General features: G+C 67.3%; 52 protein-coding genes and 3 pseudogenes (2 of these 55 running past the window's edge). 38 read left to right on the plus strand and 17 right to left on the minus strand.

What is annotated here, in order from left to right:
• The 7 genes in view from KY389_RS05080 to KY389_RS05110 are tightly spaced (at most 6 nt apart) and all read left to right on the plus strand, a layout consistent with a single transcriptional unit that may run on beyond the window.
• Nucleotides 1-744 carry the 3' portion of a thiazole synthase gene (locus KY389_RS05080; protein ID WP_219829762.1) on the plus strand. The gene continues 18 nt to the left of window position 1, outside the view, so only the last 744 of its 762 coding nucleotides appear in the window; its start codon lies beyond the left edge, outside the window; the stop codon is at nt 742-744.
• Nucleotides 741-1337, plus strand: coding sequence for a thiamine phosphate synthase (locus tag KY389_RS05085; protein ID WP_219829763.1), 597 nt, complete (start codon nt 741-743; stop codon nt 1335-1337). The genes KY389_RS05080 and KY389_RS05085 overlap by 4 nt, the downstream gene beginning before the upstream one ends.
• Nucleotides 1334-2287 (plus strand): HesA/MoeB/ThiF family protein, encoded by a 954-nt coding sequence (locus KY389_RS05090; protein ID WP_219829764.1) that lies wholly within the window; start codon nt 1334-1336, stop codon nt 2285-2287. Before KY389_RS05085 ends, KY389_RS05090 begins: the two co-directional genes overlap by 4 nt.
• A 6-nt stretch (nt 2288-2293) precedes the next feature.
• Nucleotides 2294-3229, plus strand: coding sequence for an ABC transporter substrate-binding protein (locus KY389_RS05095; protein ID WP_219829765.1), 936 nt, complete (start codon nt 2294-2296; stop codon nt 3227-3229).
• Nucleotides 3226-3900 (plus strand): TenA family protein, encoded by a 675-nt coding sequence (locus KY389_RS05100; RefSeq protein WP_219829766.1) that lies wholly within the window; start codon nt 3226-3228, stop codon nt 3898-3900. Before KY389_RS05095 ends, KY389_RS05100 begins: the two co-directional genes overlap by 4 nt.
• Nucleotides 3897-4694 (plus strand): ABC transporter ATP-binding protein, encoded by a 798-nt coding sequence (locus KY389_RS05105; RefSeq protein ID WP_219829767.1) that lies wholly within the window; start codon nt 3897-3899, stop codon nt 4692-4694. The genes KY389_RS05100 and KY389_RS05105 overlap by 4 nt, the downstream gene beginning before the upstream one ends.
• Complete coding sequence (locus KY389_RS05110; RefSeq protein ID WP_219829768.1) at nt 4682-5446, plus strand: ABC transporter permease; 765 nt, start codon at nt 4682-4684, stop codon at nt 5444-5446. Before KY389_RS05105 ends, KY389_RS05110 begins: the two co-directional genes overlap by 13 nt.
• Here the strand turns inward: KY389_RS05110 and KY389_RS05115 are convergent.
• The 7 genes from KY389_RS05115 to pheT form a co-directional block, all read right to left on the minus strand.
• Nucleotides 5433-6206: a MetQ/NlpA family ABC transporter substrate-binding protein gene (locus KY389_RS05115; RefSeq protein ID WP_219829769.1), complete on the minus strand. Its 774-nt coding sequence runs from the start codon at nt 6204-6206 to the stop codon at nt 5433-5435. The genes KY389_RS05110 and KY389_RS05115 overlap by 14 nt on opposite strands.
• 36 nt (nt 6207-6242) lie before the next feature.
• Entirely contained in the window at nt 6243-6917 is a 675-nt protein-coding gene (locus KY389_RS05120) for a methionine ABC transporter permease (protein ID WP_219829770.1), read from the minus strand.
• A complete protein-coding gene (locus KY389_RS05125) occupies nt 6907-7956 on the minus strand; it encodes a methionine ABC transporter ATP-binding protein (protein ID WP_219829771.1) in 1050 nt (349 codons plus the stop codon). Before KY389_RS05125 ends, KY389_RS05120 begins: the two co-directional genes overlap by 11 nt.
• Nucleotides 7957-8202: 246 nt before the next feature.
• On the minus strand, nt 8203-10035 hold the full coding sequence (locus tag KY389_RS05130; RefSeq protein ID WP_219829772.1) for a response regulator: 1833 nt from the start codon (nt 10033-10035) through the stop codon (nt 8203-8205).
• On the minus strand, nt 10028-10885 hold the full coding sequence (locus tag KY389_RS05135; protein WP_219829773.1) for a CheR family methyltransferase: 858 nt from the start codon (nt 10883-10885) through the stop codon (nt 10028-10030). The genes KY389_RS05130 and KY389_RS05135 overlap by 8 nt, the downstream gene beginning before the upstream one ends.
• Entirely contained in the window at nt 10882-13959 is a 3078-nt protein-coding gene (locus KY389_RS05140) for a hybrid sensor histidine kinase/response regulator (RefSeq protein WP_219829774.1), read from the minus strand. The genes KY389_RS05135 and KY389_RS05140 overlap by 4 nt, the downstream gene beginning before the upstream one ends.
• Before the next feature lie 169 nt (nt 13960-14128).
• Nucleotides 14129-16516 carry a phenylalanine--tRNA ligase subunit beta gene (gene pheT / locus KY389_RS05145; protein WP_219829775.1) on the minus strand — a complete coding sequence of 796 codons (2388 nt, stop codon included), beginning with the start codon at nt 16514-16516 and terminating at the stop codon, nt 14129-14131.
• Between the two features lie 172 nt (nt 16517-16688).
• On the opposite strand from pheT, the gene KY389_RS05150 reads away from it, so the two are divergent.
• The 3 genes and pseudogenes from KY389_RS05150 to KY389_RS15270 all read left to right on the plus strand — a co-directional run.
• Complete coding sequence (locus KY389_RS05150; RefSeq protein ID WP_219829776.1) at nt 16689-17924, plus strand: DVUA0089 family protein; 1236 nt, start codon at nt 16689-16691, stop codon at nt 17922-17924.
• 211 nt (nt 17925-18135) lie between these two features.
• The gene (locus tag KY389_RS05155) at nt 18136-19509 is read left to right on the plus strand and encodes a cytochrome P450 (protein WP_219829777.1); all 1374 of its coding nucleotides are present in this window, start codon (nt 18136-18138) and stop codon (nt 19507-19509) included.
• Between the two features lie 244 nt (nt 19510-19753).
• Nucleotides 19754-20335, plus strand: a pseudogene (locus KY389_RS15270) (IS1634 family transposase); the annotation flags it as partial.
• 57 nt (nt 20336-20392) lie between these two features.
• On the opposite strand, the pseudogene KY389_RS15275 reads toward KY389_RS15270, so the two are convergent.
• Nucleotides 20393-20761 (minus strand): annotated as a pseudogene (locus KY389_RS15275) (IS110 family transposase); the annotation flags it as partial.
• 334 nt (nt 20762-21095) lie between these two features.
• Here KY389_RS15275 and KY389_RS15280 point away from each other — a divergent pair.
• Nucleotides 21096-21465 (plus strand): annotated as a pseudogene (locus KY389_RS15280) (integrase core domain-containing protein); the annotation flags it as partial.
• A gap of 170 nt (nt 21466-21635) precedes the next feature.
• Here KY389_RS15280 and KY389_RS05170 read toward each other — a convergent pair.
• Nucleotides 21636-22682: a LacI family DNA-binding transcriptional regulator gene (locus KY389_RS05170; RefSeq protein ID WP_219829780.1), complete on the minus strand. Its 1047-nt coding sequence runs from the start codon at nt 22680-22682 to the stop codon at nt 21636-21638.
• A gap of 127 nt (nt 22683-22809) precedes the next feature.
• On the opposite strand from KY389_RS05170, the gene KY389_RS05175 reads away from it, so the two are divergent.
• From KY389_RS05175 to KY389_RS05200, 6 genes are read left to right on the plus strand one after another with little or no spacing between them, the layout of a single operon-like run.
• Complete coding sequence (locus KY389_RS05175; protein ID WP_219829781.1) at nt 22810-23805, plus strand: substrate-binding domain-containing protein; 996 nt, start codon at nt 22810-22812, stop codon at nt 23803-23805.
• 57 nt (nt 23806-23862) lie between these two features.
• Nucleotides 23863-25368, plus strand: a complete 1506-nt coding sequence (locus KY389_RS05180) for a sugar ABC transporter ATP-binding protein (RefSeq protein ID WP_219829782.1) — start codon at nt 23863-23865, stop codon at nt 25366-25368.
• Complete coding sequence (locus KY389_RS05185; RefSeq protein WP_219829783.1) at nt 25361-26371, plus strand: ABC transporter permease; 1011 nt, start codon at nt 25361-25363, stop codon at nt 26369-26371. The genes KY389_RS05180 and KY389_RS05185 overlap by 8 nt, the downstream gene beginning before the upstream one ends.
• Before the next feature lie 11 nt (nt 26372-26382).
• The gene (locus KY389_RS05190; RefSeq protein ID WP_246587963.1) at nt 26383-27372 is read left to right on the plus strand and encodes an ABC transporter permease; all 990 of its coding nucleotides are present in this window, start codon (nt 26383-26385) and stop codon (nt 27370-27372) included.
• Between the two features lie 42 nt (nt 27373-27414).
• Entirely contained in the window at nt 27415-28269 is an 855-nt protein-coding gene (locus tag KY389_RS05195; protein ID WP_246587964.1) for a sugar phosphate isomerase/epimerase family protein, read from the plus strand.
• Between the two features lie 15 nt (nt 28270-28284).
• Entirely contained in the window at nt 28285-28947 is a 663-nt protein-coding gene (locus tag KY389_RS05200) for a nucleoside/nucleotide kinase family protein (RefSeq protein ID WP_246587965.1), read from the plus strand.
• A 208-nt stretch (nt 28948-29155) separates the two neighbouring features.
• On the opposite strand, the gene KY389_RS05205 is transcribed toward KY389_RS05200, so the two are convergent.
• Nucleotides 29156-30058, minus strand: a complete 903-nt coding sequence (locus KY389_RS05205; RefSeq protein WP_219829784.1) for a LysR family transcriptional regulator — start codon at nt 30056-30058, stop codon at nt 29156-29158.
• A gap of 94 nt (nt 30059-30152) precedes the next feature.
• On the opposite strand from KY389_RS05205, the gene KY389_RS05210 reads away from it, so the two are divergent.
• From KY389_RS05210 to KY389_RS05260, 12 genes are all read left to right on the plus strand, one after another.
• Complete coding sequence (locus KY389_RS05210) at nt 30153-31130, plus strand: ABC transporter permease (protein WP_219829785.1); 978 nt, start codon at nt 30153-30155, stop codon at nt 31128-31130.
• Nucleotides 31127-31987: an ABC transporter permease gene (locus KY389_RS05215; RefSeq protein WP_219829786.1), complete on the plus strand. Its 861-nt coding sequence runs from the start codon at nt 31127-31129 to the stop codon at nt 31985-31987. Before KY389_RS05210 ends, KY389_RS05215 begins: the two co-directional genes overlap by 4 nt.
• A gap of 1 nt (nt 31988) precedes the next feature.
• Nucleotides 31989-32927 carry an ABC transporter ATP-binding protein gene (locus KY389_RS05220; protein ID WP_219829787.1) on the plus strand — a complete coding sequence of 313 codons (939 nt, stop codon included), beginning with the start codon at nt 31989-31991 and terminating at the stop codon, nt 32925-32927.
• Entirely contained in the window at nt 32924-33940 is a 1017-nt protein-coding gene (locus KY389_RS05225; RefSeq protein ID WP_219829788.1) for an ABC transporter ATP-binding protein, read from the plus strand. Before KY389_RS05220 ends, KY389_RS05225 begins: the two co-directional genes overlap by 4 nt.
• A gap of 1 nt (nt 33941) precedes the next feature.
• Nucleotides 33942-35498: an ABC transporter substrate-binding protein gene (locus KY389_RS05230; protein ID WP_219829789.1), complete on the plus strand. Its 1557-nt coding sequence runs from the start codon at nt 33942-33944 to the stop codon at nt 35496-35498.
• Nucleotides 35499-35521: 23 nt separating this feature from the next.
• Nucleotides 35522-37123: a CocE/NonD family hydrolase gene (locus tag KY389_RS05235; protein WP_219829790.1), complete on the plus strand. Its 1602-nt coding sequence runs from the start codon at nt 35522-35524 to the stop codon at nt 37121-37123.
• 70 nt (nt 37124-37193) lie between these two features.
• A complete protein-coding gene (locus KY389_RS15630; protein ID WP_281426510.1) occupies nt 37194-37325 on the plus strand; it encodes a hypothetical protein in 132 nt (43 codons plus the stop codon).
• A 618-nt stretch (nt 37326-37943) separates the two neighbouring features.
• Nucleotides 37944-38201 (plus strand): hypothetical protein, encoded by a 258-nt coding sequence (locus KY389_RS05240; RefSeq protein WP_219829791.1) that lies wholly within the window; start codon nt 37944-37946, stop codon nt 38199-38201.
• Between the two features lie 36 nt (nt 38202-38237).
• The gene (locus KY389_RS05245; protein ID WP_219829792.1) at nt 38238-38651 is read left to right on the plus strand and encodes a DUF2493 domain-containing protein; all 414 of its coding nucleotides are present in this window, start codon (nt 38238-38240) and stop codon (nt 38649-38651) included.
• An 82-nt stretch (nt 38652-38733) separates the two neighbouring features.
• Complete coding sequence (locus KY389_RS05250; protein WP_219829793.1) at nt 38734-38976, plus strand: hypothetical protein; 243 nt, start codon at nt 38734-38736, stop codon at nt 38974-38976.
• 45 nt (nt 38977-39021) lie between these two features.
• Entirely contained in the window at nt 39022-40395 is a 1374-nt protein-coding gene (mgtE, locus tag KY389_RS05255) for a magnesium transporter (RefSeq protein ID WP_219829794.1), read from the plus strand.
• A 432-nt stretch (nt 40396-40827) separates the two neighbouring features.
• Nucleotides 40828-41529, plus strand: coding sequence for an MgtC/SapB family protein (locus KY389_RS05260; RefSeq protein ID WP_219829795.1), 702 nt, complete (start codon nt 40828-40830; stop codon nt 41527-41529).
• 198 nt (nt 41530-41727) lie between these two features.
• Here KY389_RS05260 and KY389_RS05265 read toward each other — a convergent pair whose 3' ends face one another.
• The 7 genes from KY389_RS05265 to KY389_RS05295 form a co-directional block, all read right to left on the minus strand.
• Complete coding sequence (locus tag KY389_RS05265) at nt 41728-43455, minus strand: cation:proton antiporter (protein WP_219829796.1); 1728 nt, start codon at nt 43453-43455, stop codon at nt 41728-41730.
• A gap of 54 nt (nt 43456-43509) precedes the next feature.
• Complete coding sequence (locus KY389_RS05270) at nt 43510-43899, minus strand: PLDc N-terminal domain-containing protein (RefSeq protein ID WP_343222905.1); 390 nt, start codon at nt 43897-43899, stop codon at nt 43510-43512.
• 4 nt (nt 43900-43903) lie between these two features.
• Nucleotides 43904-44974 (minus strand): hypothetical protein, encoded by a 1071-nt coding sequence (locus tag KY389_RS05275; protein ID WP_219829797.1) that lies wholly within the window; start codon nt 44972-44974, stop codon nt 43904-43906.
• Nucleotides 44975-45042: 68 nt separating this feature from the next.
• Entirely contained in the window at nt 45043-45468 is a 426-nt protein-coding gene (trxC, locus tag KY389_RS05280) for a thioredoxin TrxC (protein ID WP_219829798.1), read from the minus strand.
• Between the two features lie 54 nt (nt 45469-45522).
• Entirely contained in the window at nt 45523-46350 is an 828-nt protein-coding gene (locus tag KY389_RS05285; protein ID WP_219829799.1) for an SDH family Clp fold serine proteinase, read from the minus strand.
• Nucleotides 46341-47093: a rhomboid family intramembrane serine protease gene (locus KY389_RS05290; RefSeq protein WP_219829800.1), complete on the minus strand. Its 753-nt coding sequence runs from the start codon at nt 47091-47093 to the stop codon at nt 46341-46343. Before KY389_RS05290 ends, KY389_RS05285 begins: the two co-directional genes overlap by 10 nt.
• Nucleotides 47090-47746: an NADH dehydrogenase ubiquinone Fe-S protein 4 gene (locus tag KY389_RS05295; protein WP_219829801.1), complete on the minus strand. Its 657-nt coding sequence runs from the start codon at nt 47744-47746 to the stop codon at nt 47090-47092. Before KY389_RS05295 ends, KY389_RS05290 begins: the two co-directional genes overlap by 4 nt.
• Nucleotides 47747-47957: 211 nt before the next feature.
• Here KY389_RS05295 and ftsH point away from each other — a divergent pair, with 211 nt between their 5' ends.
• The 9 genes from ftsH to KY389_RS05340 form a co-directional block, all read left to right on the plus strand.
• The gene (ftsH, locus tag KY389_RS05300; RefSeq protein ID WP_219829802.1) at nt 47958-49775 is read left to right on the plus strand and encodes an ATP-dependent zinc metalloprotease FtsH; all 1818 of its coding nucleotides are present in this window, start codon (nt 47958-47960) and stop codon (nt 49773-49775) included.
• 4 nt (nt 49776-49779) lie between these two features.
• Nucleotides 49780-50280 (plus strand): phosphate-starvation-inducible PsiE family protein, encoded by a 501-nt coding sequence (locus KY389_RS05305; RefSeq protein WP_219829803.1) that lies wholly within the window; start codon nt 49780-49782, stop codon nt 50278-50280.
• A 52-nt stretch (nt 50281-50332) separates the two neighbouring features.
• Nucleotides 50333-53158 carry an ATP-dependent Clp protease ATP-binding subunit gene (locus KY389_RS05310; RefSeq protein ID WP_219829804.1) on the plus strand — a complete coding sequence of 942 codons (2826 nt, stop codon included), beginning with the start codon at nt 50333-50335 and terminating at the stop codon, nt 53156-53158.
• 284 nt (nt 53159-53442) lie between these two features.
• Nucleotides 53443-53862, plus strand: a complete 420-nt coding sequence (locus KY389_RS05315; RefSeq protein WP_219829805.1) for an Hsp20/alpha crystallin family protein — start codon at nt 53443-53445, stop codon at nt 53860-53862.
• A gap of 17 nt (nt 53863-53879) precedes the next feature.
• Complete coding sequence (locus tag KY389_RS05320) at nt 53880-54281, plus strand: Hsp20/alpha crystallin family protein (RefSeq protein ID WP_219829806.1); 402 nt, start codon at nt 53880-53882, stop codon at nt 54279-54281.
• A gap of 21 nt (nt 54282-54302) precedes the next feature.
• A complete protein-coding gene (locus KY389_RS05325) occupies nt 54303-54803 on the plus strand; it encodes an Hsp20/alpha crystallin family protein (protein ID WP_219829807.1) in 501 nt (166 codons plus the stop codon).
• 114 nt (nt 54804-54917) lie between these two features.
• Entirely contained in the window at nt 54918-55997 is a 1080-nt protein-coding gene (locus KY389_RS05330) for a patatin-like phospholipase family protein (RefSeq protein WP_246587966.1), read from the plus strand.
• Between the two features lie 2 nt (nt 55998-55999).
• The gene (locus tag KY389_RS05335) at nt 56000-57379 is read left to right on the plus strand and encodes a GntP family permease (protein ID WP_219829808.1); all 1380 of its coding nucleotides are present in this window, start codon (nt 56000-56002) and stop codon (nt 57377-57379) included.
• Nucleotides 57380-57389: 10 nt separating this feature from the next.
• On the plus strand, nt 57390-57671 hold the 5' end (the start) of the coding sequence (locus KY389_RS05340) for a zinc metalloprotease HtpX (protein WP_246587967.1). Its footprint extends 663 nt past the window's final position; 282 of the gene's 945 nt are visible here — the first part of the coding sequence; the start codon lies at nt 57390-57392; its stop codon lies off the right edge, out of view.

Below are 57671 nucleotides of genomic sequence, written 5' to 3' on the forward strand. Positions count from 1 at the left end.
GTCACCCTCGATTCGCCCCTGATGCTGGGGACGGCGCAATACCCCTCGCCCGCCATCCTGCAGGCGGCCTTCCGCGCCAGCGGGGCGAGCGTGGCCACCGTGTCCCTGCGGCGCGAGGGCGGGCAGGGCCAGGCCTTCTGGTCGCTGATCCGCGATCTGGGCGTGCGCGTTCTGCCCAACACCGCAGGCTGTCACAGCGCGCGCGAGGCCGTCACCACCGCCCGCATGGCGCGCGAGGTCTTCGAGACGAACTGGATCAAGCTGGAGGTGATCGGCCATGCCGACACGCTGCAGCCCGACCCCTTCGGCCTTCTGGACGCCGCCGAGACCCTGTCGGCCGAGGGCTTCGAGGTCTTTCCCTACACGACCGAGGATCAGGTTCTTGCCGGACGCCTTCTGGATGCGGGCTGCAAGGTGCTGATGCCCTGGGGCGCGCCCATCGGCTCGGGGCTGGGGCTGAACAACCGCTATGGGCTCAGGATGCTGCGCGCGGCCTTCCCCGATGTGCCCATGGTGATCGATGCAGGGATCGGCCTGCCCAGCCACGCGGCGGATGCGCTGGAGATGGGCTTTGACGCGGTGCTGCTGAACACCGCCGTGGCGCAGGCGGGCGACCCCGAGGCCATGGCCCGCGCCTTCGGCCTTGCGGTGCAGGCGGGCGCCTTGGCCCGCGCCGCCGACCCGATGGAGCCGCGCGAGATGGCCGCCCCCTCGACCCCCCTCATCGGAAAGGCCTGGCTGTGATCCTGCCCCGTTTCTACCCGATCTTCGACGATGTGGCCTGGCTGGACCGCGCCCTGCCCTTGGGCGTCCGCCTGGTGCAGCTGCGCCTGAAGGACCGCGCGCCGGACGATCTGCGCGACCAGATCCGGCGCGGGCTGGCGCGGGCGCGGGCGCATGGCGCGGCGCTGGTCGTCAATGACCACTGGCGGATCGCCATCGAGGAAGGCGCCGACTGGCTGCATCTGGGCCAGGAGGATCTGGACCACGCCGACATCCCCGCGATCCGCCGTGCGGGGTTGCGGCTTGGGCTGTCCACCCATGACCATGCGGAACTGGACCGCGCGCTGGCGCTGGCGCCCGATTACGTGGCGCTCGGGCCGGTCTGGCCGACGATCCTGAAGAAGATGCGCTGGCACGAACAGGGCCTGGACCGCGTGACCGAATGGAAGCGGCTCGTCGGCGCGACGCCCTTGGTGGCGATCGGCGGGCTGACGCCCGATCGCGGGCGGCAGGCCCTGGCGGCGGGGGCGGATGTGGTCTCGGCGGTGACCGACATCACGCTGAACCCCGATCCCGAGGGCCGGATGCGCGACTGGCTGGCGGTGGCGCCATGATGCGCTATGCCCGCCAGATGGTCCTGCCGGAACTGGGCGAGGCCGGCCAGCAGCGCCTGACGGATGCCCATGTGCTGGTCGTCGGCGCGGGGGGGCTGGGCTGTCCGGCGCTGCAATATCTGACCGGCGCAGGGGTGGGCCGGATCACCCTGATCGACGGCGATCATGTCGAGGAGACGAACCTCCACCGCCAGCCGATCTTTGCCATGCGCCAGATCGGCCAGCCCAAGGCCTGCGCGGCGGCGGCCCAGATGGCCGCGCTGAACCCCGATGTGACGGTGACGCCCCTGACCGAATGGCTGACGCCTGCCAATGCGCCCGCGCTGGTGGCAGGGGCCGATCTGGTGCTGGATTGCGCCGACACTTTCGCGGTCAGCCTGACGCTGTCGGATGCCTGCATGGCCGCAGGGCGCCCGCTGATCGCGGGATCGGCGCTGGCGCGGTCGGGCTATGCGCTTGGCTGCTGCGGCGGCGCGCCCAGCCTGCGGGCGGTCTTTCCCGACCTGCCTTTGCGCGGCGCGACCTGCGCCACGGCGGGGGTGATGGGGCCGGTCGTGGGCATGATCGGCGCGCTGCAGGCGCAGATGGCGCTGGCGGTGCTGCTGGGGCACGATCCCTCGCCTCTGGGGCGGCTGGTCAGCTTGGATGCGGCCAGCTGGCGGATGGGCGGCTTCCGCTTCGACCGCGCGCCCGAGCCCGAGGCCCCCCTGCCCTTCATCGCCGAAAGCCAGATCGCGCCGGGCGATCTGCTGGTCGATCTGCGCGCCGAATCCGCGCCCTTTCGCGCGGATGCCCGCCACCTGCCGCCCGAGCGCATCGCCCATCTCGACCCGCCCGAGGGCGCGCGCGTCGTGCTGGCCTGCCGCACCGGGCTGCGCGCGCATAATGCGGGGCGCGATCTGCAATCCATCTGGCCGGGGCGCATCGCCCTTCTGGCCCTGAACGACTGAGGACACATGCGACATATCCTTGTCCTGGCCCTGATGGCCGCCCCCGCACACGCGGATACGAACCTGACGGTGATGCTGGACTGGTTCGTGAACCCCGACCACGCCCCCATCATCCTGGCCGAGGAACTGGGCTATTTCACCGATGCAGGGCTTTCGGTCGAGGTCGTCACCCCCTCGGACCCCAATGATCCGCCGCGCATGGTGGCGGCCGGTCGCGCCGATCTGGCGATCAGCTATCAGCCGCAACTGCACCTGTCGCGCCACCAAGGCCTGCCGGTGATCCGCGTGGGCACCCTGATCGAGACACCGCTGACCTGCCTCGTGGTGCTGGCGGACAGCGACATCCGGACCCCCGCCGATCTGTCGGGCCGCCGCGTGGGTTTCGCCGTGGCCGGCGTGCAGGAGGTGATGCTGGACGCCATGCTGGCCGATGACGGGCTGGTGCCGGGCGATGTGGAACAGATCAATATCGGCTGGTCGATCTCGCCTGCGCTGATGTCGGGGCAGGTCGATGGGGTGATCGGCGCCTTCCGCAATTTCGAACTGAACCAGTTGCGGCTGGAGGGATTCGACGGCCGCTGCCTCTATCCCGAGGCGCATGGCATCCCCGCATATGACGAACTGGTCTATATCGCCAATCCCGACCGCATGGACCCCGAGGCGGTTGGCGCCTTCCTCGAGGCCACGGCGCGGGCCACCGACTTCCTCAAGAACGACCCCGACGAGGCTTGGCGCATCTTCTCGGCCACGGCGTCCGAATTGCAGACGCCGCTGAACGAGGCCGCCTGGCCCGACACCTGGCCGCGTTTCTCCAGCCGCCCGGCGGCGGTGGATGCGGGGCGCTATCAGCGCTTCGAGGCGTTTCTGGCCGAACGCGGCGCGACGCCGGGCGGGCTGGTCCTGTCCGACCTGGCCATCGACGTGAACAAGGTGCCGCAATGACCCCCGATTACGGACGCGCCTTTGCGCTGTGGCGGCAGGCGGCGGCACCCCATTGGGACGCCTATATCCACCACGCCTTCGTGCGCCAACTGGCGGCGGGCAGCCTGCCCCGCGACAGCTTCCTGCATTACCTGCAGCAGGATTACGTGTTCCTGCTGCATTTCGCACGGTCCTGGGCGCTGGTCTTTGCCAAATCGGACCGGATGTCGGAGATGGCGCTGGCCTCTTCAATCGCGCATGGCTTGCTGAACGGCGAGATGCCGCTGCATGTCGAGATCTGCGGCCGCGAGGGCATCTCCGAGGCGATGCTGCAGCAGACCCCGGAATCGCCTGCCAACATGGCCTATACGCGCTATGTCCAGGCCTCGGGCTATGCGGGCGACATGCTGGACCTGCTGGCGGCGCTCGCTCCTTGCGTCTTCGGCTATGGCGAGATCGGGCTGATCCATAAGGATAGCGGCGGTCCTTATGGCGAATGGACCGCGACCTATGGCGGGGCGGATTACCAGAAGGTCTGCCACGATGTCGGCGCGCTGATCGACAGCGCGCTCGAGGCGCGGCTTGGCCCCGACTGGCCGTCCCTGCCCCGCGCCGAGGATCTGGCGCGGCATTTCCGGCGGGCGACGCAGCTTGAGGTCGGCTTCTGGCAGATGGGGCTGGACCGGACATGAGCGCGAGCCCGCACGACAGCGGCAGGGGGGCGCTGCCCCCTGTCCTGCGGACTCCCCCCGGGATATTTGCCGACCAGGGCAAAGAGGCGGGGGCGGTCACGATCCGCGGCGATCTGTGGCTTGGCGATGCGGTTCTGGCGCGGGGGCTGGACATTCACTGTCGCGCGGGCTGCTGGACCTGTCTGATGGGGCCGTCGGGCGCGGGGAAATCGACGCTGGGGCGGCTGGTGGCGGGACTGCCCGTCAAGGCGCGGCTGGAGGGTCGTGTGAATGTGCCCTTTGGACGGGTCGCGCTGATGGGTCAGGCGGACCAGTTGTTGCCATGGGCGAGCGCGCTGGACAATGTCTGCATCGGGGCGCGGTTGCGGGGCGAGCGGGCGGACCGGGACCGGGCGCGGGCCTTGCTGGCGCTGGTCGGCCTGGAGGGGCTTGAGGACAGGCGGCCCGACGAATTGTCCGGCGGGCAGCGGCAGCGGGTGGCGCTGGCGCGGACCTTGATCGAGGAGGCGGCAGTCGTGGTGCTGGACGAGCCATTCTCGGCACTGGATGCGGGGACGCGGGCGGCGATGCAGGATCTGGCCGCGCGGCTGCTGGCGGGGCGGGTCGTGATCCTGATCAGCCATGATCCGCTGGAGGCCGCGCGTCTGGCCGACCATGCCTGGCTGATCGGACGCGAGGGCAGCCGCGCCCTGCCTTTGCCCGGCGGGACTGCGCCGCGCCCAATAGATGCGCCCCAGGTTCTGGCCGCGCAGGCCGCATTGTTCCAGGCGCTGTCCCGCCCATGCGCGGTCTGAGGCTGATCGCCGTTCCCCTGTCGCTGCTTGCGCTGTGGCAGGCGTTGGTCTGGGTGACGGCTGTGCCGCCTTTCATCCTGCCCGGTCCGGCGCGGGTGGGGGCAGCGCTGTTCGGCAATGCCGCGATGCTGGCAGAACATGCGCGTTTTACCATCGGCAATCTTTTGACGGGGATGCTGGCGGGGGTCGCGCTTGGATTGGCGACGGCGCTGAACCTGGCGCTGTTGCCCCTGGCGCGGGCCATGATGCGGCCGATGCTGGTCGTGGCGCAGGCGATCCCGGTCTTTGCGCTGGCGCCGGTCGTCACGCTGTGGCTGGGCTACGGACCGGCCTCGAAGGTGGTGATGGTGGCGCTGGTCGTCTATTTCCCGGTCGCCTCGGTGCTGTTCGACGCGCTGATGCGGCCGCCTGCCGCGCTGGACGATCTGGCCCGCGCGATGGGCGCGACGCCGATGCGGCGGCTGTGGCTGATCCAGTTGCCCCATGCGCTGCCTGCGCTTGGCTCGGGGCTGCGGCTGGCGGCGGTCTATGCGCCCTTTGCCGTCATCGTGGGCGAATGGGTCGGGTCCAGCCGGGGGCTGGGCTATCTGATGCTGATGGCCAACGGGCGCGGTCAGACCGATCTGATGTTCGCAGCCCTTGCGCTGCTGGCGGCGATGGGGCTGGTCCTGTTCGGGCTGGCGGGCGCCGTTCAGCGCCTGACGGAAAGGGGCCGCCCGGTGGGGGCGGCCCGCGATTTTACCAAGAGGTGATTACGGCGCCGTCATAGCTGTCCTCGATGAAGGCTTTCACCTCGGGCGATTGATAGGCCCGGATCAGCGTCTGGACCCAGGGCTCGGCCTCGCGGCCCTCTTGCACGACGATGATGTTCACATAGGGGCTGTCGGCCTTTTCCATCGCGATCGAATCCTCACGCGGGGAGAGGCCCGCGGCCAGCGCGAAATTCGTGTTGATCACCGCCGCATCGGCATCTTCCAGCGCGCGGGGCAGTTGCGCGGCGTCCAGTTCGACAAAGCGCAGGCCTCGCGGATTGTCGGCGATGTCCAGAGGGCTGGGCACAAGGCCGGTGCCCTCGGTCAGGGTGATCAGGCCAAGATCCTGAAGGATCAACAGCGCGCGGCCTCCATTCGTGGGATCGTTGGGGATCGCCACCTGCGCGCCTTCGGGCAGGTCGGCCAGATCCTCGACACGCGCGGAATAGACGCCCATCGGGGTCGTGATCGTGGTGGCAACCTCGACCAGACGGAAGCCGCGATCGCGCATCTGATTTTCCAGATAGGGGCGGTGCTGGAAGCTGTTGGCATCCAGATCGCCATCGGCCAGTGCCTGGTTCGGCACCACGTAATCCGAGAACTCGATGACCCGGATGTCCAGACCCAGGGGGGCGGCGATCTCGGCCACCTTCTCCATGATCTCGGCATGTTCGCCAGGAGTGACGCCGACGGCGATGCTGTCGGCCAGAGCCGCGCCGGAAAGGGCCAGCGTCGAAACGAACGCGGTCAGTCGCAGCATGGGATTTGTCCTTTCTTGTCTGCGGAAAAAGCGGGGTCAGGCGCCGCGGTTGCGGGGGGCGCGGCGATCCAGACGGGCGGCGATCCATTCGCCGATGGACTGGACCAACTGCACCATCACGATCAGGATGACCACGACGGCAGCCATCACCTCGGGCATGAAGCGCTGATAGCCATAGCGGATGCCCAGATCGCCCAGGCCCTGTCCGCCCACCGCGCCGACCATTGCGGAATAGCCGATCAGGCTGACCACGGCCAAGGTCAGGCCAAGCGTGATGCCGGGCAGCGCCTCGGGGATCAGCACCTTGCGGATGATCTGCAAGGGCGTGGCGCCCATGGCGCGGGCGGCCTCGATCAGGCCGGCATCGACCTCGCGGATGGCGTTTTCCACCAGCCGCGCGATGAAGGGGATCGCCGCCAGGGTCAGCGGCACGATGGCCGCGTTCGTGCCGATCGAGGTGCCGACGATGGCGCGGGTCAACGGGATGATCGCCACCACCAGGATGATGAAGGGGACCGAGCGCGTGGCATTGACCGCCAGCCCGAGAATCCTGTTCATCCAAGGCGCGCTGAGCAACTCGCCACGCTGCGAGCAGGCCAGGAACACGCCCAGAGGCAGGCCGCCAAGCGCGCCCAGCAGCGACGAGATCGCCACCATATACAGGGTCTGCAGCGTGGCTTCCCAGAGAATCGGGATCAGGTTAGCGGACATGGCCCAGCACCTCCGTCGTCAGACCGTGACGTTCCAGAAAGGCGCGCGTCTCGGCGCCCCGGTCCAGAGGCACCGAGATCAGCAGATTGCCGAAGGGCTTGGCACCGATTTCCTCGATCGTGCCGCCCAGGATATTGGCGCTGATGCCCAGATCGGTGGCCAGACGGGCCAGCATCGGATCGGTCGCGTGAGCGCCCGCAAAGGTCACGCGGATCACCGGATCGCCCGGCGGCTCGGGCGCCAGCCGTTCCGCGACGAAGGCAGGCAATGTCGCGCCGGTGACGCCCGCCAGAAAGCGCCGCGTGGTGGGATGGGCAGGACGGGCAAAGATGTCGTAGGTCGGACCGGATTCCACGATGCGGCCGGCCTCGATCACCGCCATATGGCTGGCGATGTCACGCAGGACGGCCATTTCATGCGTGATCAACAACACCGTCAGACCCAGTTCACGGTTGATCTGCGCCAGAAGGTTCAGCACTGTCTGCGTCGTCTCGGGGTCCAGCGCGCTGGTCGCCTCGTCCGACAGAAGCACCTTGGGGCCGGTGGCAAGCGCCCGCGCAATGCCCACGCGCTGCTTCTGGCCGCCCGACAATTCGGCAGGGTAGCGTTCGGCCAGCGCGCCCAGGCCGACCTGCTCGATCAGCTCGGCCACGCGGGCACGGATCTGGCTGCGTGCCATGCCCGCGATTTCAAGCGGCAGGGCGACGTTGTCGCGCACATTGCGCGAGGCCAGCAGGTTGAAGTGCTGAAAGATCATCCCGACATCGCGCCTGATGCGCCGCAAGGCCGGGCCGCGCGCCTGCCCGACATCCTGCCCCTCGACCAGCACCCGCCCCCGCGAGGGGCGTTCTAGCCCGTTGACCATCCGCAGCAGCGTGGATTTGCCTGCGCCCGACCGGCCGATGATGCCGGTGATGCTACCCTTCGGCACCGCAAGCGACACATCCTGTAGCGCGACAACTGCGCCCCCGGCCTTGGGATAGGACTTGCCCAGATTGTCAAACAGGATGGCGGGGGCCGGATCGGCGCAGCCAGACATGGATCTATCCTTGCGATTGCGAGGCGGGGAAGCTTTGCGAGGCGGGGGCATCGCCCATATCGCAGGCGGGTTCAAGCCCGGATTGGCCCTGATCAGGCGGCAAAAGCCCGCGCCGCGCGAAGGCTGTCCGCTGCCTGCAGCGCCTTGGGGGAACGCATGTTCCGGCCGGACGACCGAACGAGGACAGGCATCCGGCGGGCGTCACAATGACAGGATCGGTGTTCTTTTCACGCCCTGCTTTCAGGCTCAGACCTCGACCTTGGGTCGGGCGCTGCGGGCCAGCATCTGCGCCAGCACGTCGCGCAAGATGTCGGGCCGGAAGGGCTTTTCGATCAGGGGCGCGTCGTCATGGCCAGACGGCAGATGTTCGCGCCCATAGCCCGAAACAAAGCAGAACGGCACCGACTGACGGGCCAGCGCATCGGCCACTTCGCCCACCGGCTGGCCCCCCAGATTTCCGTCCAGCAGCGCCAGATCGAAGCTGTGGCCGGCCATCAACGCGCGCGCCTCGGGGATGCTGCGGGCGATCGTCACCTGCCGGGCGCCGGCATCCTCCAGCTCGAACCGCAGGTCCATGGCGACCAGAGGTTCATCCTCGACCAGAAGGACATGGCAGCCCTCGATCCCCTGCGCGGGGGCGGGCAGGGGCTGGGCGGGCGTGACCTCGGGCGGGGTTTCGCGGTTGAGGGGCGTCACACCATCGGCCATGCGAATCGTCCAGACGACGCCTTCGGGGCGCCAATCTGCCTGAGCAGCGTTGGCATCACCTGAGCCCGCAGCGCCGATCAGCGTGGTGCCGAATCCCGCGCGATCCGGAGCGGTGACGGGCGGGCCGCCGGTTTCGCGCCAGGTCAGCGTCAGACAGCCGGAGTGATAGGTCCAGTTCAGATCCACACGCCCCTGGGGTGTCGAAAGCGCGCCGTATTTTGCGGCATTGGTGCCCAGTTCGTGCAGCGTCAGCGCAAGGCGCAGCATCATGTCGGGCGCCAGTTCCACGGGCGGGCCGCTGCGGTGAAGGCGATCGGGATCCAACGTGCCCGCGCGGATCTGGTCGTCGATCAGCTGATCCAGCGGTGCGCTGGACCAGGTTGCATCCGACAGGATCGAATGCGCCCGCGCCAGCGCCTGGAGGCGGCCGGTGAAACTGGTCTCGAAAGCGGCCAGGCTATCTGATTGCCGCAGGCTTTGCCGGGCGATGGATTGCACGTTGGCCAGCGTGTTCTTGATGCGGTGATTCAGTTCGCCGATCAGCAGCGAGCGCACTTCCTCGGCCTGGCGCCGCTCTGTGATGTCGAGGATCTGCAACGACAGGGAATACGCTTCGCCCTCGTCGCAGAGCACCGAGCCGTAAAGCTCGCAAGAGACACGACGGCCGTCGGCGTGACGAGCCTCGATTGCGGTCGAAAAGCGGGGCGGCGTCTGGTCATCGCAGTCGAACCAGCCAGAAAGCCGGGCGCAGGCCTCGGCGTCAAGCCAACCCATGGCCGAGGCATGGCGCCCCAGAACCTGATCCGGGGTAAAACCAAAGGCGCGCTCGGCGCCTGCCGACCAGGCCCGGATCACCAGCTCGCTGTCACATTCGACCAGCGCCAGCGGCGAATTGTCGGCATGGGCCCGCAACCGCGCCATGGCCCGGTCGCGCAGCCGCGCGATGGCCTGCATCTCGTCGCGCTGGCGTTCCAGGTCACGCGCCTGACGACCGATGCGAAAGAACACCTCGGCCTTGGATTTCAGGATCATCGGGTCGATGGGCTTGAAGATGTAATCGACCGCCCCCGCCTCGTAGCCACGAAAGCGGCGAGCCTCGTCCATCTCGGCAGCGGTGACGAAGATGATCGGCACGCTGCGGGTGCGTTCGGTGCCGCGCATCAGTTCGGCCAGTTCGTAGCCGTCGGTGCCAGGCATCTGCACATCAAGAAAAGCCAGCGCGTATTCGTTGACCAGCATCAGCTCCAGCGCCTCTGCCGCTGATCGGGCGCTGTCGATGATCAGCCCGTCGCGGCGCAGCAGCGCCTCGAGCGCCATGATGTTCTGGACCGTGTCGTCCACGATCAGAAAGCGGATCGGAGTGTCAGGCATGGGTCATGTCCAGGGCCGTGCGGCGCCAGATGCGCCGGTTTTCGTCGAAGGGCGCAAAGGCCTCTGCATGGGTCGAGAAGCGCAGCGTCTCGTGCAGCCCAAGGCCCAGAAAGCCGCCCCGCGCCAAGGCCTCGGCAAAGAGGCCGATGGCCCGCTGCTGAAGGTTGTTGTCGAAATAGATCAGAACATTGCGGCAAGAGATCAACTGCACCTCGGAAAAGACCTGGTCGGTGGCAAGGTTGTGTTCGGTAAAGACCGTGCGCGCCCTGAGACGCCGGTGGAAGACCGCGCGTCCATAGGCGGCAGTATAGTGATCCGACAGCGATCCGCGCCCGCCAGCCTGCTGATAGTTCCGAGAGAACAGCGCCATGCGGTCGATGGGATAGATCCCGGCTTCGGCGCGGGCCAGCGCGCGACGGTTGATCTCGGTCGCGTAGAACAGGGTGCGATCCAGAAGCCCCTCTTCCTCCAGCATGATCGCCAGCGAGTAAAGCTCTTCGCCATCCGCGCAGCCGGCCACCCAGACCTTGATTGACGGGAAGGTCCGCAGATGCGGCAGCACATCGCGCCGCAGCGTCAGGAAGTAATCGGGATCGCGGAAGAATTCGCTGACCTGCACGGTCATCGCGTCGATGATGTCGGGCAGGATCGAGGCGTCGCGCAGCAGCCGACCCTGCAATTCCGACAGCGTGGCGTAACCCAGCCTCTGACGTGCCAGATCGGCACGCCGCATCAGCGAATTGCGGGAATAGGAGCGGAAATCGTAGTGATGACAGCGGTGCAGCGCATCAAGGAACAGGTCAAGCTCGATCGCCTCTGGGGCCGCGGGCACAACGGGGCGCAGGCTCATCGCGGCATCCACACGCGGGTCAGCGACAACAGCTTGTCCACGTCCAGCGGCTTGGGCAGGTAATCGTTGGCCCCTGCGGCAAGGCACTGGTTCTGGTCGTCGGCCATGGCCTTGGCGGTCAGCATGATGATGGGCAGCGTTCTCCAGCGGTCGATCTTGCGGATCTCGCGGGTGGCGGTCAGGCCGTCCATCTCGGGCATCATCACATCCATGAGCACAAGGTCGATCGGTGGCGCGGCGCCGTCATTGACGCGGCCAAGCGCCTCCAGCGCCTCGCGGCCATTGCGGGCAATCTGGACATGGGCACCATGCGGCTCGAACACGGCGGTCAGAGCATAGACATTGCGGATATCGTCCTCGACCACAAGGATGCGCCGCCCTTCAAGCTGGGCATCGCGGTTCAGCGAGGCGGCCAGCATCTCGCGCTGCTTGGCGGGCAGATCGCTGACAACTTGATGCAGGAACAGCGTCACCTCGTTGATCAGTCGCTCGGGCGATTTCGCGCCCTTGATGATGATCGACTTGGAATAGCGGCGCAGGCGCTGTTCCTCGGGCTGGGTCAGGGCGCGGGCGGTATAGACGATGACCGGCGGGAAGGCCCCCAGCCCGTCGCCGTCCAGACGTTCCAGCAGATCCAGCCCCGAGGCATCTGGCAGCGTCAGGTCCAGCACGATGCAATCGACGGTCTCGGCGCGGCAGATCCTCAGGGCCTCGGTGGCGGTGCCCGCGCCGATCGCCTCGACCTCGTCGCTGGCCAGCAGCGCCTTGAGCCCCTCCATCTGGGCCGGGTCGTCCTCGACGATCAGCACGCGGCGCATCCGCTGTTCCAGCCGGTTTTCCAGATTGCGGATGGCGCGGGCCAATTCGTCGCGCTGGACGGGTTTCAGCATGTAGCTGATCGCGCCCTGCGACAGGGCCTGCTTGGTGTAATCCTCGGCCGAGACGACATGGACCGGGATGTGCCGGGTCGAGACGTCGCGTTTCAGCCGGTCCAGCACCGACAGACCGGAATGGTCGGGCAGCCCCATATCCAGCACGATCGCATCGGGCACATAGTGCCGCGCAGCGGCTACGGCCTCGTCGGCGCGCGAGACGCAGATGCAGCGAAAGCCCAGTTCGCGCGACAGATCGCACAGGATGCGCGCAAAGGCCGGGTCGTCCTCGACCACCAGCATCACGCGCTCACCCTCGCGGATCAGGTCGCGGTCGTCCTCGACCCCCTCGACCACCCCCAAGGCAGGCGGTTGCGCCACCGGCAGCGTCGCGGCCGAAGCCGGTTGCGGCAGGGCGGGCGCGGCCGCGCGGGCCTCGCCTCGGGGCGCGCGTTCGGGCAGGATCAGCGTGAAGGTGCTGCCTCGTCCGGGCTGGCTGTCCAGCGTCAGGCGGCCGCCCAGCAGATCGGCCAGCTCGCGCGAGATGGACAGGCCCAGCCCCGTGCCGCCATATTTGCGCGAAATGGTGCCATCGGCCTGCCGGAACGCCTCGAAAACAGCCTCTTGCTGGTCGGGGGCGATGCCGATGCCGGTATCCTCGACGGCAAAGGCCACGCCCTGCGGCGCGCGGGTGATCCGCAGCGTGACGCGGCCGTGATCGGTGAATTTCAGCGCATTCGACACGAAGTTCCGCAGGATCTGTTCCAGCCGCTGCGTGTCCGTGTGCAGCGGCCCCAGATCGGGGGCGACCTCGGCGGTCAGGTCCAGGCCCTTTTGCCGGGCCTGGGCCTCGAAGGCGCGGATGATGCGGTGGGCGACATGGCCGGGATCGACCTCGTCCAGAGCGATCTCGACCTTGCCGGCCTCGATCTTGGACAGGTCCAGGATGTCGTTGATCAGCGCCAGAAGATCCTGCCCCGAGGACTGGATTGTCTCGGCCCAGCGGACCTGTTCCTCGGTCAGGGTGCCGCCGCGATTTTCCGCCAGAAGCCGCGACATGATCAGCAGCGCGTTCAGCGGCGTGCGCAGTTCGTGGCTCATGTTGGCGACGAATTCGGACTTGTAGCGGCTTTCGCGGGCCAGCGCCTCGGCCTGATCCTCGAGCATCCGGCGCGAGCGCGCCAGCGCATCGCGTTGTTCCTCAAGCTCTTGCGTCTGCGTTTCCAGGCGCGTGTTCTGGATCTCAAGCTCGGCCTGCTGCTCTTCGAGCCGGCGCTGGCTGTCCTGCAAGGCGCGGGTCTGTTCCTCAAGCTCTTCGTTCGTGGCCGCCAGTTCCTCGCCATGGCTTCGCAATTCCTCGGCCTGGCGGCGGGTCTCTTCCAGCAATTCGTGCAATTGTTCGCGGTATTGCGCGCCGCGCAGCGCGATGCCCAACTTGTCCGAAACCCGCTCGAACAGGTCGATCACATGGTCGGGCGCAGGGCGGTCCAGACCGAATTCCAGCACGCCGTTGATCAGTTGCCCGTCCCGCAGAGGCACCAGCACCGTGCTGGCTGTCCGCCCCCGCGCCAGGCCCGAGGACCAGCCAAGCGCCTCGTCAGAAGCCAGTTCGATCCGCAGCGGCTTGCCGCTGGCGACAGCGCGGGACAGATGACCCTGCCCTTCCTCGATCCGCTCGGGAATCAGCGCATCCTCGGTCCCCCAGCTTGCCAGCCGCAGAAAGCCGCGACCGTCGCGGGCATAGGCGACGGCTGCGCGCGCGCCGATACGCTCGGCCATCGTGTCCAGCACCTGCCGGGCCAGCCGGGCCGGAGACATCTCGCCCTGTATCGCGCGCGAGACGGCAAGCTGACCCAGATTGACCCAATCGCCCCGCGCAAGGCGCGCGCGATTCTTGATCAACCCGTAGCCCAGCATCCCCAGCGCGATGAAAATCAGCCCGGCCATCACCCGGTTTGCAACCGCAAGGCCGAGGCTGACGCCCGGATCGCTGAGAAAGAACCCCGCGACCAGCAGCAGGCAGGCCAGTCCCGCCAGGACGGGCGGCAATAACGGCCAGCGCGCCACCAGCGCCAGGCCAAGCGGCACAGCATAAAGCAGCCAGACCGCCGTCCCCAGGGGATAGTGCAGGTCCAGCACGAATACGCCAGCAACAAGGGCGGCGATCAACGCCGCGATCGCAAGATTCAGTCTCTTGTCCACGTCCACTCCTGCCCCGTCCCGCCGCGCCTTGGCGCCAGCGTCCCGCCGGAACGCAAGCCAGGCCGATAAGGTTCAATCCTGCCCGCGGAAAACATGCCGAACAGCTTCGTACAAGACCTGACGCAGCGCCCGAAGCACGGGGGCGACGGGTGCGCGTGGCCCGCCGCGATCAGCCGCGCAGGGTCGCGCCAGTGGCCTTGTGGACCTTTTCCACGACCTTGGCGGCGACGGCCTCGATCTCGGCCTCCGTCAGGGTCTTGTCGGCCGCCTGCATCCGCACGGTCAGACCGATGGACTTGGCGCCGCCCTCCAGCCCGGTAAACTGGTCAAAGACGCTGACCTGCCGGATCAGGGTCTTGTCGGCGCCAAGCGCGGCGTTCACCAGCGTCAGCGCCTCGACCTCGGGGGCGGTGACAAAGGCGAAGTCGCGCTCGACCGCCTGGAAGCCCGACAGTTCCAGCGCGGGCCGGGTCGGGGTGCGGGTCTTGGGGAAGGGGATCGCGGCCAGATGGATCGTGAAGGCCACGGCCGGACCCTTCACATCCATCTCGCGCAGGATGCGGGGATGGACCTCGCCAAAGGTGGCCAACACGTTGGGGCCAAGCGCGATGTTGCCCGCCCGGCCCGGATGCCACCAGGCGTCCAGCTTGCGGTTGATCTGCGCCTTGGCGGGGGCGCCAATGGTCGCCAGCACCGCCTCGACATCGGCTTTGGCGTCATAGATATCCACCTTGCGGCGGCTGCCGAAGGGGTCACGCGGCGCGATCTGACCCACCAGAAGTCCGCTGAGCCGCAGCGATTGCTCGCCCGGTTCACCGCCCGAAAAGACCGGGCCCAGTTCGAACAGGGCCAGATCGGCAAAGCCGCGCGCCTGATTGCGCGCCGCCGCCGCCAGGAGGCCAGGCAGCAGGTCGGGGCGCAGATGCGTCATCTCGCTGCTGATCGGGTTCTCGATTCTCACCGCATCCGAGCCACCGCCGAACAGCGACGCCGCCTTGTGGTCGATGAAGCTGTAGGTCACGCATTCGTTGTAGCCCAGCGACGCCGCCATCCGGCGCGCCGCCTTTTCGCGCTGTTGCAGCGGTGTCAGCACAGGCTGGGCCACACCCGCGCGCGGACGCGGCAGGGGCTTGCCCTGAAGCCTGGTCAGGCTTGCGATGCGGGCGATTTCCTCGACCAGATCGGCCTCGCCCAGCACGTCGGGGCGCCAGGATGGCACATGCGCCATATCGCCCTCCAGCCGGAAGCCAAGCGCCTCCAGCGTGCGGCGCTGCCTGTCCTCGGGGATGTCCATGCCGACCAGCCGCGCGGTGCGCGTGGGGTCCAGCCGATAGGCGCGGCCTGTATCGGGCAGCGCCCCCGCGGTCACGATCCCGGAGGCCTGGCCTCCACAGAGGTCCAGCACCATCTTCGTGGCCAGTTCCAGCCCCGGCAGGGTAAAGGCAGGGTCGATGCCGCGCTCGAACCGATAGCGCGCATCGCTGTTGATCTTCAGCGCCCGGCCGGTGGCAGCGGTGCTGATCGGGTCGAAATACGCCGCCTCGATGAACACATCCGTCGTGGTCTCGGACGCGCCCGAGGCCGCGCCCCCCATGATGCCCGCGATGCTTTCGGGACCGTTATCGTCGCAGATGACCACCGCGCCTTCGGGCAGGGCATGGGTCTTGCCGTCCAGCGCGGCCAGTTGCTCGCCCGCGCGCGCGCCGCGGAGCGTCAGGTTGCCCTTGATCAGGGCCGCATCGAAGACATGCAGCGGACGGTTCAGGTCGAAGGTGAAGAAATTCGTGATGTCCACCAGCGCATTGATCGGGCGCAGCCCGATCGCGCGCAGCCGCTTCTGCAGCCAGTCGGGCGACGGTCCGTTCGTGACGCCGCGCACCACCCGGCCCGCGAAAAAGGGCGCCTTGGCGGCAATGTCGGGGTCGATGGTCACGCCGATGGGGCAGGGAAAGGCACCCTCGATCCGCGCTTCGGGCACGGGCTTCAACGCGCCCAGTCCGCGCGCGGCCAGATCGCGGGCAATGCCGCGCACGCCAAGCGCATCGGGGCGGTTCGGAGTGATCTTGATATGGATCATCGGGTCGATCTTCTCGGGCGCGTTCTCGGCCAGCCAATCGACGAAACGCTGACCGACCTCGCCCGAGGGCAGTTCGATGATGCCGTCATGTTCGTCGGACAGTTCCAGCTCGCGTTCGCTGGCCATCATGCCGTGGCTTTCCACACCCCGGATCCTGCCTACGCCAAGCGTCGTATCCAGGCCGGGCACATAATCGCCGGGCTTGGCCAGAACCACGGTGATGCCCGCCCGCGCATTGGGCGCGCCGCAGACGATCTGCTTTTCGCCCTCGTCCGTCATCACGCGGCAGACCCGCAGGCGGTCGGCGTCGGGATGCTGCTGGGCGTCCTCGATCCGGGCCAGGGTGAACGTGCCCAGCTTTGCGGCGGGATCGACGATCTCCTCGACCTCCAGGCCCAGATCGGTCAGCGCCTCGGCGATTTCGGCCAGGGTGGCGGTGGTGTCCAGATGCTCTTTGAGCCAAGAGAGGGTGAACTTCATGACGCTGCCTTCCGGTTCCGGCCCGCACAGGGGCGGGCATGGCTTTGCTGCCTTCAAGCGCGGGCGCGCGCGCGGGTCAAGCCGGATCGGCATGTCTTGCGGCCAAAGATCGACTTGCCGCGCTCGTCCGGCGGTGCCACCTTGCGCCGTGTCGTGACTCCAGGGTGTTCCCATGAAAGTGCTTTTGCCTCTTGCCGCCGGCCTGACCGTTCTGTCCGCGCTTCCCGCGCTTGCCCAGGGCGACGGGGTCGCCTGTTCGGGCGATCCGGCGCAATGGTTCGCCGCAGACGCCGCCGCCAGCACGGTGAACACCGCCCAGACCCCGCTGCGTGTCGAGGTCGAATCCTCCGAAGGCAGCCGCGACTGGCACGCCTTTGTCGTCGAAGGCGAGGCGCAGGCCCTGCGGATCGAGGCCGAGGCCATCGGCGGCGGCGATCCCTCGCTGGTCCTGTCCACCCCCGAAGGCCGCATCCTGGCCGAAAACGACGATGCCATGGGCGGGCTGAATTCGCGCATCGAGGCGGTGCTGGAACCCGGCGTCTATTGCGTGCGGATGGTTCCGGTCGGCAATCCCGACATCCGCGCGGCGGTTCAGGTCAGCCGCGAGGATCAACCCGCCCTGCTGACCGCGCCCCCCGACCTGACCATCGCCGATTGCCGCCCCGAGACCGCGGCCGAGGCCCTGACCGACGGGCCGCTGGACGCCGCGCTGACCTTGGGGCGGGTCAGCCGCCAGACCGGCGCCGAAGTCGCTTATCTGCGCTTTGCGCTCGATACGCCCCGTTCGATCACGCTGCGCGCGTCCAGCGTCGAGCTGGATCCCTATCTCAAGCTCTTTGATGCCACCGGCAGCCTGATCGCGGAAAACGACGATGCCGACGGTCTGAATTCGCGGCTGGACTTCCTGACGCCGCTGGCGGCGGGCGAATATTGCATCGGCGTGGCACCCCTTTCGGCGCGCGAGGGCGTGATCGAGGTTTCGGCCGAGATTCTGGACCGCGACAGCTATCTGCGTGCCGCCTGGAGCCGGGGCGAGATGGCGCCTCCCGCCGGGTCGGACTATCCGATGCAGCAGATCGACCTGACCCGCGACCGCGAGACGGTGTTGCTGCATGACGGCACCGCGCAATGGCTGGCCCTGACCGTCGAGCGCCCGAGTGTGCTGATCGTCGATGCCTTCGGCAGCGCGACCGGGGTGGACAGCAAGCTGGTCCTGTTCGGCCCGAACGGTGCGCAGGTCGCGATGGATGACGATGGCGGCGAGAACACGGATGCGCGGCTGGGGCCGGTCCTGCTGGAGCCCGGCCTCTACCGCATGGCGGTGCTGGATGTAGGCCGGCTGGATCAGCCGCGCGGGCCGATCCGCGCCATCTCGCTGGTCTTCGACCGGTTCGAGCGGGTCGAATAGGCGTCTGGCAAAAGGTCGTCACCGCGGTAGAGGACTTGCGCGCCCGGCCCCCTTTTTCCTGCGGTATCGGGCACACGGGTCGTGGAGGCAGCGTGCACCGAACGTGCACCGCCCGGCCTGCCCCGGCGGGCTGCGACATCGGGTCGGGGCGCGCGCGGGTTGATCCGGCCGGGGGCAGCGCCCAGATTGCGGGTCAGAGGAGCCGCGCCCCATGTTCGACCTGCCCCGCCCCGATCCCGTCAAGGTGCCGCTGGCCGTGCGCCCTCTGGGCATCATGGGCACGGTCGCCACCGCCCGGCGCAACCTGCTGGAGCTGATCCCCGCCATCGCCACGCGCCAGCCCATCGTCTCGGGCAAGACCGGGCTGCGCTGGCACATGGTCATGGACCCGGCCTCGCTGCGCCGGATCCTCAAGGAACGGGTCGAGGATTACCCGAAATCCACCACCACGAAGCTGATCCTGAATCCTGCCATCGGCGAAAGCATGTTCGTGGCCGAGGGCGCGCATTGGCGCTGGCAGCGCCGCGCCGCCGCGCCCGCCTTTGCCCAACGGCATGTCGAGGCGCTTGGCCCCGTCATGAGCGCCGCCGCCGAGGCCTCGACCCGCCGGCTGGCCGCCGCGACGGGACCGGTCGATCTGTTCGCCGAGACGATCGCGGCAACCTTCGAGGTCATCTCGGACGTGACCTTCTCGGGCGGGGGCGCTGCGGTCTTCGACCGCGACGCCGTGCATCACGCGATCGAGGGCTATATCGCACAGACCGCGCGGATCTCGCTGATGGATGTGATGGGGCTGCCGGCATGGCTGCCCCGTCCGGGGCGGCTGTTCGCGGGGCCGGGGCTCAGGCGCATGAAGGCCCTGGCCGACCGCGCCATCGCCGCCCGCGCCAGGACCGCGCGCGATCAGGGGCCGCCCGACCTTCTGGACCTGCTGCTGGACGCGCAAGACCCTGAAACGGGCCGCCGGATGAGCCGCGACGAATTGCGCGACAACCTGCTGACCTTCATCGTGGCGGGCCACGAGACGACCGCCCTGACGCTGGCCTGGGCGCTTTATCTTTGCGCCCACGACCCCGAGGTGCAGGAACGCGCCGCCGCCGAGGCCCGCGCCGCCCTGGGCGGGAGGGTGGCCGAAGCAGGCGATCTTGGCGCCCTGCCCCTGACGCTGCGGATCGTGAACGAAACGCTGCGGCTCTACCCGCCGGCTGCCTTTCTGTCGCGCACGGCGCAGGCGCATGACAGGCTCTGCGGACGTGAGGTCCGTCCTGGTGACACGGTGATGATGCCGATCTACGCCCTGCACCGCCATCATCTGCTGTGGGACCGGCCCGACGCCTTCGACCCCGACCGCTTCCTGACGGCACCCGACCGCTATGCCTTCCTGCCCTTTGGCGCGGGGCCGCGCATCTGCATCGGTGCAAGCTTCGCCCTGCAAGAGGCCGTGATCATCCTGGCCACCCTGCTGTCGCGGTTCCGCTTTGATCCCGTGCCTGGCCGCCTGCCCGAACCGCGCATGATCCTGACGCTGCGCCCGCATGGCGGGGTCTGGCTGCGTGCCGTGCCGCGTGCAGGCGGGCAATCCTAGGGCTGCAAGTCTGCAAGGCCAGTCCCTCCGTTGCTGGGTCAGAACTGCGTAAGAGGCGGCCCGCAGGACACCGAACTTCGACAGCTCGGGGGCGGTTTCTGGCGTCCGGATTTTCTCCGGCTTCGTTTTCCCAAGGGGTTAGCCTGATGCGAGGCGGCGGTTTCGCCCATCTTTGTCATCACAAACACTTCTTTTTTGAACTGGCACTGATGACTGGCGTCCTGCGCAGTAGTGCCGCCACAGAATGTACACGCGCATCACCAAGGCCGGAGGCCGTCAGTACCTGCAGCTGGTCGAGTCGTTCCGAAACGACGCCGGCAAGGTGCGCACGCGCGTTGTGGCCAACCTCGGGCGCCTCGACCAGCTCACGCCGGAGCGGCTGGATCCGCTGATCAACGGGCTCAATCGGGCGGTGGGGCGCGCCGAGAACACCGCCTCCGAGGTCATCCAGGAGCCCGGCTGCAGCCTTGGTGATGTCTTCGCACTCCACGAACTCTGGCGGGAGCTCGGGATCGACACGGCGCTGAGGCGCGCACTGCGGTCTTCGCGAAGGGAAATAGACGCTGAGGCGCTCGTACGTGCCATGGTCTTCAACCGCCTGTGCGATCCCACCAGCAAGCTCGGCTGTCTGCGCTGGCTGGACACCGTCGCCATGCCAGCGATGCCCGAGGGCGTCACTCACCAGCATCTGCTGCGGGCGATGGACGCGCTGATGGACCATGGCGAGGCCGTCGAAGCCGCCCTTGCCCGCCAGATCCGCCCGCTGGTCGACCGCGATCTGGCTGTGGCCTTCTACGACCTCACGACCGTCCGCATCCACGGGGAGGCGGTTGCGGCAAGCGGTGTGATCCTTGTTCAGGGCGAGACGCGCGATGTGCAACTCGCGGATTTCATGCATGGTTTCGCTGCGCACGGGGTTGGCGTCCAGTTCGGGCACCGCCCCCGTCCGCGCCGGCATGGCGGCATCGACACGGTCGGTCTTGGCGCCCTGGCTGATAGCCTGCGCAAAGCGGCGGGCCCGCGTCGGATTGACCTTGACCAGATCATGACCGGCCGCGCTCAGCACCGCCTCCAGATCGCGATGATAGCGCCCGGTCGCCTCGTGGACGATCCGGACCGGCGTCTTGCCGATCCCGCGACGCAGGGCGGCCAGCCCCGCCTTGTCGCTGCCGAACCGCTCGTGCCTGCGATCCGAGAGCCGATGAATGTCAAACGTGTCCCTGGAAATGTCGATCCCGATGGTATCCTGCATCGCCTTTCGTCCCCTGTGCTTGTCATGCGGGGCAAGGGCGCGCCTTCCCCATGTATCCGTCCAGGTCACGCGAAAGGCAGGGGCGATCAAACTTCTGACCGGTCCAAGAGACCACCGTTGCTCCGATCCGTCCCCCGCCGCTCTCCGGCATGTGTGAGGTGCCGGAGAGCGGCTCCCGTATCGCACAGGAGCCGGTCGCTTCTTAAGACAAGGTTGCTCATCATCACCCCCGTCAGTCCGGGAGCTTGAATCACGCAGGCCCGGCGGCCTCAAACCAATTAATGAGTCCTGACCCTAGGCCATCTGCCAGAGGGCGCCATCTGAGGCGGACAAGCTGACCCATCACAGCGACCGAGGCAGCCAATACCTGTCGATCCGATACACCGAGCGGCTCGCAGAGGCCGGCATCGACACATCAGTCGGAAGCGTCGGAGATTCCCATGGCAATGCACTCGCCGAGAGCATCATCCATTCCGGGACTTACGCGGCCCCATCTGGGGCCACGGTCCGCTCCATATGTTCAAGACCGAGGTCATCAAGTTCCTCGGACCTTGGAAAACGGCCGGCCAGGTCGAGTGGGAACCCTGAAATGGGTCGACTGGTATAACAACACCCGCCTTCACAGCGCCATCGGCTATATCACGCCACAAGAAGCAGAGGAGGCATTCTACGCAACCTTGAACGCTGACGAAAAAGCAGCGTAATCATTGAAACAGAAACTCTTCGGTAAACCAGGGGCGGTTCAGGACGACCGGGGGGGCGGGTCACTCCACGCGCCTTCTAGCCCCCAATGTCGTCTTTGCCAAGTGTCGCGCCACGCAAAATCGTGCAAAGGGTTAGGCTACTGTCCGATCTGAGCCTGCACCGGTCTTTTTCAGGTCTGTTGAGAGCGATAGAGCGCCACTGTCGCGCCCGGTTGCGTGTCGTCCACGACAACCCTTGCCGGGATGACCTCGATTTCGCCGTCACGCGGGGCGGCGCCGTCGAACCAGGCAAAACAGCGGGCGATCAGCGTCTCGACATCGTGGCGCAGCATGATCGTCTCGATGGGCAGGCAGGCCGCAAAAGGATCCCAGTCGAAACAGGCGACCCGCAGATCCGGCAGGTCGGATGCGTGCGCCTGCCAGAAGCGCGCAAAGCCCTCGAAAGCGGTGATCGAGTTCACCAACAGGGCCTTGGGGATTTCCCCACCCCGCGCGAAAATCGCTGCCATCGTGTCGCAGGCCGCTTGCGGGCTGTAGCCGCAACAATGGATCGCCGATGCATCGGGATCGCGCCCTGATTCGGCCAAGGCTGCGCGAAAGCCGTCGATCCGCGCCTCGGTCGCGTATTCGTTGCGCCGACCGCCCAGAAACAGCGCCCCGGTCTCGGGCGCCAGCCCCCCCATCAACCGCCGCGTCAGGTCGCGCGCGCCGCCATGGTTGTCCGTCACCACCGAAAAACCCAAGCCGCCAGGCAGGTCCACGTTCACGCAACGGATCCCCGCCTCGCGGCAGAGCGCATTGATGCGGGCGGGTTCCTCGGTTCCGGCCAGGACCAGAAACTCGACCTCTTGCGCGATCATCGTATCGGCCAGCTTCTGTTCGATCCGCGCATCCCTCTGGGTGCTGGCGACCAGAGGGATCAGGCCGCGCATATGCGATTCGGCCTCGAAATGCTCGGTCAGTCCGGCAAAGAACCGGTTGCGGTGATGCGGCACGATCAGCCCCGCCAGCGAGGACCGGTTCAGCCGCAGCGCCCGCGCCCGCTGATTGGGCCGATAGCCCAGGCTCTGGGCCAGTTGCAGCACGCGCTCGGCCGTATCGGGGTTGATGCGATGGTCCTTCCAGCCGCCATTCAGCACCAGGCTAGCCGTCGCGGGCGAGGTTCCCGCCGCCTGCGCCAGATCCTTAATCGTGGGCTTGCGTCCTGTTCTGGCCATTCGTCCCCCTGATGTCGCCCCCGAAAGAAATAGACAGATTTCCTGTTGACGTCACCTGCTAAAAGGATTTAGCAAATCTCTGGCCGACAGGGGAGGACAGGTCGGCGTCACATCATGGGAGGAAAGAATGTCGTCCTGGACACTGACGAGGCGCGCCCTTCTGGGTGCAGTTGCGGCAAGCGGATTGCTGGCGCAGGGCGCGCTGGCCGACGACCGGACCACTATCGGCGTGGTGGTCAAGATCGGCGGGATTCCCTGGTTCAACGCCATGGAGGCGGGCATCCGCGAACGCGCCGAGGAACTGGGCGTCAACGCTTTCATGATCGGGCCGACCAGCGCCGACCCCGCACTTCAGGTCCGCGCCATCGAGGATCTGATCGCGCAAGGCGTCGATGTGATCGGCGTGGTCCCGAACGATGCCGATGTGCTGGAACCCGTGCTGGCCCGCGCACAGGCAGCGGGGATCAAGGTCGTCACCCATGAATCGCCCGGCCAGCAGAACGTGGACTGGAATTTCGAACTGGCCTCGGCGGTGGGATTCGGCGAGGCTTACGGACAGCAACTGGCCGAGATGCTGGGCGGCGAGGGGCAATATGCCGTCTTTGTCGGCGGGCTGACAGTGCCCCTGCACAATGCCTGGGCCGATGCCGCCATCGCCTGGATCGAGGCGAACCACCCCGAGATGGAACTGGTCGGCGACCGCTTCGGCGTGGCCGAGGACGTGGACGCCTCGCGCCGCACGGCGCTGGACCTGATGCGCGCCCATGAGGGTCTGCGCGGCTTCCTGGCCTTCGGCAGCCAGGGCCCCATCGGCGCGGCTCGCGCCGTCGAGGAACGCCGCCGGGGCGGCGAGGTCGTCGTTCTGGGGCCGTTCTCGCCCGGACAGGGCCGCACGCTGATGCATGACGGCATCCTGTCGGGCGGCTACATGTGGAACCCCAAGCAGGCGGGCGAGGTCTTCGTGACGCTTGGCACGATGCTGGCCAATGACGAGCCGATCGAGGCAGGCATGGAGATCGAGGGGCTGGGCGTGATCGAGCCGGAGGGCCGCAACATCATCGTGGACCAGCTTGTCGAGATCAACACCGACACCGTGGACGATCTGGCCGCGATGGGTCTGTGATCCACACCGGGCGGGGCCGTGCCGGTCCCGCCCTTCTCTTGTCCGACGGAGGGTCTGATGCCCGAACCCGATCCGCAGGGTGCAAGCCTTTTGCGGCTGGCCCATGTCTCGAAGCGCTTTGGCGGCGTGCAGGCGCTGGACGACATCGCCTTTGACGTCCGCCCCGGCGAGGTGCTGTGCCTTGCCGGCGAGAATGGCTGCGGCAAGTCCACGCTGATCAAGGTGATCAGTGGCGTCCATCGCCCCGAACCCGGCGCCGTGATGGAGTGGGAGGGGCGCGACATCAGCGGCCTGACCCCCGCGGAGGCGCGCGCGCTTGGCATCCAGGTCATCTGGCAGGATCTGGCGCTTTTCCCCGAGATGAGCGTGGCCGAGAACATCGCATTCGAACGCAATCTGGGCGCGCGGCCGCGACTGGTGAACCGCAAGGCCATGCGCGCCGAGGCCGCCGCCGTGCTGGCGCGGTTGGACGTGGACCTACCGCTGTCGATGCCCGTTGGGCGCCTGTCCATCGCCAACCGCCAGCTTGTTGCCATAGCCCGCGCCCTGGTGGCCGAGGCACGGCTGGTCTTCATGGACGAGCCGACCGCATCCCTGTCGCAGCGCGAGACGGATGCGCTGATCGCCATCGTCCACCGCCTCAGCGCGCAGGGGATCGCGGTCGTCTTCGTCTCGCACCGCCTGAAGGAGGTGCTGGAAATCTGCACCCGCGTCACCGTGCTGCGCGACGGCCGCCTGGTCGGCACCTATCCGACGGCGGGCATGACGCAGGCGCGGCTGACCGAATTGATGACCGGGGCCAGCTTCAATTACGCGCCCCGCCCGGAAGCGCGGCCCGCAGCACCCCTGCTGGAACTGCGCGGGCTGACGCGGCATGGCGAATATCACGACATTGACCTGACCGTCGCCCCGGGCGAGATCGTCGGCCTGACCGGGCGCCTTGGCTCTGGGCGCACCGAATTGGCGCTGAGCCTCTTCGGCATGACCCGCCCGGATGCCGGCACGATCCTGTGGCAGGGCCAGCCCCTGCGGATGCGCCATAACCGCGACGCGATCCGCATGGGCATCGCCTATATGTCCGAGGACCGGCTGTCGCTTGGCCTCGTGCAGCCGCAATCCATCGCCGACAATACTGTGGTGACGGTGCTGGACCGCGTTCTGGGCCGTCTGGGCCTGATCTCGCCCGCGCGCAAATCCGCGCTGGTGCGCGACTGGCTGACGCAACTGCGCGTCAAGATCGGACAACCCACGGATGCGGTCTCGACCCTGTCCGGAGGCAATCAGCAGCGCGTGGTTCTGGCCAAATGGCTGGCCACCGCACCGAAACTTCTGATCCTGGACAGCCCCACGGTCGGCGTCGATGTCGGCGCGCGGGCGGGCATCTTCGCCATCGTGGACGAGCTGGCGCGTCAGGGTCTGGCGATCCTGCTGATCTCGGACGAGGCGCCCGAGGTCTTCTTCAACGCCGACCGCATCCTGCACATGCGCGAGGGTCGGCTGATCGAGGAATTTATCCCCGCCCGCAGCACGCTGGCCGAACTGGAAGAGGCCGTCCATGCCTGAGATCCTGCGCGCGGTGGGCGCGACCGAACGCTGGCTGATGGTGGTGATCGCAGTCATCTGCCTTGGCCTGTCGCTGGCCACCGATACGTTCCTGACTCTGGTCAACCTGTTCGATCTGCTGAATTATTCAGCGGTGAACCTGATCTTCGCGGCGGGGCTTCTTGTCGTGCTGATCGCGGGCGGGATCGACATCTCGTTCGCGGCGGCGGCCTCGGTCGTGCAATATCTGGCCGTGACGATCCTGATGCAGATCGGCGGTGGCAACTGGGCCATCGGGCTGCTGCTGGCCGGGCTGATCGGCTTCGGCCTGGGCGCGATCAACGCGGCGCTGATCCATCATTTCCGCCTGGTCTCGATCGTCGTGACCATCGCGACCTTCAACCTGTTCTTCGGCCTGCTGATGTTCTTCACGGGCGGCGTCTCGATCTACGCCCTGCCGGGCTGGCTGAGCCGCCGCATCATCCTGTTCGAACACGAGACCGCCTCGGGCTGGGCCGAGATCACGCTGCCCGTTCTGGTCATGGTCGTGATGCTGGCCGCGACCTGGTTCATGCTGCGCCGCCTGAATTTCGGGCGCCAGCTTTTCGCGATGGGCGACAATCCCGAAGGCGCGCGGCGGCTTGGGATCAATCTGGGCGCGATGCATTACCTGGCCTATGGCTGGCTGGGTCTCTGCGCCGGCATCGCGGGGCTGATGCAGGTCCATTACGCGCGCGAGGTTGTGCCCAACGCGCTCTATGGCCGAGAACTTGAGGTTCTGGCCGCCGTCGTTCTGGGCGGGGCGCGGCTGGGGGGCGGGCGCGGCACCTTGCTGGGTGCGGTGCTGGGCCTTGCGCTGGTCTCGATAACGCAGAACGGTCTGAACCTGCTGGGCGTGTCGCCCTTTGCCTTCCGCATGATCGTGGGGCTGATCATCCTGATCGCCATCAGCATGTCGTCGGAAACCCTGCGCGGCCTGACCGAGGGCCTGCGCCGCCGCCGCATCCGCGAGGCACAATCATGAAAGGCGCCGTGATGACGCGTTTTCTTTCACCCGCCGGCCGTCAGACGACCCCGGCCCTGCGCGAGAACATGGCGCTGGTGGCGGTGCTGGTGGTGCTGGTCCTGCTGTTCGCGTCGCTCAGCGACCGGTTCCTGACCGCCGCGACGTTCCTGTCGATCGGCTATCAGCTGCCGGAACTGGGCCTGCTGACGCTGGCCATGCTGATCCCAATCCTGTCAGGCGGCTTCAACCTGGCTGCGACCTTCTCGGCCAATATCGCGGGGCTTCTTCTGGCGTCGGTCCTGATCTGGGGCGGGGGCGCGGCGGCGGGGCCGGTCGTGCTGGTCGCCGCGATCCTTGCCGCGCTGGCGGGTGGGGCGCTGATCGGCTGGGTTCTGGGCGTGGTCGTCGCGAGGACCGGGGCGCATCCGATCCTGGCCTCGCTGGCGATGATGATCTTCCTGCGGGGCCTGGGCGAGTTCCTGACCCGCGGCGGCAGCGTCTCGGGCTTTCCGCCCGCGCTGCTGTGGCTGGGGCAGGGGCAGGTGGCGGGTGTGCCGGTCCCGCTGATCGTGTTCGGCTTCTGCGCAATCCTCTGGGCGGTGATCCTGAACCGGACGCGGCTGGGGTTCTCGATCTATCAACTTGGATCGAACCTCGAGGCGACGCGCTATTCCGGCGTGGACACCCGCCGCGCGCTGACGATGGTCTATGTGCTGTCAGGGCTGATGTGCGCGGTGGCGGGCATCATCATGGCGGCGCGCTTCAACTCGGTCCGGGTCGGTCATGGCGAGGCCTATCTGCTGATCACGGTGCTGGCCTGCTTTCTGGGCCGCGTCGATCCGTTCGGCGGCTTCGGCCGGGTCATGCCGGTCGTCCTGGCGCTGGTGATCCTGCAGGTGATCGGCTCGGGGCTGAACCTGATCGGCACGAACCAGCATCTGGCCACCGCGCTGTGGGGGGCGATCCTGATCGCGGTGATGGTCGCGCGCCATCTCTGGGGCCGTTGGGCAGCCCGATGAAATCCTTTTCCGAAAACAGAATGACCTTGCAAGGACAGTGACATGACGATCAGCGGCTTTGGCGTGCATACCGCGATGTGGGCGATGGAATGGAACCGCGAGGCGGCGGAATACGCCATCCCCGAGGCCGTGCGCCACGACATCGCGTTTCTGGAAATCACCATGCTGGACCCCGAAGGCGTGGACGCGGCCCATACCCGCGCGCTGCTTGAAAAGCATCAGGTCGCCTGCGTGGCCTCGCTAGGCCTTCCCCTTGACCGGCTGCCCACGAACAACCCCGACGGCGCGCTGGATTTCCTGAAGATGGCGCTGGACGTGACTGCCTCGATCGGGGCCGAGGCGATGAGCGGCGTCCTCTACGGCGGCATCGGTCAGCGCACCGGCAAGCGCCCGACCCAGGCCGAATACGACGCCACCGCCCGCGTGGTCGAGAAGGCCGCCGCCTATGCCCGCACCAAGGGCCTTGGCTTTGGCCTTGAGGCCGTGAACCGCTACGAGAACCACCTGCTGAACTCGGCCGATCAGGCGGTCCGCCTGTGCGAACGTGTGGGCGCCGAGAATGTCTTTGTCCATCTGGACACCTACCACATGAACATCGAGGAAAAGGGCCTGGCCAACGGCATCCTGCGTGCGCGCGAGCATCTGAAATACATCCACCTGTCGGCATCCGATCGCGGCACGCCCGGCATGGACACGATCCAGTGGGACGAGGTCTTCGGCGCGCTGGCCGCCATCGGCTTCAAGGGGGGCATGGCGATGGAGAGCTTCATCACCGTGCCGCCGCAGATCGCCGACGCGCTGTCGGTCTGGCGCGATGTCGCCCCCTCGCGCGAGGAGGTGCTGACCGAGGGTCTGTCTTTTCTCAAGATGAAAGCGCGGCAATATGGGCTGATCTGACAGAAAGGCCCCGACATGAACCCGACCCCTGCCCCCTCCATGCGCGGCCGCGCAGCAATCTCCCGCACCAGGCTGGCGGAACGGCTGGCGCCCCTGGCGGCCGGGCCTTCGCGTCGCTTCGTCGCTCTGGCGGGGCCTCCGGGCGCGGGCAAGAGCACCTTGGCCGAGGCGCTGCTGGCCGATCTGTCGCGCACCCATCCGGGCCGGGTGGCGATCCTGCCGATGGACGGGTTCCACTACGACGACCTCTGGTTGGAACCGCAGGGCCTGCGCCCACGCAAGGGCGCGCCCTTCACCTTTGATGTGCGCGGCCTTGCGGCAACACTGGCGCGGCTGCGGGCCGATGACGGGCCGGTCGCGGTGCCGGTCTTCGACCGCGCAATCGAGATCGCCCGCGCCGGCGCCCGCATCATCGACCCGGCCATCCGGCTGGTCCTGGTCGAAGGGAATTACCTGATTCTGGACGATCCCGAATGGCACCCCTTGGCGGCGCATTTCGACCTGACGGTCGCACTGGATGTGCCTTTGTCGGAACTGGAACGGCGGCTGCTTCGCCGCTGGCACCACCTGCCCGAGGCCGAGGCCCGGCAAAAGGTCGATGCGAATGACCTGCCCAATGCGCGGCTGGTCGTGTCCTCGTCGCGGATGGCGGACCTGGTGGTAAAAGGCGAGGACTGACTCGTGAGCCGCTCCAACACTTTCGGCGCCGCCGAAATCGTTCGCGTCGCTTGAATCCGAAGGGAAAGGGCGCTTACGTCTCAGGCTGCCTTTCTGCAACAATGCCCGGCGAACAACTGAAAGCCCAAACCGCAGCGCGCGGGCGCGCGCCGAGCCTCGGCTGATGGGCGCCACAACAATCAGAATGGCCGGGTGAGTTGACGAAAAGCTAGCTGTCCGAGGGTCTGTCCTGCCACGAGAGGCTCTGGCGCAGCACATCATGCACATCCGACATCGTCAGCCCCTGCATGGCCGAGGCGCTCTGGATGATGGCAAAGCTTTCCCAGGTTTCTGGAATGAAGACCCGCATCCGCAGGTTCAGCCCGCCGGCGTAATCCGCCGCCATCAGGCGGTTGACGACCGCCAGCCCCTCACCCTCGGAAACAAGGCGGCAAATGGGGCCAACCCCCTCGACCGAAATGCGCGAATAAGGGGTTCTGGCCGTCTGTCGGAAAGCCGCGACAACCGCCTGCCACGAAGGCGCGTTCTCACTGGTGCGGATCAGGTGACGGCCGCCGATATCCTCGGGGCCGACACGCTCCAGTGCTGTAAGCGGATCATCCGCCCGCATCACGACAACCAAAGGCACGTCAACCATCGGAAGGATGCGCAGCCGCCAGTCGTTGACCGGAAGCTTCACGATGGCCTGATCCATCCGGCCCTCGGCCACGGCCTCGACCAGTTCGGGGTAGCGGCCGAACTTGAGCGCGATGGAGAGGTTCGGAAATTGCCGCCTGAGGTCGCGCGCCAGTCGCGGCAGAAGCGTCATGGACAGCGATCGCGGTGCGCCGAAGGTCAGCACCTGATCGTCCCCCCGCCCAAGGCCAAGCCGCGCAAGATTCTGATGGGCCTCGAAGACCCTCGCCGCGCGCTCGAAGACCTGTTCGGCAGCCTGGGTCGGCACAAGCCGACCGCCTTCGCGCCGGAACAGTGGACGGCCCAGCTGCGCCTCGATGGCACGCAGATCGGCCGATACCTGGCTTTGCGACCGTCCCGTCACCTGCGCGGCGCGCACTGTGGTGCCATGCGTGAAGACCGCCTGAAAGGATTGCAGCTGGACCAGGCTGAACATGATGCTACCGAAAATACGCTAGACGAAGAAATATCCTAGTAAAGTGGACGCTGCCTGTCCACGGCGCCATGCTGGATCAACAGGAGGATTCGCAATGGCGGCATATCTTGTCAGACGGCTGGGGCAAGCGGTGTTCGTGCTGCTGCTGGTATCGTTTCTTGTGTTCATGGGCGTCTATGCCATCGGTGATCCGGTGCAGATGCTGGTGCCGCCCGACGCGACTGCGGCCGAAGTAGAACGCGCCCGTGTGGCCCTGGGCCTCGACCGGCCGATCCTTGTGCAATACTGGCTGTATTTGCGCGGCCTGTTTCAAGGCGATCTGGGAACCTCGTTCGTCTATAATCAGCCGACCATCGACCTGGTGCTGCAACGCCTGCCGGCCACGGTGGAACTGGGGCTGGCGGCCTTTGTCATGTCCCTGATCATCGGCCTGCCGCTTGGGCTGATCGCGGGATACCGCGCGGGCAGCGTCGCTGACGACGGAATCGTGAACGGCTCGATCTTCGCCTATTCGCTGCCGAATTTCTGGCAGGGGCTGCTGCTGATCCTGCTGTTCGCCGTGCAACTGCGCTGGTTTCCCTCGGGCGGACGCGGCGAGACCGGCACCTTCCTGGGCATCGAGACAAGCCTTGTGACCGCCAGCGGCTGGTCTCATATCTTCCTGCCCGCGCTGAACCTTGCGCTGTTCAACGCGGCCATGGTGATCCGCCTGACGCGGGCGCAGGTGCAGGCCGCAATGAACAGCGAATATGTCCGCTATGCCCGCGCCAAGGGCGTGCCGGAAGGGCGCATCCTGATGCGCCATGCGTTTCGCAACGTGCTGATCCCGCTGGTCACCGTGCTGGGCCTGGAACTGGGGAACCTGCTGGCCTACGGCATCATCACCGAGACGGTGTTCAACTGGCCGGGCATGGGGCAACTGCTGATCAACTCGATCAACGTGGTCGATCGGCCGGTGATCGTGGGCTACCTGCTGATCGTGGTCGCGATGTTCGTGGTCATCAACCTGCTGGTCGATATTACCTATACGCTGCTGGACCCGCGCATCCGCCTTGGGGGGAAACCGGCATGAGAAACGCCATCCTGTCCCTGCGCCACGCGCCCTTTGCGCTGTTCTGTCTGGCGCTGTTCCTGCTGATCGTCGTGGCGGCCCTGCTGGCCCCCTGGATTGCGCCGCAGAACCCCTACGACAACGCCGTCGTCGATTTCTTCGACAGCAACCTGCCGCCGGGATCACCCGCCGGCATGGGAGGGATGACCTATTGGCTGGGGACCGACGCGCTTGGGCGCGATCTGTGGTCAGCGATCCTCTATGGCCTGCGGATCACGCTGACGGTGGCGGCAACCGCATCCATGCTGGCGCTGGTGATCGGGGTGCTGGCGGGGCTGGTCTCGGCCTATGCGGGGGGCTGGGTCGATGCCGTCATCATGCGGCTGGTCGATATCCTGCTGGGCTTTCCGACGATCCTTGTCGCGCTGACCATCATGGCGCTGGCGGGTGCGGGGACCGGCAACCTGATCCTGGCGCTGGTCGTCGCGCAATGGCCCTATTACGCGCGCACCGCCCGGTCCGCCGCCCTGGTCGAGATCGGCCAGGACTACATCGAGGCCGCCCGCTGCCTGGAACTGCCCCATTGGCGGATCATCCTGCGCCACCTGCTGCCCAATTCCATCTCGCCCATCATGGTCGTGCTGACCTTGCAGCTGGCCCATGCGGTCGCCATCGAGGCTTCCCTGTCCTTCCTGGGTCTCGGCACCTCGATCGAGCGGCCCTCGCTCGGCCTGCTGATCGCCAACGGCTCGCGCGAGATCCTGTCGGGGCATACCTGGGCGCTGATCTATCCGGGTCTGGCGCTGGCGGCCCTGATCTTCACTGTCAACGTGTTCGGCGACCGCATCCGCCGCGCCCTGAACCCGCAGGAGGCCTGAGATGCTGAGCGTCGAAAACCTTGTGACCGGGATCACCGCCAAGGGCACGCCCATCGTGCGCGGCGTCAGCTTCGACGTGCAGCCGGGCCAGATTTTGGGGGTAGTGGGCGAAAGCGGCTCGGGCAAGTCGATGATGGCCTATTCGCTGATCGGCCTGCTGCCACGCGGCATCGCCATTGCGGGCGGGCGGGTGATCTTTGACGGCCAGGATCTGACCGCGATGCCGGTGGCGCAGCTGCGTCGGTTGCGCGGCGACCGGATCGCGATGATCTTCCAGGATCCGATGGTCGCGCTGAACCCGGTCCTGACCATTGGCGAGCAGATGATCGAGGCGGTCCTCGCCCATCGTCGCGTCACCCGGCAACAGGCCCGCGCCCGCTGCATCGCGGTGCTGGGCCGCGTCGGCATCCCCTCCCCCGAGGAACGGATGGCTTCCTATCCGCATGAATTTTCGGGCGGAATGCGCCAGCGCGTGGTCATCGCCATCGCTTTCCTGAACGACCCTGCGCTGATCATCGCGGACGAGGCCACGACCGCGCTGGACGTGACGATCCAGAGCCAGATCATCGCCGAGATCCAGTCTCTTGCCGCCGAGACCGGCACGGCGATCCTGTGGATCACGCATGACCTGTCGCTGCTGTCGGGCTTTGCCGATCACGTCATGGTCATGTATGCGGGCCAGGTGGTCGAGACGGCGCCCGCCGACCGCATCTTTGCCGCCCCCCGCCACCCCTATACCGCCGCCCTGATGGAAGCCGTGCCGGTCCCCGGCCGCACCCGACTGGCGAACCTGCCGGGCGTGCCGCCCGCGCTGGACGCGCTGCCCGCGGGCTGCGCCTTTGCGCCACGCTGTCCGCGCGTCCAGCCGCTGTGCCGCGAACAGGCCCCGCCGGTGACGGATGGCGCGCGCTGTCATTTCCCGCTGGAGGTGACGCCATGAGCGTTCTGGAACTGACCGAGATCCGTCGCGTCTTTTCCCGCCATGACGGCCCGCTGGACCGCGCGATGAACCGCGTCGGGCTGGGGCGCAAGCCGCAGCATCTGGTGGCGGTGGACGACGTGTCCCTGCGGCTGGAGCCGGGCGAGATGCTGGGCATCGTGGGCGAATCCGGCTGCGGCAAGTCCACCTTGGGCCGGATCGCGGCGCAGCTGCTGCCCGCATCGGGCGGCACCGTCCGCTGGCAGGGCCAGCCCATCGCCGACATGGCGCCCCAAGACGCCCGCGCGGCGCGGCGCAAGATCCAGATGGTGTTCCAGAACCCCTATGCCAGCCTGAACCCCGCCATGAGCGTGGCCCAGACCATCCTCGAGGCGCCGCTGGCCCACGGCCTGATCCGCCGCAGGGACAGCGCGGCCTTTCTGGCGCAGATGCTGGACAAGGTGGGCCTTGCCCCCGATCTGGCGGATCGTCGCCCCCATGCGCTGTCGGGCGGCCAGCGCCAGCGCGTCGGCATTGCCCGGGCCCTGGCCGTCAGCCCCGAGGTGGTGATCTTCGACGAGGCGGTGGCCGCGCTGGATGTCTCGGTCCAGGCGCAGATCCTGAACCTGCTGGTCGATCTCAAGGCGCAGGGCGGCTTCGCCTCGATGTTCATCAGCCATGACTTGAACGTGGTGCGCTTCATCTCGGACCGGATCGCGATCCTCTATCTGGGGCGCCTGGTCGAGATAGCCGACCGCGACACGATCTTTGCCCGCGCGCATCACCCCTATACCCGCGCCCTGCTGGCCGAGGCGCCGCAGTTGGGCGGCGCGAAACGCCGCTTTACCGCGCTGAAGGGAGAGCTGCCCTCGCCGCTGAACCCGCCTTCGGGGTGCCATTTCCACCCGCGCTGCCCGCACGCGACCGACTTGTGCCGCAGCACGCGGCCCGCCCTGCGCAATGTCGGCGCGGGCCACCGATCCGCCTGCCATTACGACCTGCCGCAGGTCGCCCCCCCAACCACAGGAGCCTGACATGACCGCCCGCCTTCTGCTGACGACCGCCATTCTGGCCGCCACCACCGCCGCCGCTTCGGCCGAAACCCTGCGCATGGCGCTGAAGGCCGAGCATCCGTCCATTGATCCGCATTTCTCGCGCACCTCGCCGGGGCAGAACACCGCGTCTCATATTTTCGAGGGCCTGGCCGGCATCGACGAGACGTTGCAACCTGTCCCCCTGCTGGCTGAATCGTGGGAAAACATCGACCCGACGACATGGCGCATCCGCCTGCGCGCGGGTGTGACCTTCCATGACGGCAGCACGCTTGACGCCCAGGACGTGATCACAACCTTTGCCCGCGTCCCGAATGTCGCCAATTCGCCCGCCTCCTTTGAAAGCAATGTTGCCGCCATCGCCGACATCGAGGCCGAGGACGACCTGACCCTGTTGATCACCACGCATGAGCCGACGCCGGACCTGATCGAGCAGATCGGATCGGTCTATATCCTGCCCTCGGAACTGGGCACGGAGATTTCCAGCCGCGACTTCGACGCAGGCACCGCCGCGATCGGCACCGGCCCGTGGCGCTATGGCGGCTGGACTCCGAACGAACGCCTGACCCTGACCGCCTTCGAGGATTACTGGGGCGACGCCCCCGCCTTTACGGATGTGGTGATCCGCTACATTCCGAACGACGCGGGCCGGGTGGCGGCGCTGATCGCGGGCGATGTGGACGTGATCGACGCGGTGCCTGCGGGCGACGTGCCCGCCATCGAAAGCCGCGGCGGCGCCGAGATCGTGACCGCCACGACCGGCCGCCTGATCTATCTGGCGCTGGACAGCGACCGCGAGGAAAGCCCCTTCGTCAGCGCGCCGGGTGGCGGAAATCCGTTGCAGGATGTGCGCGTGCGTCAGGCCCTGTCGCTGATGCTGGACCGGCAGATGATCTCGGACCGGATCATGAACGGCACCGCAACACCAACCGGGCAACTGGTCCCCGAGGGCTTTGTCGGCTGGACCGATCAGGTGCCGGTCCCGCAGCATGATCCCGAGGCCGCGCGCGCGCTGCTGGCCGAGGCCGGCTATCCGGACGGTTTCACGATCACGCTTCACGGGCCGAACAACCGCTATCAGAACGACGCGCAGATCCTGCAAGCGGTCAGCCAGCTATTCGCCCGCGCGGGCCTGCGCTCATCCGTTGAGGCGATGCCGTCGAACATCTTCTTTGATCGAGCCGGGCGGCAGGAATTTTCGGCCTTCCTCGGTGGTTTCGGCACCACCACCGGCAGCGCGATCCGGGGGCTGCAGCAGGTCATCGCGACGAACGACCCCGAGGCGGGCACGGGCGGCTTCAACCGCACGCGCTTTTCGGACCCCGAATTCGACGCGCTGGTGGCGCGCGCCGCCCAGAGCTTCGACGAGGCAGAGCGCGACGCCCTGTTGACGCAGGCCACGATCCGCGCCTTCACCGAACAGCAGGCAATTATCCCGCTGCATTTTGAACAGCAGATCTGGGCCCTGCGTGATGGCCTGACCTATGACGCCCGCCCACTTGAGCGGACCCTGGCCCAGGACATCCGCCCCGCCGAGTGACGGCGCGACAAAGGACGCAGATCATGCAGACGCAGATGGTGGTGATGCGGGACGGGGTCCGTCTCGCAACGGATATCCACATGCCGGACGGAGCCGGCCCCTGGCCCGTCATTCTGGAACGCACGCCCTATGACCGGCAGGGGATCTCGGGCTCCGAGGTGGCGCTGGATCGGCCCGATCCGCTGACCCGGGCCGAGTTGGGCCGGATCATGGCGGCGCGCGGCTATGCGGTCGTCATGCAGGATGTTCGGGGTCGCTACGGGTCAGAGGGCCAGTTCGAGAAATACGTTAACGAGGCCGAGGACGGTGTGGACACGCATCGCTGGCTGCTGGAGCAGCCCTGGTGCGACGGGCGGATCTGCACGATGGGGCTGTCCTACGGCGCTCATACGCAGCTGGCCTCGGCCGTGGCGGGCGCGCCGGGGATTGCGGCCATGGCCATCGACACGGGCGGGCTGATGGATGCCTGGCGCCATTCCGTCCGCTATGGCGGCGCGTTCGAGCTCAAGCAGGTGACATGGGCGTTTCGTCATGCCGCCAAGGCACTGCGCCAGAGGGGCTGCATCCGACAGGCGAAGGCTCTGGAGGCCACCGACCTGCGCGCGGCGCTGCTTGGCGGGGACTGGCAGCCCGGCCGGTCTCCACTGGCGCTTGCACCGGATTACGAGGCGGCACTGCTGCGGCTGTGGGGGATGAGGCGTGACGATCCTTGCCTGAACCTGCCCGCCACACATGCAGCGGCCCATTTCAACCGGTTTCCGGACGTGCCGGTCCTGTTGCTGGGCAGCTGGAACGATCCTTATGCGCGCAACATGCTTGAACTGGCAGAGGCCATAAGCAGGCGTAACACGGCACCTTTACGGCAGATCTTCGGACCTTGGCTGCATGGACGCCGCAGCACGGGACAGGCGGGCGAGGCGGATTTCGGCGAGAATGCCACGATCGACCGCGCCACGGGCCGTGACTGGGTCAACCTGCGGCTGGACTGGTTCGACCATGCCTTGGGGCGTGCCGAAATACCGCTTGAAACGGATCTGTTCTGGCAAATGTCGGCGGGGCTCTGGCCTGCGATGACGGGTCGGTGGACGCAGCGGCGCGATGAGGCCGCGGCGCCAGCGACTGCCCCTGTTTCGATGGACGATGTCACGCTGATCTTCGATCCGACGCGGCCTCATCCCACACCGGGCGGTGCCGTGACCTCGGGCGGCTCGCTGATGGCGGGCGGCATGTATGACCAGCGTCTGATGGGCACACTGGATCATCCCGGCTCGGTCACGACGTTTGGCAGGCCGCTGCCCTCCGACCTTGTCCTGACAGAAATCGCAGTGACGGCCGATTGCCGTGCCGAGGGCGTCTTTGACCTGCACGCCGTTCTGGTCGAAAAGCTGGCCTGCGGCGCGGTGGTCAACATCACCGATGGCATCCGCCGCGCCTCGGCGGGCCGCGTCAGGATCGAACTGGCCCCGACCTTCTACCGGGCACAAAGGGGCAATCGGCTGGGCCTGATCCTTGCAACCTCCAGCTTTCCGCGCTTCGACTTTGCGAGTGGCTTGCCCTACGCGGTGAGGGTCAGGGACGCAATTCTTCAATGCGGATCAGGGCCGTCTCCGTGCGAGAGGGGATAGGCTAATCCTCCCCATGGTCAAGGGGATGCGGAAGCGGAATTTTCCCGGCAGGATGGGCCAGGAGATTTCGGTGAAGAAGAGCCGCTTCACCGAAGCCCAGGCCATGGGCGTCCTGCGCCAGGCAGAGGGCAAGGCGCCCTTGCCCGAACTGCCCCGCGAGCGCAGGACCAGCAGCGCGGCGTTCTGCAAGCGGCGCGTCTGATGCAGCGGCATGGATGCGTCGAGGATGAGACCGATCAACGCCTTGCTACTGGATATCGCCGGTCCGCGCTCTTGGATATGGCGCTGGACATGTTGCAGAGCCGCCCCGACACATGCGCGGTTCCGACGATTCGTCTGCATCGCCGGTTGCGGGGCAGTGATGTGATTGGCCCGTGTCCTGGTCCGGCCGGATCGGGCGTCCCATGCGGCGGCAAGCGCAGCAGCGCTGGAAGGCCGCTCGCTGGAGATCGAGCATACTTGCAGTCCCGATGTTGCTGTCGCAGCCCAGTCCCGACCGGAACCGAACGAAGCCCGAGCAAGGCTGACATGGCGGGTGCCAACCCCGACCGCCGTTCTGGACCAAGGGGTTGACGGATTTCGTGATTCGGGCTACCTCACCACCACCGCTATCGTTGCGGTCTTTTTCGTGCATCAACCAGAGAGAACCATGGACAGCTGCTCTAGTAGCGGTCCGGCTCCTGTGATGATCCTTCGCAGCAGCCGGGCCTTCCCATCGACATTCTGCCCGCTCGGCCTGTCTCTGGCTGCACGCTCAAGCGTCTGACGCGCTTTCGTGCTTGCCCCTGACCGGCCGCAGCCGGCTTCATGGAGGCAAGCAATGACCCTGCACTTCACCGATTTCGCATTCGACCGGGCGCTCTGCGCATCGGCCTGCACTCCTGCACGCGTCGCCCGCTGGGAACGCTGCGCCCGGACCGGGCGGATGCACTGCCGCTGGCAGCCCGCCGCCTCGGGCCGGACCGGGTCGGACGACCGTCGGACACCTGCCTCGCCCCAGGCTCGTGCGGCCTCGGCCCGCGCCGACGCGCAGCTTGCAGCACTTCTGCGCCGTCACCGGGAGCTGCGCGCGGCCTGAGGGTCTGCGCGCCGCTTTGAACGGACGGAGGTTGCCATGCGTCTGCTGGTCGCCGGTGGGCGGCATCTGAATGATGTCGCGCTGATCCATCATGCTCTTGACCGGGTCCATGCCCGCCACCCGCTTGCCGTGCTGATCCACGGCGGCCACGCCTTTCTGGGCATCGCCGCCGAGGATTGGGCGCGGGACCGGGATGTGCATGTCCTGCGCTATCCCGCCAACTGGCGGCTGCACGGCAAGCGCGCCGAGGGTATCCGCAACGCCTTCATGCTGGCCGATAGCCGGCCCGACATGGTTCTGGCCCTGCCGGGCGGCGAGGATACACGGGTGCTGGTCATGGCCGCATCGGCGCGCGGGCTGGTGGTGCTGGACCCGCGCGGCCAGCGTCTGACCGATCACGACGGCGCCCCCTGCCGGACGCTGGCCCGTCCCGAGCCCGAACCGGCCTGACAGACAGGACGGTCTGCGCGCGGCGCAGACTGCCCGCTTTCATATCCATCTCCCTGCCCCGCCTGTGACAGGAAAGCCCGCCATGACGATGATTCGCACCCCCATCAACACCGCCTTCCACGCCGATCTGATCCGCACGCTCCAGGTGCTGGGGTCGGCCCCTCCAACGGCCGGTGTCGGGCCCCGGCCGGCTGTGGCCGCACCAGGGCCCGCCCTCGCCGAAACCCATGTTTCCGGCACGGGCGAAGCGTCGCGGCCATGTGCCTTTTACCGAGACGGCGACCGGATCGGCCCCGTCCGGATGAGCGACCTGTCGCACCCCTGATTGCCACACGATTTCCAGAACGCTTCCAACACGCGAGGATCTGTCATGACCACCCTGACCAATGCCCTGACCACCTGGCTTGCCTCCGGCGACACCGCCTCGGTGCGCGAGGCCGTGAAGTCGATGCACCCGGCGGACATTGCCAACGAAATCGGCGGGCTGAAACCCGCGGACGCCGCGCGCGTCCTGACTGCATTGCCGCCTGACTGGCAGGGCACGGTCTTTGGCTATTTCGATGCGCCCTTTCAGATCGCCATGGCGAAGTCGCTGTCGCGAACGGAACTTGCCCGCATCGTCACCGCCATGAGCCACGACGAACGCGCGGACCTGTGGAAACGGCTGGACCCGACTGCGCGTGACGCGCTGATGCCCGCGCTGGCCCAGGCCGAGCGCGAGGACATTCGCCGCCTTGCCGCCTATGAAGAAGGCACGGCAGGGGCGCTGATGACCTCGGACTATGCCACGCTTTCGGCCGGGATGACCGTCCGCGAGGCTCTGGCCAGCCTGCGCAAGGAGGCCCCCGACGCCGAGACGATCTATGCCGCCTATATCGTCGATGAGGACCGCACATTGCTGGGCGTGGTCAGTCTGCGCGACCTGATCCTGGCCGAGGAACATGCGCGGGTCGGCGACCTGATGCAGCCCAATCCGGCCAGCGCCCGGGTCGATGACAGCAAGGACACCGTCGCCGAGAAAATCGCCAACTACGATGTTCTGGCCCTGCCGGTGGTGACGGATGGCAACCGGCTGGTGGGCATCGTCACGGTGGACGACGCGCTCGACATCGCGCGGGGCGAACGTGCACGGCGCTTGACGCAGTTCGGCGCAGCGGCCCCGGTCCGCGGCGGCCCGGATCTGGACCTGCGCAACTCGTCCTTTGGGGCGATTTTCAAGGTGCGGGTGTTCTGGCTGTCGCTTCTGGTGTTCTTCGGCGCGATCACCTCGACCTTCGTGGCGGGCCAGGAAGAGCTTCTGTCCGAAGTGCTGATCCTCGCAGCCTTCATCGCGCCCATCGTGGACATGGGCGGCAACACCGGCTCGCAATCCGCGACACTGGTGATCCGCGGCATGGCCCTGGGGCAGTTCAAGCTGCGCTGGCAGGACATCTGGTTCGTGATCAGGCGCGAAATCCCGGTGGCCCTGGCGCTGGGTGTCGTCATCGCGATCCTTGAGGCGGTGCTGGCGGTCTTTACCAAGGGCGTGGGCTTCGAGGTGCTGATGGTCGTGGGGCTGGCGATGGCCATCGTGACCATCTCGGGTGCGCTGATCGGGGCGCTTCTGCCCTTCGCGGCACGGCGGATCGGGACGGACCCGGCGACGCTGTCTTCGCCCATGATCACTTCGATCATGGACATGCTGGGCGTGTTCATCTACTTCGCGCTGGCCTATGCCTTCCTCGGCCATCTGCTCGAGGTCTGAAGCCACGAGCCGCTGGCGCAGCATGGTCCGCGGCTTCGCCGCGGCCCTGCTGCGCGGTTTGGGCCATGGTCGGTTCTGCGGCATGCCGAACCCCGAAGATCGCTCCGACCGATCTGCCGCACGTGTGGCGTCCCGAGCCCTGAAATCGAATGCCTCCTGCACAGCGCGCTGTCCGCACCGGGGGGCGCGACCCCGCATCCTGCCGCTGCGGCTCGGCCAACGCGTGAACGGCCTGCGCGTTCACCGTGACCTGGACAGGTCAGCGGCCGGCCCCGAGGCTCTGCAGAGCCCCTTGCGAACCGGATGGCCGCCATCCTCCCTCGGGCCCATGCAAGCCGTGCTCAGCTTCCGTCAAGGCTGATCCCAGCGCCGTCCGAGTGTCACCGGACCGTCATCGACCCTGCCTATGTTGCCGAAAAATCGAGGTTCCTCATGTCCATTGCCCCCGAAGTCGCCGTTCTGAACCTTGCCGTTGCCCTTGCCCTTGGCGCGACAGTCGGGTTCGAGCGGCAATGGCGCCAGCGCCTTGCGGGACTGCGCACCAATACGCTGGTGGCCCTGGGTGCGGCCAGCTTCACCGTCTTCGCCGCGTCCTTTCCCGACGAGGTCAGCCCCACCCGCGTCGCCGCGCAGGTCGTGTCGGGCGTCGGTTTCCTTGGCGCCGGCATCATCTTCCGCGAGGGCTTCAACGTCCGCGGCCTGAACACCGCCGCCACGCTATGGACAGCCGCCGCCATCGGCCTTCTGGCGGGGGCCGGACAATATCGGCTGGCCATCGCAGTCACCGCCATGGTGGTCTTTGTCAACCTGGCACTCCGCCCGCTTTCGCGCCTGCTGGACCGCCAGCCGATTCAGACCACCGAACTCATGCGCAACTATGCGGTCGAGATCGTCTGCCGCGCCTCCGAGGAGGCCCATGTCCGCGCCTTGATGCTGCAGGGTTTTGCCACATCGGGCCTGCACCTTACCGCACTGGACAGCGAGAACATCGAGGGCAGCGACCGCGTCGAGGTCACGGCCGCTGTCAATGGCGAAGGCGTGCCCCCCGGCGCCCTGGAGCAGATCGTGGGCCGCCTGAGCCTGGAGCCCGCCGTGACCGCCGCGCGCTGGCGGATGACGACCGACGTGGCCTGACGAAGAGCCCCGTCAATAGTCCGTCTCTACAGAGACCCCGAGCAGTCATAGGCGACGACCGCCGCAGTGCTGCCGGTGCTCATGTCGTTGCGGGAGATCAGAAGCGGGCGGCGATGGGAAGGACGTAACCGTCCGGTCTGACCGCTCTGCCGCGGGCTGAGAGAGCCGGATAGCCGATGCCAGTGGGGTGCAGGGTGCTCAGCGACAGCCTGCTCGCATAGTGCGCGCTTCTCCGTTTGCGGCCGCGTCCCTCTTCCCGCGCAGCCGGTCGAGCAGACGCGCAACAGATGCCTCGGCTGCGTCGTCAAACGGGCTGAGGACCAGATCCGCGCCGATCTCGCGATACCGGCCGGCATGGGCAGGATCGTCCACCGTCACGGCGATCAGACCCCGGAACCCGGCCTCGCGCAGGGCCGTGGTGGCCGCGGCGTGGCCATCTGCCTCGGTCAACGCCCCGGTAATCCGCGGCGTGGCCGAGACGACCGCGCTGAAACTGCCCAGCGGCAGATGCGCCAGGAACTCGGGGTCGTGGGCGTCGCCCAGGATCGCATCGAACCCCGCCTCGCGCGCCAGACGCACGGATTCCGGGTTGAAATCCACCCCAAGCGGGCGCAGGCCCGCAGCCCTGAGCCCACCGGCGATCCGCGCCCCGAAGCGGCCGACGCCCAGCACAAGCGCGTCATGCGAACGGTTCTCGGCGCCCGGCGTGTCCTCGGCGAGTTCGCGGAAGGGGGTGCGCCGCTCGAAGATGCCCAGAGCCGGCGCGCAGAGTTCGTAAAGCGGCTGCGACCAGGTGATCATATAGACCGACAACGTGATCGTCACCAGCCCGACCAGGGTAACAAGCCCCATCGCCTCGGCCCCGACATGGCCCAGCGCGATGCCCATGGCCATGAAGATCAGGCTGAATTCCGAGATCTGCGCCACCGTCAGCCCGGCCAGGAACCCGGTGCGCTTGCGATAGCCCATGTAGCCCATGATCGCCAGCACGATCAGCGGGTTGCCGATCAGCACGAAAAGCGACAGCACAACCGCCGGGCCGATCTGCGCCCCCAGCGTGCCGAGGTCCATCCCCGCGCCGAGCGACAGGAAGAAGAACAGCAGCAGGAAGTCGCGCAGCGCCGCCAGCCGCGCTCCCAGAAGATCGCGCACCGGGGTCGAGGCCAGCGTTACCCCGGCCAGCAGCCCGCCCAGTTCCTTGCCCAGCCCAATCAGATCGGCCACCGCCGCAAGCCCCGCCGCCCAGGCCACCGCGAAGATCACCAGCAGCTCGCCCGACCGGCCGAGCAGACGCATCAGCGGATCGGCCAGATGCCGGATGAAGACCCAGGCCAAAGCGGCCAGCGCCAGCGTCCCGATGACAAGCGTGCCGAGGCCGCCCCCGCCATGCGCCTCGGGCGCGCCGATCCCCAGGGTCGAGACCACGACCATGGCGAAGACAACAAACAGATCCTGCACGATCAGGAAGCCCAGCGCGATCTTGCCATGCAGCGAATCGACCTCGCGCTTGTCGGAGAGCAGCTTCACGATGATGATCGTCGAGGAAAATGTCAGCGCCACCGCGACATAGAGCGACGTCACCCAGTCGAAGCCCATGCCGAGGCAGAGAGCGAAGCCGATCGCCGAGGTGAAGCCGACCTGCCCGAGGCCCGTGGCCACCGCCACCCGGCCGAGGTTCCGCACCAGGGTCATGTCGAGCTTCAGCCCCACGAGGAACAGCAGCACCGCGATCGAGATCTGGCTCAGAAGCGCCACGGCCTCGGTCGAGCGGACGATATTCAACGCATCCGGTCCGGCCAGAAGGCCCGCGGCGATGAAGGCCACGATCATCGGCTGACGCAGCAGCGTGCCGAGGATGCCAAGGGCCGTGGCCAGCCCGATCAGCAGGGCGATTTCGGTGAAAGTGCCGAGTTCGGGCAATGACATCCGGGCGGCTTCCTTGTGTTTCAGGGGGTCGCGCCAAGATGGGCGCGGCGGATCTCAATGTCTAGAGGATCGGCGCGAACAGCCGGGCGAAGCCGTCGCGCAGCGTCGTGGGCAGGGATCGCGTGGCCAGGGTTTCGGCTGTGACCGGGTCGCATTCCTGGTCGCGGAGGCGGTCGCCGTGTCGGGCGACGGTGCGGGTGCCAGCCGCGGATGATCCTCGCGCATCCGGATCGCACGGCGGCGGTAGCGGTTGATGCCGAAGAGGACATAGAGCGCCACGCCGACGAGGGGCAGGAGCAGGATCGCCAACAGCCAGATCGTGGCCGAGCGCGGATCGCGCTTGGTGACCAGCGTATGCCCCACCGCCCCGATGGCCAGCAGGAAGGTAACCGCCCCGCCGACAAGCGAGGCGATCTGAACAGGATCAAGGGCGGTCGGGCCCACCCGGTCAGTCCGGGGTGCGGCGCAGCGTCAGGCGCAGCCCGGCCTGCTGGATGATGCCGGCATCCTCGATCCGGGCCGACAGGAAGGCCTCGGCTTCGGTGATCCAGGTCTCGGCCCGGGCCTCGGTCGTCTCCAGCACTTCGGCGATGGCGGCGGCCGAAAGCCCCTCGAGATCGCGCAACAGCCAGGCCCGCCGCCAGGCCACCGGAAGATCCTTCACGACATCGGCAAGGAAGGCCTGCGCGGCGGCTGTCTCGTCCTCGGCGGGTGCGTCGGCCAGCGGCGCGGTGTCGTCCGGCAGCACGTCGGCCAGCGTCAGGCTTTCGTCGGGTTGGTGGAATTCGAGGAACTCCTCCTCGACCATGGCCTCGGCCTGATCCCGGGCATCCTCGGGCGGCGGGGCCTCCAGCGACACCGCCTGCCCGAAGACCCGGTTGGCGGCCACTTCGCGGTTCAGCACCTTGAAGAGGTTGCGCAGGAGCGCCAGCCAGACCTTGTGGGCCGGCCTTGTCGGATCCCAGGCCTCGCGGGTGGCGACGGACGCCTCGTCCACCACATCCTCCAGCGTCGGCCAGTCGGGCGCCAGATCGCCGGTTGCGCGCAGATAGGCCAGCTCGCGCCGGGCTACCGCGCGCAGCCGCTCGAGTAGGGGCGCGATGCCGGCCTGCGAGGCGGGCGCGATGTCGGCGGGCAGCGCGGCAAGGCGCGAAGCAATCGCGGCGCGGGCATTCTGTTGCTTCTGCCGGCGCTGACGCTTGCGGTCGATAAGCAGGTCGAAATGCCGCTTCGCCTCACGGAACAGGCGACGAACGGCCTGCGCCACGGCGGTCTCGGGATCGGGGGCTTCGGCAGAGGCGGTCGCGATCCGCTCGCGCGGCAGGGTCATCTGCAGATCGAGCCGCCAGCGCGGGGTGGACCCTTTCACTTCGGTCAGCTGCGCATGTAGCAGCCGGTCCTCGACGCCATGCTTGCGCAAGAGCGGCAGCAGCAGGTCGTCTGCGGCCGCCTCGATCAGCTGCGCAAGCGCGGGGCCTTCGTAGTCGGTTCCCTTCGCCAGACGTGGAACAATTCTCATGCGGTTCTCTCTTCCTTTTTTGTAGTTGAACGATTGATCCAGGCCGTCGCCCGCGACCAGGTGTCGGATCAGCCGAGCTGGGCGCGCGCCCAGCGGGCGATGTCGGCGGCGGACATGGCGCCGCTCGTTCGCGCGACTTCGCGGCCGGCGCGGAACAGGATCATCGTCGGGATGCCGCGGATGTTATAGCGCCCGGCAATCGCCTGCTCGGCCTCAGTGTCGAGTTTGCCCAGACGGACCTGCGGCTCGAGCATCCCTGCCGCGGCCTCGAACTGCGGCGCCATCACCTTGCAGGGCCCGCACCAGGCGGCCCAGAAATCGACCAGAAGCGGGGTTTCGGCGTTCAGGTGCCGGTCGAAACTGGCCGAGGTCAGATCGACCGGGCGCCCCTGGAACAGGGCCGCACCGCAGCGCCCGCATTTCGGGCCTTCGTTCAGGCGGGCGTCAGGGATACGGTTGGTGGCGGCGCAGTCGGGGCAGGCGACGGTGGGCATGGGGGGCTTCCTTCGGTTTCACGGTTTTCGACGCATTGCAACGCGATCCGGCGATTACCGGCGCGCCTCGCGCTGGCGCCGTTCGGGCAGGTATTCGACGCCGCCCGCTTGGCGGCGCACCGGCTGCGGGTAAAGCTTCATCAGTTCCATCATCTCGGCGGGCATTTCCAGCCTGACGGGCAGGCCCATCTCGCGCGCTTCCTCGGCGCCGATGGGGTAGTCGTGGGTCCAAATGCCGGTCGCAAGCCTTCTGGCCAGGGCCTCGGCCGCGACCGGGTCCATCCGGGCGGCCAGCAGGCTGCGCGCGGTCTCGGTCACTTGGGCGATAGCCTTGCGCCCGACATCGGCCAGGATCAGGGTCTGGTCCTCGACCTCGGCGATGGGCTTTTCCTCGGCCACGCGGATGACCGAGGCCGCGGGCATACCGCCCAGTTGCGGGTCGATCGGGCCCAGGACCGAGTGGCGGCACATGACGATCTCGTCGGCCGCCAGCGCGATCAGCGTGCCGCCCGACATCGCATAATGCGGCACGAAGACCGTGACCTTGCCCCGATGCGCGCGGATCGCGCGGGCGATCTGGGTCGCGGCCAGCACCAGCCCGCCGGGCGTGTGCAGCACGATGTCGAGCGGCACGTCGTCGTCGGTAAGCTGGATCGCGCGCAGCACCTCCTCGCTGTCGTTGACGTCGATGTAGCGCATCAGCGGGAAGCCCAGGAGGCTCATCGTCTCTTGCCGGTGCACGAGCAGGATCACCCGGCTGCCGCGCTGGCCCTCGATCTGGGCGATCTTGCGGGAGCGCATCGCATCGAGATAGCGCCGCTGCAACACCGGTTGCAGTGCCGAGACGATGAAGAACAGCCACAGAAGTTCCATCAGCCCCATGGTCCGCGCCCTCCGATGCGCCGCCCGTCCGGCCGGAAGCCGGCGATGCCTTCGTCCCGATAATACCGTCGATAGCCGCGCCGAGGACGGTGCACGAGGGGCGCGAGCATCAAGCCCGCGACGAAACCGCCGATATGCGCCCACCAGGCGATCCCGCCGCTGTCGGTCTGTTGCCCGAACTCCACGATGCCGGGGATCGCCTGCATCGCGAACCAGACCGCGGCAAAGACGATGGCGCGGACCTCGAAGAACAGCGGGATGAAGAGGACCGGCACCATCATCACCAGCCGGGCATGCGGAAAGAACCGGGCATAGCAGCCGATGATCCCGGCAATCGCGCCCGAGGCCCCGAGCGCGGGGATGACCGAGTCGGGATTGGCCAGCGCATGGGCGGAGGACGCCGCCAAACCGCAGACCAGATAAAAACCGAGGAAGCGCAGGCTTCCCAGCCGGTCCTCGACCGCCGGGCCGAAGACCCAGAGCGTCCACATGTTCAGGATCAGATGCAGCCAGCCCCCGTGCAGGAACATGTTGGTCAGAAAGACCATCGGATCGCCCGGCGCGATCGCGGCCAGCGGGCCGAAGAACCGCGCCGGCACCAGCGCGTAGTGGAACAGGAACACCTCCAGCAGCCGCGGCGGCAACGATGTCTGGTGGAGGAAGGCCAGCACGCAGGCCGCGATCAGCGTCCAGACCGCCACGGCCGGGTAACGCGCGGGGATCGTCTGTCCGTAGGGCATCATGGCGGGGGGATCCCCCGGTCGGTGCGGGCAGGCCCGAGCGCGGGACTGCGCCCCTGTGCGCGCCTGTTCGATGATCCATTGTATCGAAAACCGACCGGCATCAGGGTTCGCCGCGCGGCGGGCCGATGCTGATGCCGCTCCGGGCCGGCGGGTCGGAGGCGGGGAAGGACTCGCGTGACGCTTCCTCGACCGGATCGACCGGGCCGTTTGTGCCCGTCGGGAGGTCGATGCGCGCCGGCGCCGCGCCCTTGTAAGGGAGCCTCTTCATCCCCGCGACATCCGCCCCCCATATGAAGCCGGTGGTGGTGCGTGCCCGCCTGTGCGCGCGGTTCGTCCTCGAACACGATATAGCGCCAGTCATTGGCCTCGGCGAAACGGATGGCGCTGGCGACATCGGGGAAGGTCAGCCGGATGCTGCGGTAAGGATCGGCGCTGGTCGTCCAGCCCATCAGCGGGTCGAGCGCGGGCGCGCTCGAGGGTTCGAACTCCAGCACCCAATGGCGGGGGCGCGAGGCGGATTGCGTCACCGGACGCGCCGGGCGGCGGATGATGGCCAATGGCACATTCGGAGAGCGCAAGTTCGTGCCGGGAATGCGGGGGGGGGCGGGATCGGCGCGGTTGCGGCCCTTGGTCACGCCGGCGGTCCAGCCCATGGTCGGTTCCCGGGTCATCGCAGTGGTGCTCTGGCTACTGGCAGGATCATGGTCATCTCCGGTGCGGATTGGGGACGGCAGCCGATGCCATCGTCCCGGCGCGCAGGATACGCAGGCAAAGTCGGCGTTTGAGTGCTGTCTTTCAAGAGGCTTGCGGTTAAGGTCAGGGAAAACCATCCTGTTTTGGACAGCATCGACGGGACGGACAGCCATGAACAAGGAACAGCAGATCAACATCTGGTACTGGATCGCGGCGTTTCTGCTCTTGATGCTGTTCCAGTCCTGGTGGCAGGGGGCAAGCGTCACCGAGCGCATCCCCTATTCCCGCTTCCTCGAGCTGCTCGAAGCGGACCGCATCGCCGAGGTGCAGGTGCAGCCCGAGCGGATCGTCGGCCGCTACCGCGACCCGATCAACGGGCGCACGAACTTCGTCACCATTATCGTGCCCGAGGATCTGACCCGCCGGCTGGAAGCCTCCAGCGCCGAATACGACGGCACGGTGACGAACACCTTCCTGTCCACGCTCTTGTCCTGGGTGGTGCCGATCCTGCTGATCTTCGGGCTGTGGATGTTCGTCTTTCGCCGCATCGCCGAGAAACAGGGCTTCGGGGGCATGATGACGGTCGGCAAGTCGAAGGCCAAGGTCTTTGTCGAGACGGACACGGGCGTGACATTCGACGATGTGGCGGGCATCGACGAGGCCAAGGCGGAACTGCAGGAGATCGTGAGCTTCCTGAAGGAGCCGGACAAATATGGCCGCCTCGGCGCACGCATCCCAAAGGGCATCCTGCTGGTGGGCCCGCCGGGCACGGGCAAGACGCTGGTCGCCCGCGCTGTGGCGGGCGAGGCGGGGGTGCCGTTCTTCTCGATCTCGGGCTCGGAATTCGTCGAAATGTTCGTGGGCGTGGGTGCGGCACGGGTACGCGACCTCTTCGAGCAGGCGCGCAAGGCCGCGCCCTGCATCATCTTCATCGACGAGCTCGACGCCTTGGGCAAGAAGCGCGGCCTGGGCGCCTTCGGTGGCGGCCACGACGAGAAGGAGCAGACGCTGAACCAGCTTCTGACCGAGCTTGACGGCTTCGACCCGCGCGAAGGCATCGTGCTGCTGGCCGCCACCAACCGGCCCGAGATCCTGGACCCTGCGCTTTTGCGCGCAGGCCGCTTCGACCGGCAGGTGGTGGTGGACCGCCCCGACAAGGGCGGGCGCGCGGCGATCCTGCGGGTGCATCTGAAGAAGGTGCAGCATCAGGGCCTTGATGTGGACCAGATCGCAGCACTGACCCCCGGCTTTTCGGGGGCGGAACTGGCGAACCTGGTCAATGAAGCCGCAATCCAGGCCACCCGGCGCGGGGCGGAAGCCGTGACGATGCAGGATGTAACGGCGGCCATCGAGCGCATCGTGGCAGGGCTGGAACGCAAGGGGCGGCTTCTGAACCCGAAGGAACGCGAGGCCGTGGCCTGGCACGAGATGGGCCACGCGCTGGCCGCGGCCAGCCTGCCCGGGGCGGACCCGGTGCACAAGGTCTCGATCATCCCGCGCTCGATCGGCGCGCTCGGCTACACCATGACCCGGCCGACCGAGGACCGGTTCCTGATCACACGTCAGGATCTGGAAAACCGCATGGTGGTGCTGCTGGCAGGCCGCGCGGCCGAGGATCTGGTGCTGGGCGAGATCTCGACGGGTGCCGCCGACGACCTTGCGCGCGTGACCGACATCGCCCGCCAGATCGTCACCCGCTTCGGGATGCACCCGAAGGTGGGCCAGGCGGTGCTGGAAGCGCAGCGCGCGAGCTTTCTGGGAGAGGACGGAGCGCCGGGGCTGATGGGGCGCGACTATTCCGAGGCGACCGCGCGCGAGGTGGACCTTGCCGTCCGCGAGCTGATCGACGCGGCTTATGAGCGTGCCAAGGCGGTGCTGACCGAACGCCGCGCCGATCTCGAGGCCGGCACCCGCCTGCTTCTGGAACGCGAGACGATCACGCCTGACGACTTCCCGGCGCTCAAGCCGGTTCCCATGACGGCAGAGTAAGCCCATGTCGATGCGGTCTGACTGGAATGCCTTCCTCGACCGCTGGGCGATTCTCACTCTCTACCAACGCTTCGAACAGGTGGCGACCCTGGCGCTGTCCTTCCTGTTGATCGTCGTGATCCTCGCGTCGATCTGGAACCTCTTCATTCGCATCCTGTTCGACCTGATCCTTGCCGGCTCGCTCGACCCGACCGACTTCCAGTCGTTCCAGATGGTCTTCGGCGCGATCTTCACGGTTATCATCGCGCTCGAGTTCAAGCGCTCGATCGTTGTCTCGCTCGAGACGCATGACACCGTGTTCCATGTCCGCATCGTGGTGTTGGTGGCGCTGCTGGCGCTGTTGCGGAAGTTCATCATCCTCGATCTCTCCAAGACCGACGCCGCGACGCTGGCCGCGCTCGGCTTCTCGACGCTGGCGCTTGGTGGGCTGTTCTGGATCATCCGCCAGCAGGACGAGACGCGCGCCGCCGCCCGCAAGATTGAGGCAAATCAAGGCACAGAGTGAGATTTTCGGGCGAATGACGCCCAAACATGGCAAACCATCACGGAGGAAGCCCATGCAAGGCAAATGCGACATCTGCGGAAAGCCCGCCACGGTGCGGGTGCGCGCCTCGGTCAACGGGCGCACCCGGAACATGGAGCTCTGCGACGAGCATTACCGCGAGGTGCTGCGCCGTCAGGGGCGCACGGCCTCGCCGCTCGAATCGCTTTTCGGCCGGCGCGGGGGGCTGTTCGAGGAGTTCTTCGGCGACCAGCCCTTCCGCAGCCTGATGGGCGATGCAGGCTTCGACCTGCCGCCGCTGGGGGCGATGGGTGGCGCGGGCGATGACGGGATGGTGGACGCCACCTTCGGCGACGAGGCCCCGCGCGCCCGCAGCGCCCGACGTCAGGTTGGCGGCTTTGCCAGCAAGATCAGCGAACAGGCCGAGAAGCTGTTGCAGGAAGCCGCGCGGCACGCCGCCGAGATGGGCCGCGCCGAGGTGGACACCGAACATCTGCTGCTGGCGCTGACCGGCTCGGACGTGGTGCGCACGGTGCTGGACCAGTTCAAGGTTTCGGTCGATCAGCTCAAGGCGCAGATCGAGGCCGAGGCCAAGCGCGGCGAGAAACCGCAAGAGGGCGAGATCGGCGTCAGCCCCCGGGTGAAGGACGCGTTGAGCCGCGCCTTCGGCGCTTCGACCGACCTTGGCCATTCCTATGTCGGCCCCGAACACCTTCTTATCGGTCTCGCCGAGGAAGGCGAGGGGCTGGCCGCCAACATGCTGAAGAAACTGGGCCTGACGCCCCAGGCCCTGCGCCAGCAGGTCGCCCGCGTGGTGGGCAAGTCGGGGGCCGAGGACGGCCGCGCCGAGGCGCCCACCAACACCCCCGAACTCGACAAGTATTCCCGCGACCTGACGAAGATGGCGCGCGACGGCAAGCTCGACCCGGTGATCGGGCGCGCGGCCGAGATCGAGACGACGATCGAGATCCTGGCGCGGCGCAAGAAGAACAACCCCGTCCTGATCGGCGAGCCCGGAGTGGGCAAGACCGCCATCGTCGAGGGGCTGGCGCAGCGCATCATTGAGGGCAGCGTGCCCGAGGCGATCCGCGGCAAGCGGCTGGTGGAGCTGAACATCAATTCCATGGTCGCGGGCTCGAAATACCGCGGCGAGTTCGAGGAGCGGGTGCAGAAGATCCTCAAGGAGGTGACGGATCATCAGGGCGAGATGATCCTGTTCATCGACGAGCTGCACACCATCGTCGGCGCAGGCCAGGGCGGCGGCGAAGGGGGCCTCGACATCGCCAACGTCTTCAAGCCGATGCTGGCGCGCGGGGAACTCAACCTGATCGGCGCCACCACGCTGAACGAATACCAGAAGCACATCGAGAAGGACGCCGCGCTGGAGCGCCGCTTCCAGCCGGTGATGGTGCCCGAGCCGACCGTGGCCCAGGCCATCATGATCCTGCGCGGCCTGCGCGACACTTTCGAGGCGCATCACAAGGTCACGATTACCGACGAGGCCATCGTGGCGGCGGCGGAACTGTCGGACCGCTACGTCCAGGGCCGCTTCCTGCCCGACAAGGCGATCGACCTGATCGACCAGGCGGCGGCGCGGGTGAAGCTGTCGGCCACCGCGCGCCCTGTCGAGGTGCAGGAGATCGAGGCCGAGCTGCACCAGCTGCGGCGCGAGCAGGACTATGCCGCCGCGCGCAAGAACTATGACAAGGCCGCCGAGATCGGCAAGGAGATCGAGGCGAAGGAGGCTAGGCTCAAGGAGCTGACCGAGGCCTGGGAAAAGGAGCGCGCCACCGGCACCGCCGAGGTCAAGGCGACCCATGTGGCGCAGATCGTCTCGAAGCTGACCGGCATCCCGGTGGACGAGCTGACCGAGGAAGAGCGCGCGAAACTGCTGAAGATGGAAGAGCGCCTGCACGAGCGCGTGATCGGCCAGGAAGAGGCGATCAAGGCAGTCTCGGATGCCGTGCGGCTGGCTCGCGCAGGGCTGCGCGAGGGATCGAAGCCGGTGGCGACCTTCCTGTTCCTCGGGCCCACGGGCGTCGGCAAGACGGAACTCGCCAAGGCCCTGGCCGAGGTCGTCTATGGCGACGAGGATGCGATGATCCGCATCGACATGTCGGAATACATGGAGAAGCACACGGTCGCCCGGCTGATCGGCGCGCCTCCGGGCTATGTCGGCTATGACGAGGGCGGGCAACTGACCGAGAAGGTCCGCCGCAAGCCCTATTCGGTGATCCTTCTGGACGAGATCGAGAAGGCGCATCCCGATGTCTATAACGTGCTGTTGCAGGTCTTCGACGACGGGCGGCTGACCGATGGCAAGGGCCGGGTGGTGGATTTCACCAACACCATCATCATCGCCACCTCGAACCTCGGCGCCGACCGCATCCAGAAGCGGCTGCACCTGCGCGGCACTGCGGCCGAGAAGCCGGAGGCGCTGAAATCCGAACTTATGGGGGTGCTGCGCGGCCATTTCCGCCCCGAATTCCTGAACCGCCTGGACGAGATCATCGTCTTCCAGAGCCTCTCGAAGGAGGAGATCCGGCAGATCGTGCTTCTCCAGCTCGAGCGGGTGAAGCGCACGGCGCAGTCGCAGGGGGTGGAGATTGTTTTCGACGACAGCCTCATCGACATGCTGGCCGCCGAGGGCTTCCGCCCCGAATACGGCGCGCGGGAACTCAAGCGCCAGATCCGCAGCCTGGTCGAAACCCGCCTCGCCCGCGCCATGCTGGGCGGCGAAGTGGGCACGGGCGACCGGGTGCGCATTTTCTGGGATGCGACGGCCGAGCAGGTCAGGATCGAACCGGCCGGGACCGACAGCGCAGAATCCGGGGCATCCGACGCGCCTGCCGCCGAGACGGCGCCCGAAGCCGGGAACTGACCCCTTGACGGCGGCGGCAACGGCCGCCGCCCCTCTCAAGGCGTTGCAATCGAACACCAATTTTCCGATGTCCTGGCTCTTGAAATCAATGCGCCCGCTCCCCTTATTTGCGGCGAACGCCCGAACGGGGTTCACACAAGACGACGGGTCTGGCCAAGGCGGCAGGCCACCGGAGGTGCCGATACGGGCCTCGCAGGGTGACGTCCGATCTCAGAGCATGGGGCATCCAAATGCCCTGACCCGTCCTTTGTGTGCGCCGCAGGGCCTGTCAGAAGGAGGTGACAATGCTCTACCGGACTGCTCTTTACCCCGCCGATCCCTTTGCACTGATGCGCCGGCTGTCGCAGGATCTGGACCGCGCCTTGGGTGCTCCGCGTGCCTTCCCCGCGCTGAATGTCTGGCAGAACGACGAAGCCGCGGCGATCACCGCGGAACTGCCAGGGCTGGAGCCTGCCGATATCGACATCCAGGTGAAAGACAACGTCCTGACCCTTTCGGGCGAGCGCAAGCTGCCTGACCTGCCCGAAGGTGCCACCTGGCACCGCCGCGAGCGTGCCTTTGGCCGCTTCACCCGTGCCATTCGTCTGCCCTTCCGCGTCGATCCCGAGAAGGTCGAGGCGCGCTTTGCCGATGGTGTGCTGCGCATTGCCGTGGGCCGCCCCGATGAGGACAAGCCGCGCCGGATCGAGATCAAGGCCGCCTGAGAAAGGAGGAAAGACCCATGACCACCGAAGTCACCAAGGCCCCCGAACAGACCCCGGCCGAAGCTGCGGCCGAAACCACCCGCAACCGCCCGCTCTGGCGGCCGCTGGCCGATATCGTCGAGACGAAGGACGGCGTGACGCTGATGCTGGAACTGCCCGGCGTGGCGGCCGAGGATGTGGACGTGGCGCTGGAAAAGCGGGTGCTGACCATTCGCGCCCGGTCGCACGACGCCAGCCCCGACAAGCTGCGCCTTGTCCATGCCGAATATGAGGCGGGCGATTACGAACGCGCCTTCACCCTGTCCGAGGATTTCGATGCCGGGCGCATCGAGGCCGAGATGAAGAATGGCGTGCTGACCCTGCGCCTGCCGCGCAGCGAGGCCACCCAGCCCAAGGCCATCAAGGTCAAGGCCGCCTGACCCAGTGAAAGGAAAGATGCCATGAAGATCAAGGATCTGATCCCCTGGGCCCGCAAGGACGAGCCCGCCCGCCCGGATTCGCAGGACAACCCCATCACCGCCCTGCAGCGCGAGATGAACCAGGTCTTCGAAGGGTTCTGGAACCGCTTCGGCAAGTCCTTCGGTGAACTCGACTGGCCCTGGGGTCATTCCGAGGCGAAATCGGACGTGGTGCAGACCGACAATGCCATCGAGATCTCGATCGAACTGCCTGGCATGACGATGGAGGATATCGAGGTCACGGTCACCGACGACCTTCTGACCGTGAAGGGCGAGAAGAAGATCGAGCGGCAGGAAGAGAAGAAGGGCTACTATCTGTCCGAACGCAGCTATGGCGCGATCTGGCGCACGATCCCGCTGCCGCCGGGCACTGATGGCTCGAAGGCCGAGGCCAGCTTCAGGAACGGCGTGCTGACCGTGCGCCTGCCCCAGACGCCCGAGGCCCAGGCCCGCGTCAAGCATATCGAGGTCAAGGCCGGCTGAGCCGATCTGACATGACCTGTCCGGGGCGGGTCCATGCGCCGCCCCGGTCACTTCTTTACCGCGATACCCTTCTCAGGCGTCGGCGCACAGGCCCGGCCAGATCATGGAGCGCCGATGATGCAGGAAAATACACCCCGACCGAACGCCCCACGGCGGATCAACCTGGCGCTGCAGGGCGGAGGTTCGCACGGCGCGCTGACCTGGGGCGTGCTCGACCGGCTGCTCGCCGATCCGCGCCTCGAGATCTGCGAGATCAGCGGCACCAGCGCCGGGGCGATGAACGCCGTCGTTTTGGCTGACGGCCATGTTCGGGGCGGGCGCGAAGGGGCGCGGGCGGCACTGGAGCGCTTCTGGAAGGCCGTGAGCGATGCCGCCCGGTTCTCGCCAATCCGGCGCAGCCCCTTCGATCAGTGGTTCGGGCGCTACACGCTCGACCATTCGCCGGGCTATATCTGGTTCGACATCGCGTCCCGCCTCTTCTCGCCCTACGACCTGAACCCGGCGGGTTTCAACCCGCTGCGCCGACTGCTTGCCGATACGGTGGATTTCGACAATGTCCGCGCCAGCCGCGAAATCGCGGTGCATGTTGCGGCAACCAATGTCCGGACGGGGCGCTCGCGCGTCTTTTCGGGCGAGGCGGTCACGCTTGACGCGGTGCTCGCCTCGGCCTGCCTGCCGCAGCTGTTTCCGGCGGTAGAAATCGACGGCGAATTCTACTGGGACGGCGGCTACAGCGGCAATCCCGAATTGCTGCCGCTGGTGGAAAGCGCGCGCACGGCCGACATCGTCATCGTGCAGATCAATCCGATCCTGCGCCGCGAATCGCCCCGCCGGGCGCGCGAAATCATCAACCGGATCAACGAGATCAGCTTCAACACCTCGCTCATCAAGGATCTGCGCGCAATCGCGCTGACCCAGCGGCTGAACCGTGCCGAGGGGCGCGAGTGCGGGATGGCCGAGACCACCTATCTGCACCTGATCCACACCGAGGCCGACGTGCAGGATCTGTCGGCCTCGAGCAAGCTCAACCCGGAATGGGCCTATCTGAAGCTGTTGTTCGAGCGCGGCGAGCGTTGGGCCGACGAGTGGCTTGACCGCAACTTCGACGCGCTCGGCCAGCGTTCGACGCTGGATCTGGATGATCTGTTCCGCGACGTGCCGCGCTCGGCGACGATGAAACCGCTGGAGGAATGAGCATGACCGCGATCCTGCCGATCATTGTTGCGCTGGGGCTTCTGGTGTTTCTGGCCTATCGCGGCTGGAACCTGCTGATCGCCACGCCGCTTCTGGCCGTGCTTGCGGTGATCCTGTCGCAAGATGGGCCGGTTCTGGCCTTCTACACCCAGGTTTTCATGCGGGCGACGGGCGATTTCATCGTGCTCTATCTGCCCATCTTCCTGCTGGGCGCTGTCTTCGGCAAGCTGATGGAAGCCAGCGGCAGCGCCGCGGTGCTGGCCCATGGCACGATCCGCCTTCTGGGCGCGCGGCAGGCGATCCTGGCAGTGGTGCTGTGCTGCGCGCTGATGACCTATGGCGGCGTGTCGCTGTTCGTCGTGGCCTTCGCCGTCTTTCCGCTCGCTGCCGCGGTCTTTGCCGAGGCCCGGATCAGCCCGCGCCTGATCCCCGCCGCCATTGCGCTGGGCGCCTTCACCTTCACCATGACCGCCATGCCGGGCACGCCCTCGATCCAGAACGCGATCCCGATGCGCTTCTTCGGCACGACACCCTTCGCCGCACCGGGGCTGGGGCTGATCGCCAGCGCCGTGATGTTCCTGATCGGCTGGCGCTGGCTGGAATGGCGGGCGCAGCGCCTTGGAACCGAACTGCTTGATACGGACGGCGCCCCCGCTGCCGCGACATCCGCCGGCGGACCCTCCGCGCCTGTCGCGCTCCTCCCGCTTCTGGTGGTGCTGGCGGTCAATCTCGCCTTCACCTTTGCCATCCTGCCGCGTCTCGATACCGGCTGGCTGGCCGATCCGCGCTTCGGGGCGGCCGATCTGGACACGGTGCGGGGCATCTGGTCGCTGATCGCGGCCCTGACGCTGGCCTGCGCGACGATCCTGATCCTGAACTGGACGCGGCTGAAGGAACAGGTCAAATCGGCCCTGGGCGAGGGGGCGGACAGCGCGATGAAGCCGATCTTCAACACCGCCTGCCTGGTGGGATTCGGATCGGTCGTGGCAGCCCTTCCCGGCTTCGCCGCCGTCAGCGCCGCGGCGACCGGCCTTGGCGGCGACAACCCGCTGATCTCGCTTGCGGTCTCGACAAGCCTTCTGGCCGGCATGACAGGCTCGGCTTCGGGCGGCATGAGCATCGCGCTCACTGCGCTTGGCGACACTTATCTGCAGATGGCCGCGGCGGCGGGGATCGCGCCCGAGCTTCTGCACCGGATCACCGCCGTGGCCACCGGCGGGCTCGACACGCTGCCGCATAACGGCGCGGTCATCAGTCTGCTGGCGATCTGCGGCCGGACGCACCGCGAATCCTACCCCGACATTGCCGTGGTCGCGGTGGCGGGGCCGCTGGTGGCTTTGGTCGTGCTGATCGGGCTCGGCTCGGCCTTCGGCAGTTTCTGAAAGGGGCTGCATGATCCGGCCCAGCCTGTCGCATCGCCTGCTGAACCTGGCCCAGACGCTGCTGATCCTGGGCGGCATGGCGGCGATTGCCTGGGTCGTGCTGAGCACCTTCGCCGGGCCGGAAACGACCCTGCTGATCGTGGCGCTGTCGCTTGCGGGGCTGGCCCTGGCCCCGTCGCTCTCGCGCGAGCTTCTGCTGCGCGGCTACCGCGCCCGGCCGCTGGGGCCCCGCGACTGGCCCGAGGGGGTGGCGGTGCTGCACGAACTCGCTCGCCGCGCCGGCCTGCCCCGT

It is taken from the genome of Paracoccus bogoriensis (assembly GCF_019431455.1).
In the GTDB taxonomy this organism is placed as follows: Bacteria; Pseudomonadota; Alphaproteobacteria; order Rhodobacterales; family Rhodobacteraceae; genus Paracoccus; species Paracoccus bogoriensis.

Coding starts and splice junctions, on each gene's coding strand:
- KY389_RS05090 (WP_219829764.1), top strand. CDS start 1,334: ATGATGCGCTATGCCCGCCAGATGGTCCTGCCGGAACTGGGCGAGGCC.
- KY389_RS05095 (WP_219829765.1), top strand. CDS start 2,294: ATGCGACATATCCTTGTCCTGGCCCTGATGGCCGCCCCCGCACACGCG.
- KY389_RS05100 (WP_219829766.1), top strand. CDS start 3,226: ATGACCCCCGATTACGGACGCGCCTTTGCGCTGTGGCGGCAGGCGGCG.
- KY389_RS05105 (WP_219829767.1), top strand. CDS start 3,897: ATGAGCGCGAGCCCGCACGACAGCGGCAGGGGGGCGCTGCCCCCTGTC.
- KY389_RS05110 (WP_219829768.1), top strand. CDS start 4,682: ATGCGCGGTCTGAGGCTGATCGCCGTTCCCCTGTCGCTGCTTGCGCTG.
- KY389_RS05115 (WP_219829769.1), bottom strand. CDS start 6,206: ATGCTGCGACTGACCGCGTTCGTTTCGACGCTGGCCCTTTCCGGCGCG.
- KY389_RS05120 (WP_219829770.1), bottom strand. CDS start 6,917: ATGTCCGCTAACCTGATCCCGATTCTCTGGGAAGCCACGCTGCAGACC.
- KY389_RS05125 (WP_219829771.1), bottom strand. CDS start 7,956: ATGTCTGGCTGCGCCGATCCGGCCCCCGCCATCCTGTTTGACAATCTG.
- KY389_RS05130 (WP_219829772.1), bottom strand. CDS start 10,035: ATGCCTGACACTCCGATCCGCTTTCTGATCGTGGACGACACGGTCCAG.
- KY389_RS05135 (WP_219829773.1), bottom strand. CDS start 10,885: ATGAGCCTGCGCCCCGTTGTGCCCGCGGCCCCAGAGGCGATCGAGCTT.
- pheT (WP_219829775.1), bottom strand. CDS start 16,516: ATGAAGTTCACCCTCTCTTGGCTCAAAGAGCATCTGGACACCACCGCC.
- KY389_RS05150 (WP_219829776.1), top strand. CDS start 16,689: ATGAAAGTGCTTTTGCCTCTTGCCGCCGGCCTGACCGTTCTGTCCGCG.
- KY389_RS05155 (WP_219829777.1), top strand. CDS start 18,136: ATGTTCGACCTGCCCCGCCCCGATCCCGTCAAGGTGCCGCTGGCCGTG.
- KY389_RS05170 (WP_219829780.1), bottom strand. CDS start 22,682: ATGGCCAGAACAGGACGCAAGCCCACGATTAAGGATCTGGCGCAGGCG.
- KY389_RS05175 (WP_219829781.1), top strand. CDS start 22,810: ATGTCGTCCTGGACACTGACGAGGCGCGCCCTTCTGGGTGCAGTTGCG.
- KY389_RS05180 (WP_219829782.1), top strand. CDS start 23,863: ATGCCCGAACCCGATCCGCAGGGTGCAAGCCTTTTGCGGCTGGCCCAT.
- KY389_RS05185 (WP_219829783.1), top strand. CDS start 25,361: ATGCCTGAGATCCTGCGCGCGGTGGGCGCGACCGAACGCTGGCTGATG.
- KY389_RS05190 (WP_246587963.1), top strand. CDS start 26,383: ATGACGCGTTTTCTTTCACCCGCCGGCCGTCAGACGACCCCGGCCCTG.
- KY389_RS05195 (WP_246587964.1), top strand. CDS start 27,415: ATGACGATCAGCGGCTTTGGCGTGCATACCGCGATGTGGGCGATGGAA.
- KY389_RS05200 (WP_246587965.1), top strand. CDS start 28,285: ATGAACCCGACCCCTGCCCCCTCCATGCGCGGCCGCGCAGCAATCTCC.
- KY389_RS05205 (WP_219829784.1), bottom strand. CDS start 30,058: ATGTTCAGCCTGGTCCAGCTGCAATCCTTTCAGGCGGTCTTCACGCAT.
- KY389_RS05210 (WP_219829785.1), top strand. CDS start 30,153: ATGGCGGCATATCTTGTCAGACGGCTGGGGCAAGCGGTGTTCGTGCTG.
- KY389_RS05215 (WP_219829786.1), top strand. CDS start 31,127: ATGAGAAACGCCATCCTGTCCCTGCGCCACGCGCCCTTTGCGCTGTTC.
- KY389_RS05220 (WP_219829787.1), top strand. CDS start 31,989: ATGCTGAGCGTCGAAAACCTTGTGACCGGGATCACCGCCAAGGGCACG.
- KY389_RS05225 (WP_219829788.1), top strand. CDS start 32,924: ATGAGCGTTCTGGAACTGACCGAGATCCGTCGCGTCTTTTCCCGCCAT.
- KY389_RS05230 (WP_219829789.1), top strand. CDS start 33,942: ATGACCGCCCGCCTTCTGCTGACGACCGCCATTCTGGCCGCCACCACC.
- KY389_RS05235 (WP_219829790.1), top strand. CDS start 35,522: ATGCAGACGCAGATGGTGGTGATGCGGGACGGGGTCCGTCTCGCAACG.
- KY389_RS05240 (WP_219829791.1), top strand. CDS start 37,944: ATGACCCTGCACTTCACCGATTTCGCATTCGACCGGGCGCTCTGCGCA.
- KY389_RS05245 (WP_219829792.1), top strand. CDS start 38,238: ATGCGTCTGCTGGTCGCCGGTGGGCGGCATCTGAATGATGTCGCGCTG.
- KY389_RS05250 (WP_219829793.1), top strand. CDS start 38,734: ATGACGATGATTCGCACCCCCATCAACACCGCCTTCCACGCCGATCTG.
- mgtE (WP_219829794.1), top strand. CDS start 39,022: ATGACCACCCTGACCAATGCCCTGACCACCTGGCTTGCCTCCGGCGAC.
- KY389_RS05260 (WP_219829795.1), top strand. CDS start 40,828: ATGTCCATTGCCCCCGAAGTCGCCGTTCTGAACCTTGCCGTTGCCCTT.
- KY389_RS05265 (WP_219829796.1), bottom strand. CDS start 43,455: ATGTCATTGCCCGAACTCGGCACTTTCACCGAAATCGCCCTGCTGATC.
- KY389_RS05275 (WP_219829797.1), bottom strand. CDS start 44,974: ATGAGAATTGTTCCACGTCTGGCGAAGGGAACCGACTACGAAGGCCCC.
- trxC (WP_219829798.1), bottom strand. CDS start 45,468: ATGCCCACCGTCGCCTGCCCCGACTGCGCCGCCACCAACCGTATCCCT.
- KY389_RS05285 (WP_219829799.1), bottom strand. CDS start 46,350: ATGGGGCTGATGGAACTTCTGTGGCTGTTCTTCATCGTCTCGGCACTG.
- KY389_RS05290 (WP_219829800.1), bottom strand. CDS start 47,093: ATGATGCCCTACGGACAGACGATCCCCGCGCGTTACCCGGCCGTGGCG.
- KY389_RS05295 (WP_219829801.1), bottom strand. CDS start 47,746: ATGGGCTGGACCGCCGGCGTGACCAAGGGCCGCAACCGCGCCGATCCC.
- ftsH (WP_219829802.1), top strand. CDS start 47,958: ATGAACAAGGAACAGCAGATCAACATCTGGTACTGGATCGCGGCGTTT.
- KY389_RS05305 (WP_219829803.1), top strand. CDS start 49,780: ATGTCGATGCGGTCTGACTGGAATGCCTTCCTCGACCGCTGGGCGATT.
- KY389_RS05310 (WP_219829804.1), top strand. CDS start 50,333: ATGCAAGGCAAATGCGACATCTGCGGAAAGCCCGCCACGGTGCGGGTG.
- KY389_RS05315 (WP_219829805.1), top strand. CDS start 53,443: ATGCTCTACCGGACTGCTCTTTACCCCGCCGATCCCTTTGCACTGATG.
- KY389_RS05320 (WP_219829806.1), top strand. CDS start 53,880: ATGACCACCGAAGTCACCAAGGCCCCCGAACAGACCCCGGCCGAAGCT.
- KY389_RS05325 (WP_219829807.1), top strand. CDS start 54,303: ATGAAGATCAAGGATCTGATCCCCTGGGCCCGCAAGGACGAGCCCGCC.
- KY389_RS05330 (WP_246587966.1), top strand. CDS start 54,918: ATGATGCAGGAAAATACACCCCGACCGAACGCCCCACGGCGGATCAAC.
- KY389_RS05335 (WP_219829808.1), top strand. CDS start 56,000: ATGACCGCGATCCTGCCGATCATTGTTGCGCTGGGGCTTCTGGTGTTT.